This is a genomic window from Streptomyces aidingensis, assembly GCF_900112355.1.
Taxonomy (GTDB): domain Bacteria; phylum Actinomycetota; class Actinomycetes; order Streptomycetales; family Streptomycetaceae; genus Streptomyces; species Streptomyces aidingensis.
Genome location: NZ_FOLM01000001.1, coordinates 673291 through 730804 on the forward strand (window position 1 = coordinate 673291; position 57514 = coordinate 730804).

46 protein-coding genes, 1 tRNA gene and 1 pseudogene (2 of these 48 running past the window's edge) are annotated in these 57514 nt (G+C 73.9%); 35 read left to right on the top strand and 13 right to left on the bottom strand.

The window, feature by feature from the left end:
- Window positions 1-2811 carry the 3' portion of a DNA repair ATPase gene (locus tag BM242_RS03015; protein ID WP_093836992.1) on the top strand. 2133 nt of this gene lie to the left of the window's left edge, so only the last 2811 of its 4944 coding nucleotides appear in the window; its start codon lies off the left edge, out of view; the stop codon is at window positions 2809-2811.
- Window positions 2812-2878: 67 nt separating this feature from the next.
- Here BM242_RS03015 and BM242_RS03020 read toward each other — a convergent pair whose 3' ends face one another.
- The 3 genes from BM242_RS03020 to BM242_RS03030 form a co-directional block, all read right to left on the bottom strand.
- Complete coding sequence (locus BM242_RS03020; RefSeq protein WP_093836993.1) at window positions 2879-4018, bottom strand: DUF8017 domain-containing protein; 1140 nt, start codon at window positions 4016-4018, stop codon at window positions 2879-2881.
- A 185-nt stretch (window positions 4019-4203) separates the two neighbouring features.
- Window positions 4204-5154, bottom strand: a complete 951-nt coding sequence (locus BM242_RS03025) for a DUF8017 domain-containing protein (protein ID WP_093836994.1) — start codon at window positions 5152-5154, stop codon at window positions 4204-4206.
- 158 nt (window positions 5155-5312) lie between these two features.
- Window positions 5313-5600, bottom strand: a complete 288-nt coding sequence (locus tag BM242_RS03030; RefSeq protein ID WP_245833766.1) for a WXG100 family type VII secretion target — start codon at window positions 5598-5600, stop codon at window positions 5313-5315.
- Between the two features lie 270 nt (window positions 5601-5870).
- Here BM242_RS03030 and BM242_RS03035 point away from each other — a divergent pair, with 270 nt between their 5' ends.
- The 11 genes from BM242_RS03035 to BM242_RS03085 all read left to right on the top strand — a co-directional run bounded on the left by BM242_RS03035 (window position 5871) and on the right by BM242_RS03085 (window position 21031).
- Entirely contained in the window at window positions 5871-10598 is a 4728-nt protein-coding gene (locus BM242_RS03035) for an FtsK/SpoIIIE domain-containing protein (RefSeq protein ID WP_175541227.1), read from the top strand.
- Between the two features lie 387 nt (window positions 10599-10985).
- Window positions 10986-11717 carry a hypothetical protein gene (locus BM242_RS03040; protein ID WP_093836996.1) on the top strand — a complete coding sequence of 244 codons (732 nt, stop codon included), beginning with the start codon at window positions 10986-10988 and terminating at the stop codon, window positions 11715-11717.
- 13 nt (window positions 11718-11730) lie between these two features.
- The gene (locus BM242_RS03045) at window positions 11731-12819 is read left to right on the top strand and encodes a hypothetical protein (RefSeq protein ID WP_245833767.1); all 1089 of its coding nucleotides are present in this window, start codon (window positions 11731-11733) and stop codon (window positions 12817-12819) included.
- Window positions 12816-14117, top strand: coding sequence for a TadA family conjugal transfer-associated ATPase (locus BM242_RS03050; protein ID WP_093837318.1), 1302 nt, complete (start codon window positions 12816-12818; stop codon window positions 14115-14117). The genes BM242_RS03045 and BM242_RS03050 overlap by 4 nt, the downstream gene beginning before the upstream one ends.
- A 16-nt stretch (window positions 14118-14133) precedes the next feature.
- Entirely contained in the window at window positions 14134-15141 is a 1008-nt protein-coding gene (locus BM242_RS03055; RefSeq protein WP_425443796.1) for a type II secretion system F family protein, read from the top strand.
- The gene (locus tag BM242_RS03060; protein ID WP_093836998.1) at window positions 15138-16091 is read left to right on the top strand and encodes a type II secretion system F family protein; all 954 of its coding nucleotides are present in this window, start codon (window positions 15138-15140) and stop codon (window positions 16089-16091) included. Before BM242_RS03055 ends, BM242_RS03060 begins: the two co-directional genes overlap by 4 nt.
- A 114-nt stretch (window positions 16092-16205) precedes the next feature.
- Window positions 16206-16451, top strand: coding sequence for a hypothetical protein (locus BM242_RS03065; protein ID WP_093836999.1), 246 nt, complete (start codon window positions 16206-16208; stop codon window positions 16449-16451).
- A complete protein-coding gene (locus BM242_RS03070) occupies window positions 16445-16927 on the top strand; it encodes a TadE family protein (protein ID WP_245833768.1) in 483 nt (160 codons plus the stop codon). Before BM242_RS03065 ends, BM242_RS03070 begins: the two co-directional genes overlap by 7 nt.
- 30 nt (window positions 16928-16957) lie before the next feature.
- On the top strand, window positions 16958-17392 hold the full coding sequence (locus BM242_RS03075; protein ID WP_093837000.1) for a TadE/TadG family type IV pilus assembly protein: 435 nt from the start codon (window positions 16958-16960) through the stop codon (window positions 17390-17392).
- Window positions 17389-17871 (top strand): pilus assembly protein TadG-related protein, encoded by a 483-nt coding sequence (locus BM242_RS03080; RefSeq protein WP_093837001.1) that lies wholly within the window; start codon window positions 17389-17391, stop codon window positions 17869-17871. The genes BM242_RS03075 and BM242_RS03080 overlap by 4 nt, the downstream gene beginning before the upstream one ends.
- Before the next feature lie 37 nt (window positions 17872-17908).
- Window positions 17909-21031 (top strand): AfsR/SARP family transcriptional regulator, encoded by a 3123-nt coding sequence (locus BM242_RS03085; protein WP_093837002.1) that lies wholly within the window; start codon window positions 17909-17911, stop codon window positions 21029-21031.
- Between the two features lie 49 nt (window positions 21032-21080).
- Here the strand turns inward: BM242_RS03085 and BM242_RS03090 are convergent, their stop codons facing one another.
- The 3 genes from BM242_RS03090 to BM242_RS03100 form a co-directional block, all read right to left on the bottom strand.
- Window positions 21081-22871, bottom strand: a complete 1791-nt coding sequence (locus BM242_RS03090) for an ABC transporter ATP-binding protein (protein ID WP_425443805.1) — start codon at window positions 22869-22871, stop codon at window positions 21081-21083.
- Window positions 22872-22947: 76 nt separating this feature from the next.
- Window positions 22948-23148, bottom strand: coding sequence for a DUF397 domain-containing protein (locus tag BM242_RS03095; RefSeq protein WP_093837003.1), 201 nt, complete (start codon window positions 23146-23148; stop codon window positions 22948-22950).
- Entirely contained in the window at window positions 23145-23906 is a 762-nt protein-coding gene (locus tag BM242_RS03100; protein ID WP_093837321.1) for a helix-turn-helix domain-containing protein, read from the bottom strand. The genes BM242_RS03095 and BM242_RS03100 overlap by 4 nt, the downstream gene beginning before the upstream one ends.
- Window positions 23907-24269: 363 nt before the next feature.
- On the opposite strand from BM242_RS03100, the gene BM242_RS31090 reads away from it, so the two are divergent.
- Window positions 24270-24893, top strand: a complete 624-nt coding sequence (locus BM242_RS31090; protein ID WP_425443806.1) for an ATP-binding protein — start codon at window positions 24270-24272, stop codon at window positions 24891-24893.
- Here BM242_RS31090 and BM242_RS03110 read toward each other — a convergent pair.
- Window positions 24816-25574: pseudogene (locus tag BM242_RS03110) on the bottom strand (formate/nitrite transporter family protein); the annotation flags it as partial. The gene BM242_RS31090 and the pseudogene BM242_RS03110 overlap by 78 nt on opposite strands.
- Before the next feature lie 470 nt (window positions 25575-26044).
- Between BM242_RS03110 and BM242_RS03115 the strand changes: the two are divergent.
- The 3 genes from BM242_RS03115 (at window position 26045) to BM242_RS03125 (ending at window position 27699) form a co-directional block, all read left to right on the top strand.
- Entirely contained in the window at window positions 26045-26545 is a 501-nt protein-coding gene (locus BM242_RS03115; RefSeq protein WP_093837005.1) for a helix-turn-helix domain-containing protein, read from the top strand.
- Complete coding sequence (locus BM242_RS03120; protein ID WP_093837006.1) at window positions 26538-26951, top strand: DUF4180 domain-containing protein; 414 nt, start codon at window positions 26538-26540, stop codon at window positions 26949-26951. Before BM242_RS03115 ends, BM242_RS03120 begins: the two co-directional genes overlap by 8 nt.
- Window positions 26952-27012: 61 nt before the next feature.
- Window positions 27013-27699: a HalD/BesD family halogenase gene (locus BM242_RS03125; protein ID WP_175541228.1), complete on the top strand. Its 687-nt coding sequence runs from the start codon at window positions 27013-27015 to the stop codon at window positions 27697-27699.
- A 15-nt stretch (window positions 27700-27714) separates the two neighbouring features.
- On the opposite strand, the gene BM242_RS03130 is transcribed toward BM242_RS03125, so the two are convergent.
- The 3 genes from BM242_RS03130 to BM242_RS03140 form a co-directional block, all read right to left on the bottom strand.
- Window positions 27715-28128 carry a heavy metal-responsive transcriptional regulator gene (locus tag BM242_RS03130; RefSeq protein WP_093837007.1) on the bottom strand — a complete coding sequence of 138 codons (414 nt, stop codon included), beginning with the start codon at window positions 28126-28128 and terminating at the stop codon, window positions 27715-27717.
- 122 nt (window positions 28129-28250) lie between these two features.
- Window positions 28251-29150, bottom strand: coding sequence for a cytochrome c biogenesis CcdA family protein (locus tag BM242_RS03135; RefSeq protein ID WP_093837008.1), 900 nt, complete (start codon window positions 29148-29150; stop codon window positions 28251-28253).
- A 48-nt stretch (window positions 29151-29198) separates the two neighbouring features.
- The gene (locus BM242_RS03140; protein ID WP_093837009.1) at window positions 29199-29846 is read right to left on the bottom strand and encodes a TlpA family protein disulfide reductase; all 648 of its coding nucleotides are present in this window, start codon (window positions 29844-29846) and stop codon (window positions 29199-29201) included.
- Window positions 29847-30128: 282 nt separating this feature from the next.
- On the opposite strand from BM242_RS03140, the gene BM242_RS03145 reads away from it, so the two are divergent.
- The 10 genes from BM242_RS03145 (at window position 30129) to ctaD (ending at window position 41788) form a co-directional block, all read left to right on the top strand.
- The gene (locus BM242_RS03145; RefSeq protein ID WP_245833769.1) at window positions 30129-30482 is read left to right on the top strand and encodes an NADH-quinone oxidoreductase subunit A; all 354 of its coding nucleotides are present in this window, start codon (window positions 30129-30131) and stop codon (window positions 30480-30482) included.
- Window positions 30473-31723, top strand: a complete 1251-nt coding sequence (locus BM242_RS03150; protein ID WP_245833770.1) for a hypothetical protein — start codon at window positions 30473-30475, stop codon at window positions 31721-31723. Before BM242_RS03145 ends, BM242_RS03150 begins: the two co-directional genes overlap by 10 nt.
- The gene (locus BM242_RS03155) at window positions 31716-32651 is read left to right on the top strand and encodes an NADH-quinone oxidoreductase subunit H (protein WP_093837011.1); all 936 of its coding nucleotides are present in this window, start codon (window positions 31716-31718) and stop codon (window positions 32649-32651) included. Before BM242_RS03150 ends, BM242_RS03155 begins: the two co-directional genes overlap by 8 nt.
- Before the next feature lie 85 nt (window positions 32652-32736).
- Window positions 32737-33309, top strand: coding sequence for an NADH-quinone oxidoreductase subunit J family protein (locus BM242_RS03160; RefSeq protein WP_093837012.1), 573 nt, complete (start codon window positions 32737-32739; stop codon window positions 33307-33309).
- Window positions 33306-33611: an NADH-quinone oxidoreductase subunit NuoK gene (locus BM242_RS03165; RefSeq protein ID WP_093837013.1), complete on the top strand. Its 306-nt coding sequence runs from the start codon at window positions 33306-33308 to the stop codon at window positions 33609-33611. The genes BM242_RS03160 and BM242_RS03165 overlap by 4 nt, the downstream gene beginning before the upstream one ends.
- A gap of 28 nt (window positions 33612-33639) precedes the next feature.
- Complete coding sequence (locus BM242_RS03170; RefSeq protein ID WP_093837322.1) at window positions 33640-35826, top strand: proton-conducting transporter transmembrane domain-containing protein; 2187 nt, start codon at window positions 33640-33642, stop codon at window positions 35824-35826.
- An 8-nt stretch (window positions 35827-35834) separates the two neighbouring features.
- On the top strand, window positions 35835-37376 hold the full coding sequence (locus BM242_RS03175) for a complex I subunit 4 family protein (RefSeq protein ID WP_093837014.1): 1542 nt from the start codon (window positions 35835-35837) through the stop codon (window positions 37374-37376).
- Window positions 37373-38818 (top strand): NADH-quinone oxidoreductase subunit N, encoded by a 1446-nt coding sequence (locus BM242_RS03180; RefSeq protein WP_093837015.1) that lies wholly within the window; start codon window positions 37373-37375, stop codon window positions 38816-38818. Before BM242_RS03175 ends, BM242_RS03180 begins: the two co-directional genes overlap by 4 nt.
- A 99-nt stretch (window positions 38819-38917) precedes the next feature.
- Window positions 38918-39955 (top strand): SDR family oxidoreductase, encoded by a 1038-nt coding sequence (locus tag BM242_RS03185; RefSeq protein WP_093837016.1) that lies wholly within the window; start codon window positions 38918-38920, stop codon window positions 39953-39955.
- 141 nt (window positions 39956-40096) lie between these two features.
- On the top strand, window positions 40097-41788 hold the full coding sequence (gene ctaD / locus BM242_RS03190; protein WP_093837017.1) for an aa3-type cytochrome oxidase subunit I: 1692 nt from the start codon (window positions 40097-40099) through the stop codon (window positions 41786-41788).
- A 59-nt stretch (window positions 41789-41847) separates the two neighbouring features.
- Here ctaD and BM242_RS03195 read toward each other — a convergent pair whose 3' ends face one another.
- On the bottom strand, window positions 41848-45003 hold the full coding sequence (locus tag BM242_RS03195) for an FAD-binding and (Fe-S)-binding domain-containing protein (protein ID WP_093837018.1): 3156 nt from the start codon (window positions 45001-45003) through the stop codon (window positions 41848-41850).
- Between the two features lie 62 nt (window positions 45004-45065).
- Between BM242_RS03195 and BM242_RS03200 the strand changes: the two genes are divergently transcribed.
- Entirely contained in the window at window positions 45066-46271 is a 1206-nt protein-coding gene (locus BM242_RS03200) for an enolase C-terminal domain-like protein (protein WP_093837019.1), read from the top strand.
- Window positions 46272-46460: 189 nt separating this feature from the next.
- The gene (locus BM242_RS03205; protein WP_093837020.1) at window positions 46461-48263 is read left to right on the top strand and encodes a thiamine pyrophosphate-requiring protein; all 1803 of its coding nucleotides are present in this window, start codon (window positions 46461-46463) and stop codon (window positions 48261-48263) included.
- Window positions 48264-48610: 347 nt separating this feature from the next.
- Here the strand turns inward: BM242_RS03205 and BM242_RS03210 are convergent, their stop codons facing one another.
- Window positions 48611-49324: a Crp/Fnr family transcriptional regulator gene (locus tag BM242_RS03210; RefSeq protein ID WP_093837021.1), complete on the bottom strand. Its 714-nt coding sequence runs from the start codon at window positions 49322-49324 to the stop codon at window positions 48611-48613.
- Between the two features lie 136 nt (window positions 49325-49460).
- Between BM242_RS03210 and BM242_RS28775 the strand changes: the two genes are divergently transcribed.
- Window positions 49461-50003 (top strand): hypothetical protein, encoded by a 543-nt coding sequence (locus BM242_RS28775; RefSeq protein WP_139238245.1) that lies wholly within the window; start codon window positions 49461-49463, stop codon window positions 50001-50003.
- Window positions 50004-50283: 280 nt separating this feature from the next.
- On the opposite strand, the gene BM242_RS03220 is transcribed toward BM242_RS28775, so the two are convergent.
- Window positions 50284-50356 (bottom strand) — tRNA-Arg (locus BM242_RS03220).
- Window positions 50357-50675: 319 nt separating this feature from the next.
- Between BM242_RS03220 and BM242_RS03225 the strand changes: the two genes are divergently transcribed.
- From BM242_RS03225 to BM242_RS03250, 6 genes are all read left to right on the top strand, one after another.
- Window positions 50676-52547 carry a dynamin family protein gene (locus BM242_RS03225; protein ID WP_093837323.1) on the top strand — a complete coding sequence of 624 codons (1872 nt, stop codon included), beginning with the start codon at window positions 50676-50678 and terminating at the stop codon, window positions 52545-52547.
- 85 nt (window positions 52548-52632) lie between these two features.
- Complete coding sequence (locus BM242_RS03230) at window positions 52633-54612, top strand: GTPase (RefSeq protein ID WP_175541189.1); 1980 nt, start codon at window positions 52633-52635, stop codon at window positions 54610-54612.
- Between the two features lie 349 nt (window positions 54613-54961).
- Complete coding sequence (locus BM242_RS03235; protein WP_093837023.1) at window positions 54962-56413, top strand: thioester domain-containing protein; 1452 nt, start codon at window positions 54962-54964, stop codon at window positions 56411-56413.
- A 230-nt stretch (window positions 56414-56643) separates the two neighbouring features.
- Window positions 56644-56847, top strand: a complete 204-nt coding sequence (locus BM242_RS03240; protein ID WP_139238246.1) for a hypothetical protein — start codon at window positions 56644-56646, stop codon at window positions 56845-56847.
- A gap of 129 nt (window positions 56848-56976) precedes the next feature.
- A complete protein-coding gene (locus tag BM242_RS03245) occupies window positions 56977-57219 on the top strand; it encodes a twin-arginine translocase TatA/TatE family subunit (protein WP_245833771.1) in 243 nt (80 codons plus the stop codon).
- 85 nt (window positions 57220-57304) lie between these two features.
- Window positions 57305-57514, top strand: partial view of a DedA family protein gene (locus BM242_RS03250; RefSeq protein ID WP_175541229.1) — the 5' portion only. The gene runs 480 nt beyond the window's last position; the window shows 210 of its 690 coding nt (coding positions 1-210); its start codon is at window positions 57305-57307; the stop codon falls past the right edge of the window.

The window sequence follows — 57514 nt, forward strand, 5'->3', positions numbered from 1 at the left end:
GCCGAGTTCGCCCTGCTCGGGCAGGCCGTGGCCGGCGCCCTGGCCGCCGCCGCCACCCCGGAGGAGTGCGACGAACAGCTCGGCCGGCTGCTGCTCCAGCTCGAAAACCTGGAAGCCCGCTTCGGGGCCTTCGACGACTTCCTGGACAAGCTGGGGCAGCAGCGCGAGGAGATCTACGAGACCTTCTCGGCGCGCAAGCAGGCCCAGCTGGACGAGCGTGCCCGGCACGCCGAGCGGCTGTCCGCATCGGCCGGCCGCATCCTGTCCACGGTCGCCCGCCGGGCCGGCACGCTGGCCACCCTGGACGAGGTCAACGCCTACTTCGCCACCGACCCGCTGGTGGCGCGGGTGCGCGGCGCGGCCGGCGAACTGCGCGGCATCGGCGAGACGGTGCGGGCCGAGGAGCTGGAGGGCCGCATCAAGGCCATCCGGCAGGAGGCCGGGCGCTCGCTGCGCGACCGCACGGAGCTGTACGGGGCGGACGGCACGGTCCGGCTGGGCCGGCACCGCTTCGGCGTCAACAGCCAGCCGGTCGATCTGACCCTGGTGCCGCAGGACGGCGCGCTGGTCTTCGCGGTGACCGGCACCGACTACCGGGCACCGGTCACCGACCCCGGTTTCGCCGCCACCCGCGACTTCTGGGACCAGCCGCTGGTCTCGGAGTCCCCGCAGGTGTACCGCTCGGAGTATCTGGCCGCCAAGGTGCTCGGCCAGGAACCGGGGGAGCGGCTGGCCGGCGCCCTGGCGTCCGACGGGCTGACCGCGGTGGTCCGCGAGGTCGCCGAGGCCTCCTACGACGAGGGCTACGACCGCGGGGTGCACGACCAGGACGCGGCACGCATCCTGGCCGCGGTGCTGCGGCTGCGGGAGGCCGCCGGGCTGCTCCGGTTCACCCCCCGGGTGCGCGCCGCCGCCCAGCTCTTCTGGGCCTTCGGCGCCGCTCCGGAACACCGCGCCGCGTGGACGGTGCGGGCCCGCTCACTGGCCCGGGCCCGCGCCGTCTTCGGCCCCGGCGCGGCGACCGGCCGGCTCGCCGCCGAACTGGCCACCGCCGCGGCCGGGTTCCTCGCCGACGCGGTCGGACCCGCGGTGTGGGGCGAGGAGGAAGGGCCCGGAGCCGGGCCGGGTGCCGGGCCGGGCAGCGGTGTGCTGCGGGATGTGGGGGAGTACCTGTTCGAGGAGATCGCCGCCGGAAAGCCGGCGTTCGTGGCCGGCCGCGGCGCCAGGGAACTGCTGGGGGACTTCCGTGCCGCGCTGGGCGGCGCGGGCGGCGAGGAGTTCGACCGGGAGCTGCGCGAGCTGGGCGAGGGCCCGGAGTCGCTGGCCGAGCGGTATCAGCTCGTGGCCGCCTGGCTGGGCGCGTTCGCCGGGTCCGCGGGCCGGCCGGCCGACGACCTGCCGGAGGCCGTCGCCGTGGCGCTGTGCGCCGGGGCGCTGGCCCACCGGGAGGTGGACGCCCGCCTGACCGCCGCCGTGGGCGGCCTGCTCGGCGCCCATCCCCGCGTCACCGGCGGGGAGCTGACGCTGCGGCTGGACGAGTTCCTGGCCCGTACCGGCGAGTTCCGCACCGTGCGGGTGCCCGCGCACCGGGCCTATGTCCGGCGGCGCAACGCCCTGCTGGAGGCCGAGCGGGAGCGGCTGCGGCTGGCCTCCTTCGTGCCCCGGGTGATGCCCGCCTTCGTCCGCAACCGCCTGATCGACGAGGTCTATCTGCCGCTGATCGGCGACAACCTCGCCAAGCAGCTCGGCACCGCGGGAGAGGAGCGGCGCACCGACAGCCAGGGCCTGCTGATGCTGCTCTCCCCGCCCGGCTACGGCAAGACCACGCTGATGGAATATGTCGCCGCCCGGCTGGGGCTGGTCTTCGTCAAGGTCGAGGGCCCGTCCCTGGGCCACCACACCACCTCGCTGGACCCGGCCGCCGCGCCCGACGCCGCCGCCCGCCGTGAGGTGGAGAAGATCAACTTCGGCCTGGAGATGGGCAACAACGTCTTTCTGTATCTGGACGACATCCAGCACTGCTCGCCCGAACTGCTCCAGCGCTTCATCCCGCTCTGCGACGCCCAGCGCCGGATGGACGGCGTCCGCCCGGACGGCTCGCCCGTCACCCACGATCTGCGCGGCAAGCGCTTCGCCATCTGCATGGCGGGCAACCCGTTCACCGAGGGCGGCACCCGCTTCCGGGTGCCCGACATGCTGGCCAACCGCGCCGATGTGTGGAACCTGGGCGATGTGCTCTCCGGCCGGGAGGAGCTGTTCGCGCTCAGCCACATCGAGAACGCCCTGACCGCCAACCCGGTGCTGGCCCCGCTGGCCGCCCGGGAGCGCACCGACATCGATCTGCTGGTCCGGCTGGCCCGGGGTGACGAGAGCGCCTCGGCCGACCGCCTGGCCCACCCCTACAGCGCGGCCGAGCTGGACCAGATACTGGCCGTGCTGCGCAAGCTGCTGCACATCCAGCGCACCACGCTGCGGGTCAACGCCGCCTACATCGCCTCCGCCACCCAGGACGACGCGCACCGCACCGAGCCGCCGTTCCGTCTCCAGGGCTCCTACCGCAACACCAACCGGCTGGCCGAGAAGGTGGTGCCGGTGATGACCGAGGAGGAGGTGGAGGCGCTGATCGACGACCACTATCTGGCCGAGGCGCAGACCCTCACCCGGGGTGCGGAGGCCAATCTGCTGAAGCTGGCCGAGCTGCGCGGGCGGATGACGGCGGAACAGTCCGCCCGCTGGGCCCGGATCAAGCAGGCGTTCACCGCCTCCGCGCCCGCCCCCGCGCCCGCCGCCGCCCCGGCCATGCCGGCCTGAGCGCATTGTGGGCGGCGGCCCGGCCGGGCCGCCGCCCACAACGCGACGGAGAAGAGGCGCCTGCCGCTCAGTCGGCGTCGACGCCGTACGGGCGGAGGCTGTTGACGATCTTGTCGATGGTGGCCTGGTCCGGTTCGCCCTCGTAGCCGAGATCCATGATCATCAGCCAGGTGACGATGTCCGCCTGCGCGTCCTTGTAGGAGATGGCGATCACCTTGCCGCTGGAGGCGGCGCATTCGTCGCCCTCCTCCACCGGCACATTCTCCACGGTGGAGGTGGAGATATGGCCCTCCAGCCCGTGCTCGGAGCTGAACGGCTCCGCCTCGCCGACGGTCAGCGTGCCCTGCTGCTCCCGGTCGTAGGCGGCGAGCACCCAGTTCCTGGACTCGTGCTCCGCCGAGGCGGCGGTGTCGGTCGCGCCCAGCGAGCCGGTGGTGCCGGCGAAGATCCGTGAGCTGCTGCTGCCGCAGTACCCCTCCATGTAGTACACCGGCGCGGAGAGGATGAAGGCCATCTCCTCGCCCTCGTGCTCGAACTCGTAGCCCACATAGACGCTCTCCGAGTCCACCTCCCAGTCCGGGGGCACGTCGAAGGCGTTGTTGCGCTCGGTGTGGGTCTGCACCTGCCAGTCGTCGGCGACCACCGGATCGGGCCGCTCGGTGACGCCGGCCCGCGGGTCGTCCGGACGCAGTTCCTCGTCCTCCCCCTCGGCGCCGCCCTCGGTGGGCTCCGCCTCGCCCTTCTCGTCCTGGTCCGGGCCGGCCTGCTCCTGCTGCTCCTCGCCGGCGGGCTGCGCCGTGCCGCCGTCACCGTCGCCGTCGCCCTTGCTGTTGACCAGGACCACGCCGCCCACCGCGACGGCCGCCACCAGCGCGGTGGCGGCGATGATCGCGCCCACCAGCCTGCCCCGGCCGCCCTTGCCGCCGCCGTCCGGCGGGACCGGCGGCAGCGGCGCGGTGTCCGGCGTCTGCCCGCCGGCCACCCCGTACCCGGCCCCCGCGCCGGGTACGGTCGGCTGCTGGTACGGGTTGGCCTGGTGGAAGCCCGGCTGCTGGTAGGGGTTGGGGCTCTCCCCGGTGCCCTGCGTCGGGTAACCGCCCTGCGGATATCCCGGCGGCGGCGTCCGGCCCGGCTGCTGGGGCTGCGGCGTCTGCTGGGGGTAGCCGTAGCTCTCGGTCCCGGGGTAGCCGCCCTGACCGGCGGACATGGGCCCGGGCGGGGGCGGCGGCGGTGGTGGGGTTCCCGTCCCGGGATCTCCGTACGGGCTGTTCGGCGGCGGAGTCGGAGCTCCCCCTGGCTGCTGTTCTCCTGGCCTCATGGTGCACACCTTAAAGCGGGCGCTGCTGCGCGGCTGCGGGCGGTCGTCGTCCTGGTCCGGCCGGTGCGGCCGACTCAGCCGTCGTAGGGGCGCAAACTGTTCATGATCTTCTCGATGGTGACGTCGTCCAGCTCTTCCTCGAAGCCGGTGTCGGCGACCAGGATCCAGGTCGCGATGTCCGCGCCGGAGTCGAGGTAGGAGACGGTGACGACCTTGCCGTCCCAGGCGCCGCACGCGGAGTCCGGCTCCTCGGGCACCCCGGTCACGGTGGCGGTCGCGGTATGGCCCTCGATGCCGTACGCCGAGCTGAACGGCCGGGCCTCGGACACCTCCAGCGTGGCCTGCCCGGCCTGGTCGTAGTGGGCACGGGCCCAGGCCTCGGCCTCCGTGGCGGCGGCGTCGGCGGTGTCGGTCGACCCGATGCTGCCCCGGGTCCCGGCCATCGCCCGGGCCGCCAGGCCCTCGTCGTTGCACCAGTTCTCCATGTAGAGGGCGACGGCCGACATGCCCACCAGGATGTCGTCGGGGTCGTCCTCGGAGGTGATCCAGACCTTGTAGTCGTCGGAGCTGGTGGTCCAGTCGGGCGGCACGTCGAAGGCCAGATCGCGGGTGGCGTAGGTCTGCACCTGCCATTCCCCGGCCACCACCGGGTCCGGCCGGTTCTGCACCCCGGCCCGCGGATCGTCCGGCCGCAGACTGCTCTCGGTGACGTCCCCGGTCTCCCCGGCCGTTTCCCCGGCGGTTTTCTCCGCCGGCTTCTCGGTGTTGTCGTCGGCCGCGGAGGTGTTGCCGTCCGAGCCGCTGATCAGCAGCACGCCGCCCACCGCGGCGGCGGCCACCAGCGCGGTCGCCGCGATGACCGCCAGCGCCATCCGCCACCGGCCGCCGGAGCCGGCCGGCGGCTGCGGCACGGGCTGCGGCCGGGGCCATCCCCGGTACGGATTGCTCTGCTGGTAACCCGGCTGCCGGTACGGGTTGCCGGAGGGCGGCTGCGGGCCGGTGCCCGGTGGCTGATCCGCGGTCATGGGGCGACTCTAGAAGTGTCCGCGGGCCGGGACCATGCCCGGCCGCGGATCGCTACCTGTCTGCGACATGCAGGGCTTTGCCGCACAGGAAGGCCCCGGGGCGTTCGTCTTCCGCCGGCCCCGGGGCCGTCCACGTTTTCGGCACAGGTAACGGCCGGTCAGCCCTCGATGGCCGACTTGAGGTCCTGGTCCGTCTGCTCCATGGTGTCCGCGGCCATGTGCAGGAAGTTGCCCATGCCCTGCAGACCTTCGAGCATCTGCTTGAGGCCGGTGGAGAACTCCTCATAGGACGTGTTGAACGCACTCGACGAGGCGGAGGTGACGTAACCGTCCTCGGTGAGGTTGTCGACATACGTCTTCAGATCGTCGAGCTCCCGGTCCAGTCGCTCGTACTCACTGATGAGGTGGTCGCCGGCGTCGTGCATGTCGTCATAAGTGACATTCATGTCCGACATGGCGCGCCCCCTTCCTGTCAGTGCGGGGACTGGCCCCCGCAGAACGTGCCGGGCTGGCAGCCGCGCCGGCTACCCCCGTCTTGCCACCACGCAGCGTACGCGGTGTCCCGGGCCGGTCACACCCCGGGCTTGTTTGCTCGTACACACTTGTGACACGGGGGTCTTGGGCTGCCCCGCACTCCGCTTCCGAAAGCTCTTGAGCTGTCGACTATGTTGCTTGAGAGTAGAAGGCAATAGCTGTAACAACGGGGAGGAATCGGCGTGCGTCTGACTCTTACCGTCGTCGACCCTGTCGGGGGGAACTCAGTCGATGCGGTGCTCGACGCCGATCCGGAAACCCCGGTCTCCGGCCTGGTCCCGGAGTTCATGGAACTGGTGGGCAGCCGCTACACCGCCCAGCCCTCGCCGTACAGCCCCTACGGACAGCCCGGCGCGCCCGCCGTGCCGCCGGTGTTCGTGGACGGCGCCCATGTCGATCCCGGGCTGAGCCTGGCCGATTCCCCGATCCGCGAGGGCGCGGTGGTCAGCCTGCACCACGCGGGCGGCTGCCCGCCCGGCGAGCCCAGCGGCTTCGTCGAACTGCGGGTGGTCGGCGGACCGGGCGCGGGCGCGGTGCACCGGCTGGGCGTGGGACGGGTGGACATCGGCAGCGCGCAGGGCTCCCCGGTGCGGATAGCCGACCCCTCGCTGGAGCCGCGCGCCCTCACCCTGCGCATCGCCGCCGACGGCCGCTGCAAGGTCACCGTGCACGGCGGCGCCACCATCCGCATCGACGGCAAGGAGCCGGAGACCGGCGGCGGCAGCACCGGCGGCTCCGGCGGCTCCGGCAGGGAGGAGCGGATCGACTGGCCGCTGGGCTCCCAGATCGCCCTCGGCAACAGCATTCTGGAGATCACGCCCTACTACCCGCCGGACGCCGCGCTGCGCCCCTCCGAGGACGGCGCCGGCCTGGACTACAACCGGCCGCCCCGGCTGGTGCCGCCCGGCCACCCCAAGCATTTCAAGCTGCCCTCCGAGCCGGATGAGCCGGACAAGCGCCAGATCCCCTGGATCATGGCGGTCTTCCCGGTGGTCGGCGCGGTGATGATGGCCGTGATCCGGGACCGCTGGATCTTCCTGCTGCTGGCCCTGCTCTCGCCGATCATGCTGATCGCCAACTACTTCATGAGCAAGAAGTCCGGCTGGAAGAAGTACCTGGAGAAACTGGAGGAGTACAAGGAGACCAAGGCCCGGGTGGAGAAGGACGCCCAGGAGGCCCTGGTCGCCGAGCGGTTCATGCGCCGCCACGCCTCCCCGGACCCGGGCACCGTGCTGAACAACGCCACCGGGCCGCGCACCCGGCTGTGGGAGCGCCGCCGCAGCGACGACGACCATCTGCTGCTGCGCGTCGGCACCTGCGAACTGGACTCCGAGGTGGTGCTCACCGACCCCGACCAGGACGAGCACAAGCGCGAGGTCACCTGGAAGATCGCGGACGCCCCGGTCACCATCTCGCTCAAGGAGCACGGCGTGGTGGGCTTCGCCGCGCCCGGCGACATGGTGCGCTCCATGGGCCGCTGGGCGCTGGGCCAGATCGCCGTGCTGCACAGCCCCAACGACGTCCAGATCTACGTCCTGACCGACACCGCCGGACAGGCCGGCTGGGAGTGGGTGCGCTGGCTGCCGCACAGCCGCCCGGTCAGTGAGCAGAACACCAATGTGCTGATCGGCACGGACGCCGAGACCGTGGCCGCCCGCCTGGCCGAGCTGACCACCCTGCTGGACGGCCGCACCAAGGCGCTGAAGAAGTCCCGCGCCCGCAGCGCCGAATTCCGCGACCCGGACATCGTCGTGGTCTTCGACGGCTCGCGGCGGATGCGCCAGCTGCCGGGCGTGATCCGGCTGCTCAAGGAGGGCCCCGCGGTCGGCATGTACGCGCTCTGCCTGGAGGACGAGGAGCGGTTCCTGCCCGGCGAGTGCCAGGCGGTGGCGGTGGCCGAGACCGGCGCGCCCGGCGGCGGCACGGCCGGCCCCTGGCAGCAGTTCCAGCCCGGGCTGCGCGGCGGCTTCCCCGGCTTCGGCGGCTCACCGGCCGCGGCACCGCAGCCCGCCGGCCGGGCCGGCACCGGCGTGCCCGCCGCCTTCGGCGCGGTGCCCGGCTGGCAGCAGCCCGTGCCCCAGCCGGCCGGCGCGGGCGCCGGCTCCCCGCTCGCCGCCTCGCCGATGACCGCCGAGTCCGAGTCCGCGCCGCGCTACGACCGGCTGCGGGTCGGCCGGCGCGGCCAGGCGCCGCTGCACGGGGTGCTGCCCGATCTGGTCAGCCCCGCCTGGTGCGGGCTGATCTCCCGCTCCCTCGCCCCGCTGCGCGACATCAGCGACGAGGAGGAGGGTGCGGGCCTGCCCAACTCGGCCCGGCTGCTGGACGTGCTGGAGCTGGAGCCGCCCACCCCGCAGGCGATCGCGGCCCGCTGGCAGACGGACGGGCAGTCCACGGTCGCGGTCATCGGCCAGTCCTACGACGGGGCGTTCGCCCTGGACATCCGGCGGGACGGGCCGCACGGCCTGATCGCCGGCACCACCGGCTCCGGAAAGTCCGAGCTGCTCCAGACCATCGTGGCCTCGCTGGCGGTGGCCAACACCCCGGACAACATGACCTTCGTGCTGGTGGACTACAAGGGCGGCTCGGCGTTCAAGGACTGCGTGCAGCTCCCGCACACCGTGGGCATGGTGACGGACCTGGACAACCTGCTGGTGGAACGGGCGCTGCGCTCGCTGGGCGCGGAGCTGACCCGGCGCGAGCACATCCTGCTGCACGTCGGCGCCAAGGACATCGAGGACTACCAGGACCTGCTCAGGCGCGAGCCGGGGCGGCACGAGTCCATGCCGCGGCTGCTGATCGTCATCGACGAGTTCGCCTCCATGGCCCGGGAACTGCCGGACTTCGTCAAGGGCCTGGTCAACATCGCCCAGCGGGGCCGCTCGCTCGGCATCCACCTGCTGCTGGCCACCCAGCGGCCCACCGGCGTGGTCTCCCCGGAGATCCGGGCCAACACCAACCTGCGGATCGCGCTGCGGGTGACGGATGCCAGCGAGTCCAACGACGTGCTCGACGCGCCGGACGCCGCGCAGATCCAGAAGTCCACCCCCGGCCGGGCCTATGTCCGGCTCGGCGCCGCCTCCCTGCTGCCCTTCCAGGCCGGCCGGGTGGGCGGCCGGCGGCCCGGCGCCGTGGACCCGGCGGTCTCCCGCCCCTGGTCCAAGCAGCTCGACTGGTACGGGCTGGGCCGCGAGGAGCTGAAGCGCCCGCCGTCCGCACAGAAGGAGGACGACGAGAACACCGACCTGAAGGTGCTGGTCGCCGCCGTCAACGAGGCCAACCGGGCGCTGGGCATCCCGGCGCAGCACAGCCCGTGGCTGCCGCCGCTGGACGAGATCATCCAGCTGGAGGCGCTGCCGCCGGCCGCCCCGGCCGGGGCGCTGCCCGCCGCGCCCTGGGCCATCGAGGACCTGCCCGATCAGCAGGACCGGCGCTCGCTGGCGATCGACTTCAAGACCTTCGGCCATCTGCTGGTCTCCGGCGCGCCGCGCACCGGCCGTTCGCAGCTGCTGCGCACCATCGCCGGCTCGCTGGCCCGCACCCACTCAGCCGCCGACGTCCACCTGTACGCCTTCGACTGCGGCAACGGCGCGCTCAACATCCTCACCAGGCTGCCGCACTGCGGCGCGGTGGTCGGGCGCGCCCAGGTGGACCGGGCCAAACGGCTGCTCAAGCGGCTGGTCGCAGAGGTCACCCGGCGGCAGGAGCTGCTGGCCCAGGACGCCATGTCGGACATCGGGGAGCAGCGGGCCGCCGCCCGCACCCCCGAGGAGCGGCTGCCGCACATCGTGATCATGCTGGACCGCTGGGAGGGCTGGACCAACAGCCTGGGCGAGGTGGACACCGGCGCGCTGACCGACCAGCTCTTCCTGATCATGCGGGAGGGCGCCAGCGTCGGCGTGCACGTCATCATCACCGGTGACCAGAAGATCCACAGCGGGCGGATCTCCTCCCTCAGCGAGGAGAAGTACACCTTCCGGCTCCAGGACCGCACCGACTACTCCTCGGCCGGCCTGCGGGCGCGGGACATGCCCGAGGAGATCCCGGCCGGGCGGCTGTTCCGGTCCGGCGGCTCCACCATGATCCAGGTGGCGGTGCTCTCCGACGACCTCACCGGCCAGGGCCAGGCCGCCGCGCTGACCGCCATCGGCGACGCGGCCAGGCAGCGCGACGCGGACCTGCCGCGCGCCCGCCGGCCGTTCCGGGTCGACGTCCTTCCCGCGCGGCTCACCTTCGCCGACGCCTGGGAGATGCGCGACCCGGAGGGCTCCCGCTCCCGGATGTGGTCGCTCATCGGTGTCGGCGGCGACGAACTCACCGGCTACGGCCCGGACCTGTCCCGGGGCCAGGGCTCGTTCATCATCGCCGGGCAGGCCAAGTCCGGCCGTTCCACCGCGCTGTACAACATGGCCCGGGTGCTGCTCGGCAACGGCGTCCGGCTGGTGCTGTCCGTGCCGCGCAACTCCCCGCTGCTCACCCTCCAGGGGCAGGAGGGGGTCCTGGAGGTGTTCACCGCCCCCAAGTTCACCAACGACCGGCTCGCCGAACTCTTCGCCGATGCCTCGCCGGAGAACCCGATGGTCTTCATGGCCGACGACGCCGAGGACATCCGCCGGGTGAAGGACATGGAGACCGAGCTGGAGAAGATGGTGGTGCGCGGCACCGAACGCGGCATCGGCGTGGTGGTGGCCGGCGACGAGACCACGGTGTGCAGCGGCTTCAGCGGCTGGCAGGCGCAGATGAAGAAGGCCCGCCGCGGTGTGCTGCTCTCCCCGGCCACGCACCGCTCCGGCGACCTCATCGGCCTGAAGCTGCCCCGCAGTGCGGCCGTGGAGCGCCCGCAGCCCGGCAACGGCATCCTCCACCTCGGTGACGGCCAGCCCCTCTCCGTCCGCCTCCCGCTGCCCGACTGACGGGGCGAAGGCGTCCCCGGGCGGAGCGGGGCAGGGGTGAACAGGGGGGACTTTTCCGGTGTTTGCGGGCATGATGGGGGGTGTACACCCGGCGGTCCGGCCAATGGTGTCCGGCCGCCGTCCAGCAGGGGACAGAGCAGGGGACAGCAGAGGCATCGCACCGGGTCGTTACCACTCGCACACCCGCTGACCACGGCCGATGAGACCGAAGCGGGGGCCGGGCGCTGTTGCGGGGGTGTGACGCCAACGGCGTTGTAGGGCCGTTCTGGCGGCTGGTACGGTTCCAGCGACTTCGAATCCTGTTACGAGCGGGCCGTTTGCGCAGATGAACGCGACCGGCCCGGGCGCCCTCCGGCCGAGGCGCCCGTCAACCGCGGGGGTGGTGGCGTGAAGACCCAGAACCGGGTATCTGCGGCTGCGAAGAATCCGGTTGCGGCCGGACCGGCCCTGGGAGACCGGCTGCCCACACCGCCACGCGAACGCAAACCCGCCCTCGCCGCGCTGGCGGTGCTGCTGATCCTGGTGGGCGCGCTGGGCGCCACCGTGCTGGTGCTCCAGGCCGGTGACCGTGTCGAGGCCGTGCAGATCACCGAGCGCATTCCCGCCGGGCAGCCCATCCCCGAGGACGCCATGACCCCCGTGCTGGTCGCCGAGGCCGACGGCGTGGACTTCGTCCTGTGGGGCCAGCGGGACCAGATCATCGACGGCGATGTGTGGTCCCGCGTCGACCTGGTCGAAGGCACCGTGCTGGTCGAGGAGATGTTCACCCGGGACGACCAGCTCGGCGCGGACGATGTGCTGGTGGGGCTCTCCCTGAGCCCGGGTCAGTACCCCACCGGCCTGGAGGTCGGCCAGACGGTGGCCGTCTACTGGGTCGGCAATGACGCGGAGGACGCCGCCGAGGCGGACGACGACGCCACCGGGGGCGGCGCCGGCCCCGGCCGGCAGGTGCTCAGCGACGCCGCCAAGGTCGTGGTCGTGGACGGCGGCAACGGCAACCGCAGTGATCTGTCGGTGACCGTCCGGGTGCCCACGGAAGAGGTCGCCCCCCTCACCCGGGCCGCCTCCGGCGGCGATGTGGCCGTGGCCATCGTGGCGCCCGCGGGCAGCGAGGACTGAGGAGCGGTACAGGATGGCGCTGATCGCAATCGCGGCCGACAAGGGCGCGCCGGGGGTCACCACCACCGCCGTGGCGCTGGCCGCCCTGTGGCCGCGCCGGGCGCTGCTGGCCGAGGCCGACCCGGCCGGCGGTGATCTCATCTACCGCTCGGTCGGCGGCAACGGGCGGCCCCTGGACCCGGGCACGGGCATTCTGTCGCTGGCCGCCACCGCCCGCCGGGGCATCGCCGCCGAGCAGCTCTGGGACCACACCCAGCGGCTGGCCGGCGGCCTGGATGTGATCGTCGGCCTGGCCTCCGCCGAGCAGGCGGCCGGTCTGACCGGCCAGTGGAGCGGCCTGGGCAAGGCGTTCGCCGAACTCGCCCAGTCCCCCCATCAGGAGGCCGCGGCCGATGTCATCGCCGACCTCGGCCGGCTGGGCCCGGACTCGCCCGCCGTGGCCCTGCTGCCGCACGCCGCCCTGCTGCTGCTGGTCACCCGCACCCGGCCCGAGCAGCTCGCCCGGGTGCGGGACCGCGCCCAGGCGCTCAGCGGCAAGCTGCACGGCGGCAGCCGCAGCGGCGCCGCCCAGCTGGGCAAGCCGCAGATCGGCGTGGTGCTGCTGGCCGATCCGCAGCAGGGCGCCAGAATCGCCGGCCAGGTCAACGAGATGCTGATCGCCGGTCACACCGGCGCCCGGGTGGTGGGCCTGGTCGCCGACGACCCGGCCGGCGCCGACATGCTGGCCGGCCGCCGCCGCGGCCGGGTGGACAAGTCGCTGCTGGTCCGCTCCGCCCGCAAGATCGTCTCCGATCTCCAGCAGAACTTCCGCGCCGAGCTGACCTCCTCCGGCGGCCCCGGGCAGACCGGCGGGCATCCGGTGCAGCACCCCGGGGGCGCCGGCGCCCCCGGCTCGGCCCCGCCGCCCGCGCCCGAGGGCGCCCAGGGCTATGCGCCGCGGCAGCCGCCCGCCCCCGGCGGCGTGGCCGGACCGTACGGGCCCGGTCCGTACGCTCCGGGTCCGTCCGGCCCGGCGGCCGGCTCCGCCCCCGGTGAGCACGGATGGCAGCCCGGCGCCCAGGGCACCGGCGCGCCGCCCGGCGCCGCGGGAGCCCCGAGATGAGCGAGGTCAACCACCAGTTGGTGAAGCGGCTGCGCCAGGAGGCGGGCGACCGCCTCGCCGAGCAGCGCCGCATCGACCAGGCCAGCGGCGTCCGCCCGATGAGCAGCGAGGACGAACGCCACTACGCCCGCGCGGTGATCGCCCAGGTGCTGGAGGAGTACGTCCGGGAGGAGATAGCCTCCGGCCGGGCCCCGCTGGACGCCCAGACCGAGGAGGCGTACGCCGCCGCGGTGCACGCCGCGCTGTTCGGCGTCGGCCGGCTGCAGCCGCTGCTGGACGACCCCGAGATCGAGAACATCGACATCAACGGCTGCGACCGGGTCTTCATCGGCTACGCCGACGGCCGCGAGACGCGCGGCGAACCGGTCGCCGAGAGCGACGAGGAACTGGTCGAGCTGATCCAGATCCTCGGCGCCTACTCCGGTCTTTCCTCCCGGCCCTTCGACTCCGCCAATCCGCAGCTCGACCTGCGGCTGCCGGACGGCTCCCGGCTGTCCGCCGTGATGGACGTGACCCGCCGGCCCGCGCTGTCCATCCGGCGCGCCCGGCTCGGCAAGGTCTTCCTGGCCGATCTGGTCGGCAACGGCACCCTCACCCCGGAGATCGGCAGCTTTCTGGCCGCCGCGGTGCGGGCCCGCAAGAACATCATGATCGCCGGCTCCACCAACGCCGGGAAGACCACCCTGCTGCGCGCCCTGGCCAACGAGATCCCGCCCGAGGAGCGGCTGATCACCGTGGAGCGCGCGCTGGAGCTGGGCCTGGACGAGTTCACCGATCTGCATCCCAATGTGGTCGCCTTCGAGGAGCGGCTGCCCAACTCCGAGGGCCAGGGCTATATCTCCATGGCGGAACTGGTGCGCCGCTCGCTGCGCATGAACCCCTCCCGGGTGATCGTCGGCGAGGTCCTCGGCGACGAGATCGTCACCATGCTCAACGCCATGTCGCAGGGCAACGACGGCTCGCTGTCCACGATCCACGCCAACAGCTCGGCCGAGGTGTTCAACCGCATCTCCACCTACGCCCTCCAGGCGTCCGAACGCCTGCCGGTGGAGGCCAGCCAGTTGCTGATCGGCGGCGCGCTCAACTTCGTGGTCTTCATCCAGCGGCGCAACAACTACGCACAGGGGGGAACCCTGAGGCGTCTGGTGACGTCCATTCGGGAGGTCAACGGCGTGGACGGACGGGTGCTGTCCAGCGAGGTCTTCGCCGAGGGACCGGACGGCGTGCCGCGTCCCTCGGCGCCGGTCTCCTGCGTCGAGGAACTGATCCACTACGGCTACCGCGGCGGATGGGGGTGATCCGGGGATGCCGGGCATGACCGGACTGCTGACCCTGGAGTTCCTGCTCAGCCTGGCCAGCGGCATCGCCGCGGGCGGCGGACTGGCCCTGCTGATCGCGGCCGTGCGCGGCTTCCCGCCCCGGACGGCGGAGGAACGGCTGCGCGCCGAGCGCCGCCGCGCCGAGATCGCCCGCTTCGTCAGCCAGCGCACCATGATCGGCGCCCTGGTGGCGGTGGTGGTGCTGGTGCTGACCCGCTGGCCGGTCGCCGCGCTGGCCGCCGCCCTGCTGGTGTTCACCTGGGACAAGCTGTTCGGCGGCGCCGGTGAGGAACGCGCCGCCATGCGCCGGGTGGAGGCGCTGGCCTCCTGGACGGAGTCGCTGCGCGACACCATCGCCGGCGCGGTCGGTCTGGAGCAGGCCATCCCGGCCTCCGCCCGGGCCGCCTCGCCCGCGCTGCGCGAACCGCTGTTCAACCTGGTGGACCGGCTGCGCTCACGCACCCCGCTGCCCGACGCCCTCCAGGAGTTCGCCGACGAACTCGACGACTCCTCGGCCGACATCATCATCGCCTCGCTGATCCTCAACGCCCGGCTGCGCGGCCCCGGCCTGCGGGAGGTGCTGGGCGCGCTGGCCAAGTCCGCGCGCCAGGAGGTGGACATGCGCCAGCGGGTGATGGCGCAGCGCGCCTCCACCCGGCGCAGCGTACAGATCGTGGTCGGTATCTCCCTCGCCTTCCCCGGCCTGCTCGCCCTGTTCAGCCCCGGCTTTGTCGAGCCCTACGACTCGATGGCCGGCCAGGCCGTACTGGCCCTGGTGGCGCTGCTGTTCGGGGCCGGCTTCTGGTGGATGCGCAGCCTGTCCACGATCGAGACGCCGGAGCGGTTCATGGCCCGGCCCGATTCCCTCCCGGTGATCCGGGAGGGAATCGGGCCGGGCGCCGCCGCGGGCGGGGGCACCGCCGCGGACGAGGCCGGCGTCGCCCGGACGCCGCTGCTGCCGCGGCAGTCCACGGTCATGCCGAAGGGAGGCACGGGAGCGTGAACGAGACCATCACCTGGTCGGTGCTCATCGGCGGCCTGCTGGGCCTGGGCCTGTATGTACTGGCCCGGGCGCTGTTCCCCGGCGAGCGCAGCCCGGTCTCCGCGGTGGCCCGGGTGGACGCGCTGCGCGCCCGCGGCTTCCATCCCGGCGAGGCCCGCGGGGCGGCCGGCGCCCTGGGCACCGGTGAGCCGCACCGGCCCGGCCGGATCGACGAACTCCGCGGCCGGCTCGGCGAATGGCTGTCCGAGGTCTTCCTGCGCCGCGGCTGGGAGATGCGTTCGCTGCGCGCCGACCTCTCCCTGCTGGGCCGGGACTGGGAGGGTTTTCTGGCCCAGAAGGTGCTGATGGCCGCGCTGGGCCTGGTCTTCGGGCCGTTTGTGTACGGGGCCGGTTTCATGCTGGGGCTGGTGAACAGCCCGTTCGTCCCGCTCTGGCTGGCCCTGGTGTTCGCGGCCGTTTTCTTCTTCCTGCCGGACGCGGAGGTGCGGCGGGACGCGGCGGCCAGGCGGCGGGACTTCCGCCGGGTGGTGGCCGCATATCTGGATCTGGTGGCCATGAGCCTGGCCGGCGGCCGTGGCCTGCCGGAGGCGCTGAAGGCCGCGGCGGAGGTCAGCGACGGCTGGGCCCTGCGCCGCATCCGCACCGCGCTGAGCGACGCCCGGATCACCGGACTCAGCCAGTGGCAGGCGCTGGGCCGGCTCGGCGACGAGGTCGGGGTCGAGGAACTGCGCGACCTGGCCAACTCGCTGGCGCTGGTGGCCGACGACGGCGCCAAGGTCCGGGCATCGCTGGGCGCCCGCGCGGAGACCATGCGCAGCCGGGAGCTCGCCGAGATCGAGGGGACCGCGGGGAAGAAATCGCAGTCCATGCTGATCGCACAGCTTCTGCTGTGCCTGGGTTTTCTGGTTTTCCTGATCTTTCCGGCAGGGATGCGGGTGTTCGGCTTCTGAGCGCCGGCGCGCCGTATCGCGACAAGCGTGAGCGAGAGGGTAAGTGCAATGTCCAAGAGGTCCGCAGAAAGCACAGGTCCGGCGCATGCCGGACGGTCCCGGATCACCGGGTGGATGCCGGGTTTCCACGATTCGCGCGTTCAGTATCTGACCGTGATGCTGCGGGAGCGCGTCCACCGGGCGCGCGCCCTGGGCGCCGACCGCGGTGCCTCCGCCCTGGAGTGGGTGGTGATCGCCGCCATCGTGGTCGGCATCGTGGCCGTGGTCGGCGGGGTCATCACCACGGCCCTGACCGACCGCGCCGACGAGGTCAGTGACTGCATCGGCAGCGCGGACGGCAGCGAGGGCTCGAAGTGCTGAACGGCCGCCGCGTGCTGCGGGCCGTCCGCCGCCGGCTCGGTCTGACGACCGGTGACGGCGGCGGGCCGGGTCCGCTCCGCGGCGGCGACTCGGGCGCCTCGGCGATCGAGTTCGTGATGCTGACCCCGGTGATGTTCTTCATGATCTTCGGGGCGGTGCAGTTCGCGATGTTCTCCTTCGCCCAGGACGTGGCCAAGGCCGCGGCCCAGGCGGGCGCCCGCACGGCGCGCGCCGAGGCCGACGCCGACCCGCAGGGCTGGGCGCAGGACGCGGAGGACAAGGCCCGAAGCTATGTGGACCAGCTCGGCCCGGGCATGTTCGACGGCACGGTGACCATCACCCCCCTCGGCCCGGCCGACAACGTGGTGGGGGTCCGGGTCACCGGCAAGGTGCCGTCGATCCTGCCCGGGATGGACCTGACCGTGAGCGCGGAGTCCCGGGGGCCCGTGGAACGGTTCGTGCCCGACGAGGGCTGAGCACAAGGCGGACGACGAGGGCTGACCGAAATGACGCGGAGCAGGGGCCAGGACCGCCCGCCCGCCGCCGGGCGGGACGCGGGCATCAGCGCGGTGGAGGTCGTCTTCATCGCGCCGCTGATCATGCTGTTCATCCTGGTGCTGATCGGCTTCGGCCAGCTGACGGCCGGGCGCAGCGCGGTCGACGGCGCCGCCCGGGACGCGGCCCGGGCCGGCTCGCTGGAGCGCGACGCCGCCGCGGCCGAGCAGCAGGCCCGCGCCGTCGCCACCGAACAGCTCAGGGACATCTGCCGCGGCGGCATCGATGTCGAGCCCGAGGCCGGCAGCCACGCACCGGGCACCCTCTACACCGTCACGGTGAGCTGCGACGTCAAGGCGCTGGATCTGCTGGGCCTGCCGCTCACCGACCGGCTGTCCGGCACCTCCACCGCGCCCATCGACCTGTACCGGAGGTCCGGAGAGTGACCAGGACCGTCGTCCCCCCGGCCGTCCGGGCCGTCCGGGGCGTCCGCGCCGTCCGGGCCGGCGGCCGGGACCGCGGCTCCGGCGCCATTCTCGTGGTGCTGTTCGCCGTGGTGGTGCTGCTGCTGGCGGCCTTCGTGGTGGACGGCGGCCTGTCCATCGCCAGCCGGGAGCGGGCCGCCGACATCGCCGAGCAGGCCGCCCGGTACGCCGCCCAGGACATCAACGAGGACGCGCTGCGCTCCGGTGACGGCTCGGTGGCGCCGATCAACTTCGAGAACTGCGACGCGAATGTCGCCGAATTCGTCGCCGGCATCGAGCTCACCAGCGCGGAGATCGACGGACACGACTGCCGGGAAGGCGCCGCCGCCAACGAGGTCGAGGTGACCATCGACGTCACCTACCGCCCGGTGTTCGGCGGACTTCTCTTCCAGACCCTGACGGTCACGGGCACGGCCACCGCCGAGGCCCGGACCGGCTGACCGCACCACCATCCAGCCATCCACGGGAGCAGCACTCATGGCGCGCAGGACACCCCCAGCCAGCGGGACCCGGACGTCACCCGTACCGGTCCGGGTCCGGCGCACCTTCGGCGACGTGCTCAAGGCCATCGGCGCCTTCCTGGCGCTGGTCATGCTGGTCTTCGGGGTGCCGCTCTCCCTGGCGTACTACATCGGCTGGCCGCTGCCGCGCACCATGCCGACCTTGGACACCCTCGGCGAGGAGGTCAGCACGGGGGTCTTCGTCAAGGTCCTCGGCGTGCTGGTGTGGGTGGCCTGGGCGCAGTTCACCGCCTGCGTGCTGGTGGAGGTGCGGGCCGCGCTCTCCGGTGTGGGCCTGCCCCGGCGGGTGCCCGGCGGCGGCCTGGGCACCCAGGCGCTGGCCCGGACGCTGGTCGGCGCGGTACTGCTGCTCAGCTCCGCCGCGGCCGGCCTCACCCCCGGGCTCAGCGCGGTGGGCAACGCCTTCCACCAGCAGTCCTCCTCCGGACTGGTCGTGGCCGAGGCGGAACAGTCACCGGGCCGGGGCCAGGAGGCGCACGCCCCCGGGGTGGCCGAGGCCGAGCCGGCCATGGCGCTGCCCGACGCCACCGGCTCGGAGGCCGCGGAGGCGTCGGCGTCGGCGCCGGCCAAGTACTACCGCATCCAGCCGCCCGAGGGCCGCCACCACGACACCCTGTGGGGCATCGCCGAACGCCATCTCGGCGACGGCCTGCGCTACAAGGAGATCTACCAGCTCAACAAGGACCGGGAGCAGCCGGACGGTTCCCGGCTCTCCGAGGCCAGCCTGATCCGGCCGGGCTGGATTCTGGAGATGCCGGCCGACGCCACCGGCGGCGAACTCGTCGAGATGCCCCATGACGTGGAGGAGGTCACCCCCGAGGAGGCCCAGGAGTACCGGGAGTACCGGCAGACCGGCGACACCGAGTGGGCCGCGCCGGGCGCGGGCGGCGGCGGGGCGGAGAGCGGACCGGAGGCCGGGCCCGCCCCCGGCCCGGACGCGGTCGGGCAGGGCAACGCCGACCATGCCGACCTCACCGGGCCCGGCGGCACCGGCGCGGCACCGGACGGCGGCGGCGCCGGCGCCGCCGACACCGCGGACTTCACCACCGGCCTCACCAACGACGGCCCCGGCGCCTCCGCCGGGGCGGAGCAGGACGACGAATCCTCCGGTCTCGGCCTGCATCTGCTGATGGGCGCCCCGCTGCTGGCCGCCGGCCTGCTCGCCGCGCTCGGCCGCAGCCGCCGCAACGCGCTGTGGCAGGCCGCCGCGGGCGTGCTGGGCCGCAGCGTCGGCGACGAACTGGAGCCGCCCTCCGGCGACTGTGCCGACGCCCGCGACGCGCTGCTCGCCGGTGCCGACCCGGAGGCCGTCACCTTCCTGGACCGGGCACTGCGCGGCCTGTCCGCCGGGCTGGACGGCGAGGGCCGCACCCTGCCGCCCGTCTACGCGGCCTGGCTGAGCGGCTCCGAGCTGCATCTCCAGCTCGCCGTGGGGTACGGGCAGCCGCCCGCACCCTGGCAGATGGGCCAGAGCGACACCTACTGGACGCTGGAGCGGGAGCGTTTCGAGGCCGCGGCGGGCGAGCCCGCCGGACCGCCCGGCGCCGGCCCGGACGCCGGTGCCCCGGACGCCGAGGCCCCCTACCCCGGGCTGGTCAGCCTCGGCACCCGGGACGGCATGCGGCTGCTGCTGAACCTGGAGGCCGTGCCCGGCATGGTGTCGGTGCTCGGCGCCGCCCGCTCCCGCGAGGCCGTGCTGTCCTCCATCGCCGCCGAACTCGCCACCAGCGGCTGGGCCGACCGGATGACCGTCACCCTGGTCGGCTTCGGCCGGGAGCTGACCGTGCTGGCCCCGACCCGGGTCCGGTATCTGGAGGACATCGGCGGGCTGCTGGAGGTGATGGAGACCGAGACCGGCCTGCGCCGCGGAGCGCTCCAGCACGCCGGGCACGACTCGGTGCTCACCGGCCGCACCGGCCCGGCCCGGCGGCAGGGCTGGGCCCCGCATCTGGTGCTGATCGGCGCCGACCCGACCGAGGAGCAGGCCGAGGAGCTGGGTGCCCTGGCCACCGTCTCCGCGCCGCTCGGCGTCGGCTACCTGGTCTCCACCTCGCGCGCCGACCTGCCCGGCCTGTTCTGGGAGTTCGAGGTCACGGCGGACGGCATGCTCAAGGAGTCCGAGATGGGCCTGGAGATCCGGGCCCAGATGCTGCCGGCGAAGCTGCGGTCCGCGGTCGTCGGACTCTTCGCCGATCTCACCGCCCCCGAGGACGGCGGAACCGCCGCGGAGGCCGGCGCCGGTCCCGGCCGGACCGGCGGCCCCTCCTTCCTGGTCGATCTCACCGCGCGCGGCAAGCCCGAGGTCTACGCCGAACTCCTCGGCGGCTACACCCTCACCGGCCTCCCCGAGCCCGAGCCCGAGCGCGCCGGGCAGCTCCGGGAGGCCCTGGCGCTGCTCCTCATCCACCGCTCCGGCGTCCACCCGCGGGTGCTGGCCTCGGCGCTCTGGCCGCGCGGCGTCTCCGACGATGTGCGGCAGGCCTTCACCGCCCGCCTGCGGGACTGGCTCGGCAACGACGCCGACGGCGGCATGCCGCGCCTGCACACCGCGTCCGACGGCCGCCTCTCCCTCTCCGCCCGGGTCGTCTCCGACTGGGACGTGCTGCGCACCCTGCACCACCACGCCACCGCCGGGAACCCGCTGCCGCCGCCCGCCGAACGCAAGCGGATGCTGACCGACGCCCTCGGCCTGGCCCAGGGCACGCTGCTGGACGGCGAACGGACCGGCGGCCGGTTCGCCTGGCTGGAGCACGAGATCGTGGACGCCCAGTACCCGCTGCTGGTCGCCGAGATCGCCCTCGGCCTGTCCGAGGAGCATCTGGCGGCGGGCGAGGGCGAGCCGGCCTATATGGCCGTCCGCACCGCCCTGGCCGCCGCCCCCACCGATGAACGCCTCTGGAACGAACTGCTGCGCGCCTCCCATGCCACCGGCCGCCAGGAGTGGCTGGCGGGCGCGGCCGACTGGCTCGTCGCCCACCATGCCCAGCTCTACGGCGGGCAGCAGCCGCTGCCCGCCCGCACCGAGGCGCTGCTGGACGAGCTCCACCCGGCCTGGCGCAGCCGCCAGCCCGCCGGCTGACCGGCCGCCGGCGGGTCGGCGGCGCTCAGCCGCTCAGCCGCTCAGCCGGTCAGCTCGCGGTGGCCAGGAACTGGGTGGCCGCGAGCTCGGCGTACAGCGGATCGGCCGCCACCAGCTCGCCATGGCTGCCGACCGCCCGCACCTCGCCCGCGTCCATGACCACGATCCGGTCCGCCATGGTCACCGTGGACAGCCGGTGCGCCACCACCAGGACCGTGGTCCGGCGCGAGATGTCCGCGACGGTGTCGCGCAGCGCCGCCTCGTTCACGGCGTCGAGCTGACTGGTCGCCTCGTCCAGCAGCAGCAGCCTCGGCCGGCGCAGCAGCGCCCGGGCGATGGCCACCCGCTGCCGCTCCCCGCCCGACAGCTTCGTCCCCCGGTGCCCGACCACCGTCTCCAGCCCGTCCGGCAGCCGGGCGACCAGCCCTTCCAGCCGGGCCGTGCGCAGCACCTCGGCCAGCCGCTCCTCGCCCGCCTCCGGGGCGCCCATCACCAGATTCTCCCGCAGGGTCCCCGACAGCACCGGCGCGTCCTGCTCCACATAGCCGATGGCCGCCCTGAGCTGCGGCGTCTCCCACTCCCGCACATCCCGGCCGTCCAGCAGCACCCGCCCGTCCGTCGCGTCGTAGAACCGCTCGATCAGCGAGAAGACGGTCGTCTTGCCGGCACCGGACGGTCCCACGAAGGCCGTCATGCCGCGCGGCGGCACCGCGAAGCTCACCCCCCGGTGCACCTCCGGCTGTTCCGGCCCGTACCGGAAGCGGACGCCCTCGAACACCAGGCCGGCCGGTTCCGCCCCGGGCTCCGGCAGCGCCGCCGCCGGATGATCCGGCTCCGCCTCCAGCCGCAGCGCCTCCTGGATGCGGCCCACCGCCGCCGACCCCACCTGGTACTGCGTGATGGCCTGCACAAGCTGCTGGATCGGCGCCATCAGATAGAAGACGTACAGCAGGAACGCCACCAGCGTCGCCACATCGATGGCCCCGGTGGCCACCCGGGCACCGCCGGAGGCCAGCACGGTGATGAACGCCACCTGCATCGACAGCCCGGCGGTATTGCCCGCCAGCGCCGACCACTTGGCCGCCTTCACCGACTGCCGCCACGACTCGTGCGCCGACGCGTGCACCGCCCGCTCCTCGCGGTGCTCGGCGCCCGAGGCCTTCACGGTGCGCAGCGCGCCCAGAATCCGCTCCAGCGAGGCCCCCATCAGGCCCACCGACTCCTGGGCCGCGCGGCTGGCCCGGCGGATGCGCGGCACGATCAGCCCGATCACGGCCGCCGCCAGCCCGACCACGGCCACCGTGACACCCAGCAGCGGCAGATCGACCACCGCCATCAGCACCAGCGTGGCCACCAGCGTCAGCGCGCTGGTGGCCAGGCCGACCAGGGAATCCGTGGTGACCGCCTTGAGCAGCGTGGTGTCCGACGACACCCGGGCCATCAGATCCCCCGGCTCGGAGCGGTCCACCGCCGAGATCCGCAGCCGCAGCAGATGCGACACCAGCCCCTTGCGGGCGGTCAGCACCACCGACTCGGCGGTCCGCTGCAGCACATAGGCGCCGAGCGCGCCGATGCCCGCGTTGGCCACCACCAGCAGGGTCATCAGCAGCAGCGCCCCGCCGATGGCCTCATCCGCCGAGAGGTTGTTGATCAGCTCCCGGGCCACCAGCGGCAGCGCCAGTCCGGTCGCGCCCGTGACCAGCGACAGCAACGCCCCGAGCAGCAGCGTCATCCGGTACGGCCGGACATACTCCAGCAGCACCCGCCATGCCGGTATTCCGGGCTCTGCGGCTCCGGCTCTCTCCGCCGCTTCCCGCTTCCCCGACTCCCGCTCGCTCACCTCTGTGGCCACGGCACGCTCCTTCGTCTCCGACCGAGTGAGACGCGAATCCACTCCGCACGGGTTGAGTGGCTGCTTACCGCAACCCCGCGACGAAACACCTCCATATCTCGCCGCGCACGGACATCACCGGACCGTTCACATCCTTGGAATCCCGCACATACACGCTCCTGGCCCCGGCGGCCACCTCCACGCACTCCCCGCCTTCTTCGCTGCTGTAGCTGCTCTTTGCCCAGAGCAGTCGCACCGCGTGCCGGCCGGTTTCCTGACCCCTCATAGCTCTCCCAGCAAGTTCTCGATGTAGGTCAGCGATGCGCCGGGCGTCAGGGCCTGGGCCCGGAGAAGCCCGTACTTCGCTTCCAGCCCTCGGACCAGCGGACGCTCAGTGTGCACATGACTCACGTTCTGCACTTCCGCGTAAGCAATCCTGCGGCCTTCCTTGGTCTCCATCAAGGTGAAGGGGCCTGCCAGACCGGCGTTCTCCCGGCTGCGCAGCGGCATGACCTGGACCTCGACGGTTCTCCGCTGCGCGACGAGCAGGATCTGTTCGAGTTGTCCCCGCAAAATCGGCTCCCCGCCGATCGGCCTCCGCAAGCAGGACTCGTCGATCACGAAGCTGACCATCGGCGGTGGCCGCCGCCCGAAGACCGCCTGCCGGGCCAGACGCGCCGCCACCCGCTGGTCGATGGCCTCCTCGTCCAGCGGCGGCCTCATCATCGTGAACACCGCGCGCGCGTACTCCTCCGTCTGCAACAGGCCCGGCACGGCCTGGCAGGAGTACACGTGCAGCTCCACCGCGTCCGACTCCAGCCGGGCCGCGTGGCGGAAGAACGTGGGGTAGCGGGCCCGCTCCACCTCGCCCTTCATCGCCTTCAGGACGCCTGACGCGTCCAGGACCTCGTCGGCCTTGTCGATCAGCTCCGGTTTCGGGATGCGTCTGCCGAGTTCCACCGAGGTGATCTGGTCCTCGCCGTAGCCGACCTGCCTGCCGAACTCCGCCCGGCTCAGCCCGGCCCGCTCGCGCAGCAGCTTCATCTGCTGGCCGAAGGACCGGAGGAAGCCCGCGCTGTCGCTCTGTTCCGCCACGTCTGTCCACCCCCTGGACGATGGGTGCCCTGTCGCGACCCTAGCGCCGGACTTGACCGAAACCCACCGAACTACCCCTATCGGGTGACCACTTGTCGGGCCGGGGGGGTATCCGGCAGCCGGTACCTCTTTGTGCAGCTTGTACAGCTTGTACAGCTTCCCGCAACGCCTGCACAGCGTCCCGGCGTACGGCCGTTTCCGCTGGTCAGACGGGGTACCCTTGCGGCATGTTCGGCGGCCATGGAAGCAACCCCCACGCCGATGGCTCCCCGGCTGCCGAGCGACGCGGCGACGCCCGTCGCCGCATTCGAGATGCGCTTCACCTCCACGCCGCGCGGCGCGCGCCTCGCCCGCCGGCTCGTCTCGCACCGCCTGGACTGCTGGGGCCACCCGTACGACTCCCAGGTGAACGAGACCCTGACCCTGATCACCTCCGAACTCGCCGCCAACGCGGTCCGGCACGGCGTTGTCCCGGGCCGCGATTTCCACGTCCGGCTGGCGGCCTTCCCGGACCGGCTGCGCGTCGAGGTCACCGACACCCGCACCGAGCGTTTCCCGGTCCCGGCGTTCTCGTCGCCGCCCGCAGCCCGGTCCCAGTCCCGGTCGCAGTCGCCGTCGCAGTCCGAGCCCGAGGGCGGGCGCGGCCTGCTCCTCGTCGCCCACCTCGCCACCCGCTGGGGCGCCGCGCCACGCCCGGTCACTCCCGGAAAGACCGTCTGGGCCGAACTCCGCCTGCCCTCGTGCCCGCCGGGCGGAGCGGTGCGGTCAGGTGGTGATCCGGTCGGGGAGCTCCAGCTTGCCGGGGACGGCCTGGTCGCGCCTGGCGCCGGTGCGGTAGTGGGTGGCGTACATCGTCAGGCCCACGAAGGTGAGTCCGCCGACCAGGTTGCCGACGATGGTCGGGATCTCGTTCCAGACCAGGTAGTCGCCGAGTGAGAAGTCGCCGCCCAGCAGCAGGCCGGAGGGGAAGAGGAACATGTTGACGATGGAGTGCTCGAAGCCCATGTAGAAGAAGACCAGGATCGGCATCCACATGGCGATGACCTTGCCGGAGACCGAGGTGGAGATCATCGCGGCGGCGACGCCGGTGGAGACCATCCAGTTGCACAGCACACCCCGGACGAAGAGGGTCAGCATGCCGGCCGCGCCGTGGTCGGCATAGCCGACGGTCCGGCTCTCTCCGATGGTGCCGATGGCCCGGCCCACCTCGTTGGGGTCGGTGTCGAAGCCGAAGGTGAAGATGACGGCCATCATCAGCGCCACGGTGAAGGCCCCGGCGAAGTTGCCCAGGAAGACCAGGCCCCAGTTGCGCAGCAGCGACCGCATGGTGACGCCGGGCCGCCGGTCGATCCAGGCCAGCGGAACCAGGGTGAACACCCCGGTCAGCAGGTCGAAGCCGAGCAGGTAGAGCATGCAGAAGCCGACCGGGAAGAGCAGAGCGCCGACCAGCGGCTGGCCGGTCTGCACGGTGACGGTGACCGCGAAGGCCGCCGCCAGCGCGAGTATCGCACCGGCCATATAGGCGCGGATCACGGTGTCGCGGGTGGACATGTGTGCCTTGGACTCACCGGCGTCGATCATCTTGGTGACGAGCTCGGTGGGGTTCACATAGGACATGACGTCGCTCTTTCGCTGGGGGACGGAGGGCGGCGCTGAGGAGACCGTCGGGGGAGCGGGGCCGGGCGGTCCGGGACCGGGGGGCGTACAACGAGCCTGTGCAGCGGAGATTTCCGCCGGATGACGGCGCCGCGAGGGACCGGTCACGTGCTTCTCACCCGGGAACGCGCCGCGGTGAGGTTTGCCGCCGCCCGGGTTTCGCCCTCTTCACAGCCGCCCCCCGCGGCAGGTGAGCAGGTGTGCTCCGCCCGCTTCGCCGAGGCGGGAGGGAGGGCCGGGCGGTGGTGTCCTTCGGCGGCGCGTCCCTGGACGGCACGTGGTGAGCCGGAACGTCGCCCGGGCGTCGCCCGGACGTCGCCTGTTCCTCAACCCGGGGCTGTATCCTTCCCTGTCGCTCCCTTTTCATCTTGCGGGATGGGGAAGGAAAGGGAAGGATATGGCCCTGAGGTGCGTATCCGGAGGGAGCCGGGATGGAGACGGGCGGGCGGTTGTACACCGTCGACCAGGTGGCCGGGATGCTCGGGCTGCATGCCAAGACGGTGCGCGGCTACGTCCGGGACGGCAGGCTGAAGGCGGCCCGGCTGGGGAAGCGGTACCGGATCACGGCGGAGGACCTGGAGGAGTTCGCCGGGCAGCCGGTGGCCCCGGGCGCGGACGCCGCCGCGCCGGCCGCCGCGCCCGCCGGCCCCGGTGCCGCGGGCGGTGCCGGCGGGCGGCCACCGCATGCCGAGGCGACCACGATTGTGCAGGTCGATGCGGCCGACCGGGACGCCGCACACCGGATCACCACCGTGCTCGGCGCCGCCATGACCGCGCCCGAGCGCGGCCGGAGGGAGAGCCCATTGCGCGTTGAGACCGTTTACGACGAGGAGCGCGCCGTGCTGAAGGTGATCCTGCTCGGCGGGCTGGAGCGCGTCGCGGGCGTGCTGAGGATTCTGGGCGCGGTAGTGGAGGACACACAACATGGGTGAGAGCACCAGCGCCATTGTCGAGCGGATGGGCGGGATCGGTGTGCTGCTGTGCCCGGCCGAGGGACCCGTGCTGCGCGGGGACCGCAGCGCGCTGGAGGTCATCGGCAATGTGCTCGGCGCCGGGGCGGCATGGGCCGCGGTGCCGGCGGAGCGGCTGGACCCGGACTTCTTCCGGCTCCGGACGGGCGTGGCCGGGGAGTTCGTGCAGAAGTTCGCCCAGTACGGCGTCGGTCTGGCCGTGGTGGGGGACGTGGCGGCGCATGTCGAATCCAGCTCCGCGCTGCGCGACCTGGTCCGGGAGGCCAATCGCGGCAACGGCTTCTGGATCGTGACGGATCTGGACGAACTACGCGGCCGGATGAGCCGCCGGAACCCTCCGGCCGACGCCGCGGAGAACGCGAGGTGACCGCTAACCCTACTTTCGCGTATGGCACTTGGGCGCCCCGATCGGTGGGTAGAGCATGGCCATGCTGTCCCTTCCGTACCGTGCGGGCGAACTTCGCGCCCTGTTCGGACGTCTCGGCTATCTGCGGCTGCCGCGACTGCTGACCGACGAAGGGCTGGCGGCGCTGCGCGCGGACTTCCACCGGCTGGAGAAACTGACGGTGCGCTCCGAGCACCGCCGCTGCCTGCTGGACGGGCGGCTGATCGCCCGGGAGTCCCCGCTGATCGACCGCCTCTACGCCGACCCGGACCTGCTGTCCTGCCTGTGCGAGCTGTCCGGCCTGGACGCCGCCGCACTGCCGGAGCCGGACCAGCGGCACGCCCTGGACGTCCTGCACGAGCGCGACGACGCGCACACCCCGCACACCGATGGCCATCCGCTGGTGCTCGTCCTCTTCCTGGAGGCCCCGGCCGCGCCGCAGGACGGCGGGCTGCTGGAGTATGTGCCGCCGCCGCCCGCCGGCGGCGGAGACGCCGGGTGGCCGGCGGCGGCCGGGCAGGTGCTCCGGGCGCATCACGCGCCGGGCGACGCCTATCTGCTGCGCGGCGACACCACCCTGCACCGGGTGACGCCGCTGCGCCGCTCCGGCGTGCGGCGGGCGGTGCTCAGCTTCGCCTACGCCGCCCGGGAGCGGCAGTTGATCGGTGGCCCGTCCGGCGCGGCCGGCGGCAGCGCGGGCCGCCCGCCCGGTCTTCCGTCGCGCTCCTGATCCGGGCCGCGCCGCCTACCGGCCGGGGTCGGTACCGGTGCCGCGCGGGCAACGGTGGTTCCTGCCGCAGCCGCCGTCGGCGCAGCGCTCCGGCTCGGCGCTGGCCAGCTCGCGCAGTACCGCGCGGGCGCCCTCCAGCTCCCTGATCCGCTCCTCGATCTGGCGCAGCCGGCTCCGCAGCCGGCCGTGCGCGTGCTCGCACAGCGGCCGGTCCTCCTCGCCCAGGCGCAGCATGTCCCTTATCTCCGCCAGGCTGAAGCCCGCCCCCTGCGCCCCGCGGATGAACACCAGCCGGTCGGCCGCCTCCGGGGGATAGTCCCGGTAACCCGACGGTGTGCGCGGAGGCTCGGGGAGCAGCCCCGCCCGTTCGTAGAAGCGCACCGTCTTCGGGCTCACCCCGGCGGCGTGCGCCAGTGACCCTATACGCATGTGCCCACCCCCGGCAGCGACCTCCACCTCCGGACTTCCACAAGTCCCCCTCCCCACCCACACCCCCCGCCAACCCCCCGCCGCCATATCGGCGAGGCGCGCGGCGGCAGATGCCGCGGGCGTCAGGGGGTGGGGGTCGGGGTGGTGGGGTCGGTGCGGTGGTGGCGGCGGGCGGTGGCGGTGACGGCGGCGGTCGCCGCGAGCAGCACCGCCAGGGCGGCGCCCACCCGCCAGGGGCCGAGGTCGTTGACCAGCCGGGTGAGGTCGCCCTGGACACCGGTGGCCCAGCGGATCACCGGATCGTCCCCGGCCAGTTCGCCGTTCAGCAGCCGGATCTCGTACCAGCCGTAGTAGGCGATGTAGCCGCCGGCGACCAGCAGCAGGGCGCCGGACACCCGGGTGACGTAGGGCAGCGCCCGGCGCAGCCAGGTGGCCACCGCCTGGCGGGAGAGCGCCGCGCCCAGCGTGAGCACCCCGACCACGGCCCCCATGCCCCCGGCGTAGGCGAGGAAGACGGTGATCACCCCCGGGACGTTGCTGCCGCGGAACGCGGTGGCGGTGATGGCCAGGAACGGGCCGACCGTGCAGGAGAGCGAGGCGATGGCGTAGGAGACCCCGAACACCGCCATGCCGCGGGCCGATTCGGTGGGGTTGCGCCCGGCCGGGCCCGCCTTGGGCAGCGCCATTCCGAGTTCCCGGCCGGTCAGCAGCCAGCCGCCGGTGGCCAGCAGCAGCGCGCCGATCACCACCGTCACCCAGGGCAGCCAGCGCTCGACCGACAACGCCAGCGGCGAGACGACCAGGCCGAACGCGCCGAAGACCAGCGTGAAGCCGGCCGTCATGGCGCCGGTGGCCACGGCGGCGCGGCGCAGCGCGCCCGCCCGGCCGGCCGCCCCGTCGCCCTGCTGCCCGGCGCCGCCGACGAACAGACCGAGGTAGGCCGGCAGCAGGGCGAAGCCGCACGGGTTGACCGCGGCCAGCATCCCGGCCGTGAACGCCAGGGCGAACGGAACACCGTCCATGCCCGTCCTCCGTCGTGTGGTTGCCGTGGTGGTCCGGTGCGGGCGGTGCTACTGGGAGGTCAGCTCGGCGAGGCGGCTGTCCAGTTCCTGCTCGTCCAGGGACCCGGGCACCACCTCCACGCTGCCGCTCTTGGAGATGAAGGCGAAGGCGGGCTGGGACGCCACCCCGAAGTCGGTCCACAGCGAGCCGTCCACGTCCCGGGCGTGGTCGAAGCCGTCCAGGCCGAAGGTGTTGACGAAGGTCTCGTCCTGGGATTCGCCGCCGTGCCCGGAGACGCCCACGAAGGTCACCTGCTCGCCCCACTCCTCGTGTGCGGCCTTGATGCCGGGCGCCTCGCCCTGGCAGATCACGCACCAGGGCGCCCAGAACCACAGCACCGCGGGGGAGCCGGCCAGGGTCGCGGCGTCGAACTCCCCGCCGCCCACGGCCGGTGCGGTCCAGCGGAGTTCCGCCGGCACGGCGGCGGTGTCCCCCGTGTCGCCGGAGTCGCCGGTGCTGTCGGTGCTGTCGGCGTCCGAGGGGCTTTCGGTGTCGTCGGGCGCGGCGCCCGGGGCGGACTCCTGCTGCCCGGCGGGCGTGGAGCCGGCGTCCGGCTCCTGATCGCCGGAGCCGCTGTCGCCGCATGCGGTCAGCAGCAGGGCCGCTGCGGCGGCCCCGGCCGCCAGCAGGCCGGTCCGGCGGCGCAGATCGGTCATCGTCGTCCCTTCGTCCCCGGCCCGCACGTCGGCCGGCCGGTTCGGCCCATGGCGTGATGTCACCTCATTAACCCCCGGACACCTCCGTCCGCCATGCCGACCGGGCCGGACGTCAGAGTTCCGTCAGACATCCGTGCCCCGGCCGTGATCTCCCGGCGGCACCCGGAGGTTGGGGAGCGGCTCCCGAGGGTACGCGGACAGCCCGTATCCGAGGAGGACTACGCGAATGAGCAGCACTCCGCGACACCGGCGCGGGCCGCGCCCGGGGAGCGGCGGCCACCGGTGAACGGGTTCGCCCCGGCCGCGCCGCTGCTGCTGGGCGGGGTACTGGCGGCGGTCGCCGCGCTGTACCTGGCGGCCCGGCTGCTGCGGGTAACGGGCGAGCATCTGGTCACGCAGCCGTTCGGCTCCGGGCTGGAGCCGAACGAGCACGCGATGAGCCGTTTCCACCCGCGCTGGTACCCGGTGACCCTGCTCTTTCTCGCCTTCGACATGGAGATGGTCTTCATGTACCCGTGGACCCAGGTGGTGTCCGCGATGGGCCCGGGCGCGGTGATCGAGATGTTCGTCTTCCTCGGGGTGCTGCTGGCCGGGGTGGTCTATGCCTGGCGGGAAGGCGCGCTGCGGTGGACCTGAGGGCGGGGGCGGTGGACCTGAGGGCCCTGCCGCTGCGTGCCGCGGCGGCCCGGCCACGGGTGCTGCTGCTGCCGATGCCGGGCGGCACCGCGGCCCGGCTGGCCGTCGAGCGGGAGCTGCGCCGCCGGGATCTCCCGGCGGCGCTCACCCCGGCCGAGGCGGATGTGGTGCTGGTGGCCGGGCCCGGCAGCCCGGCGCTTGCGGCGGCGGTGGACCGGCTGTGGCGGGACACGCCGCTGCCCAGGGTCCGGGCCCATGCCCGGACGGCCGAGGAGGCCGCCGGGGTCCTGGAGGCGGCCCGCGCCCGCCTGGCCGCCCCGCCCGCCCTGCGGCAGGAGGGCCGGGACGGAGCCGGGCCGCCGCGGGACGAAGGCGGCGACGATCACGACGGAGGCCACGACGGCGGCGGGGACGGACACGGCGGGCACGGGGGGCACGGCGAGATGGAGATGCCCGGCGGACTGCCGATGGCCGAGGTGGGGCCGGACCGGGACGGCCTGGCCCTGGACCGGCTGCACATTCCCCTCGGGCCGCTGCTCACCGACTGGCCCGCCGGACTCGTCCTTCGCCTGACCCTCCAGGGCGATGTGATCCAGCACGCCGAGGCCGATACCTCGGCGCTCCGCGCGAGCACCCTCCCCGGCCCGCCGTTCTGGTCCGCGCCCTGGCGGCGCGCCGCCGCCGGCGCCCCGGTGACCGCCGGCGAGGCCGCCCGCCGCCGGGCCGCCGCCCGGCTGGACGGCCTGGGCCGGCTGCTCGCCGTGGCCGGCTGGCCGGCCATGGGCACGGCGGCCCGGCGGCTGCGCGACGATCTGCTGGCCGGGGCACCGGCCGCCGTCTGCGCGCCCCGGGCCCGGCGGCTGGCCGCCCGGGTCGGCCGGTCCCGGACGCTGTACTGGCTGACCCGGGGCATCGGCACCGGCATCGGCACCGGCACCACCGGGGAGCTTCCCGCCCGCTACCGGGCCCTGCTGGCGGCCACGGCCGAGGACACCGCCCGGCTGGAGGACCCCGCCCCCCTCGACCCGGACCGCGAGCCCGGCCCGCGCGCACCCGAGTCCGAGCCGTCCGAGGACGTCGTGGCGGCGCTGCCCGGGCTGCTGGAGGGCGCCGAACTGGCCACCGCCCGGCTGATCGTGGCGGCGCTCGACCCGGACCCGGACGAACTGGCCGGTGCCCCGAGCGGGCCGGAGCGGCCGGAGTGGCCCGAGCGGCCGGGCGGCGAGGTGCGCCATGACTGAGGGAACCGCCCCGGCCTGGGCCGTCGTCGCCACCCCCGTCCTGCTGACGCTGCTGGCCATGGCCGCCCGCTCCGGCGACGCCCTGCTCGCCGCCCGGGAGGCCGGCCGCCCCGTCACCGCCGGGGCGGCCCTGCGCCCGCTGCTCGACATCCCCCGGCTGCTGGCCGCACAGCCCCGCCGGACGCCCGTCCTCGACCGGCTGCTGTGGCGGACCGGCGTGCTCGTCGTTCCGGTCTCGGCCGTGCTGTCGGTGCTGGTGCTCCCGCTGGGCCACGGGGCTGCGCCGGCCGGCCTTTCCGTGGGAGTGGTGTGGTTCAACGCCATGGAGGTGATGACCTGGGCCGGGCTGTGGCTGGCCGGCTGGGCACCCAACGCGGCCTTCGCCCTGGTCGGCGGTTACCGCTTCCTCGCCCAGGCGCTGGCCTACGAGCTGCCGCTGATGTTCGCGCTGATCGCACCGGCCACCGCCGCCGGATCGCTGCGGGTCGGCGACATCGTGGCCGCCCAGCACGGCCTGTGGTTCGTGGTGTGGATGCCGGTGGCCTTCGCCGCCTATCTGCTGGCCGTGCCGGCCTTCGCCTTCTTCGGCCCGCTCCGGTATCCGGCCGCCCCGGACATCGCCGGCGGCGTGCTGGGCGAGGTGTCCGGGCCCGACCGGCTGATGCTGACGGCCGGCCGCTGGCTGTGGCTGGCCGCCGGGGCGGCGATGGCGGTGCCGCTGTTCCTGGGCGGGGGCGCCGGGCCGCTGCTGCCGGGCTGGGCCTGGTCGCTGGTCAAGACGCTCGCCGTGCTGGCGGCACTGGTGTGGGCCGGCCGGTCGCTGCCGGTGATCCGTGCCGACCGGTACCTGGAACTCGCCTGGGTGGTGCTGCTGCCGCTCACCATCGCCCAGGCACTGGTCCCCGCCGTGGTGGCGATGGCCGGCTGACGCCGCCCGCCCGGACCACCCCGCCCGGACCCGGAGGGGGACCCCATGGCGGACCGCAAGGCGGACCGGAAGGAGAGACAAGCAGATGGAGACGCTGGTGTTCGGCTGCCTGGCCGTGACGGCCCTGACCATGGGATGGCTGGTGTTCGTCCTCGGCTCCATGGCCCGGGTCACCTTCGCGCTGCTGGCCGCGCTGGTCTGCGTCGGCGGCGTGACCATGCTGCTCGGCCTGCCCTACCTCGGGGTGGTGCTGGTGCTGATGACCGTCATGGAGATGGTGATCATGGCCGTCTTCATGATCGCGTACATGATGAATCCGGCCGGGCTGATGCCCATGTCCATGGTGCACAACCGCTACGGCGCGATGGCCATCGCCGCCGGTGTCTTTCTGGCCCTGGCGGCCGGCATTCTGCTGGTGCCCTGGCCGGCCCGCCCGGCCGGCGAGCCGCCCGCCGACACCACCTTCCAGCTCGGCGAGGCCCTGATGGGCACCCAGATGCTCACCATGACGGTGCTGGGCCTGGTGCTGCTCTCGACGATGGTGGCCGCGATCGTGCTGGCCACCGCCCGCGGCCGGTACGACCGCTACGGCGACCGTCTGGAACGCCGGGTGCCGCGCGACCCGGCGGCCGGCGGGACCGGGGGTGCGGGCCGATGACGCTGGAACTCGTGCTGCTGCCGGCGGCCGGACTGTTCTCGCTCGGGCTCTACGGGGCGCTCTCCCAGCAGTCCATCGTCATGATCATGATGGGCATCGAGCTGATGATCGGCGGGCTGATCACCGCCGCCGCGGGCTTCTGGCACTTCCTCGCCCCCACCGCCCCCGCCGGGCAGGTGCTGGTGGTGGCGGCCGTGGTGGCCATGGCGGTGGAGATGGCCATGGGCTTCGCCGTCACCACCGCCGTCTACCGGGCGGACCGGGTCGACATGGCCGACATGGCCGGAGAGCTCCGGGGATGACCGGGAGCCGGTGACGGTGACGGTGCCTGTGACGGTTCTGCTGTGGCTGCTGCCCGCCCTGCCGCTGACGGCCGGGGCGCTGCTGGCGTCCGCCGGGCGGCGGGCGGCCCGCATCGCGCCCGGCGCGGCGGTGGCGGTGTCGGTGGCGGCGCTGGGCCTGGCCGTGGCGGTGGCCGCGGCGGGCGCGGCGGGCCGGCCCGAGACGGCGGACGCGCCGCTGTTCGCCGGGGTGCGCGCCGGACTGCGGGTGGACGGGCTGTCCGCCGTGATGGTGGTCGTGGTCACCGCGGTCACCCTCGCGGTGCTGGTCTGGTCCCTGGCCCGGCCGCCGGGCCGCACCGCGGCGGACCATGCCCGCTTCCCCGGCCTGATGCTGCTCTTCGCGGGCGCCATGCTGGTGACCGTCACGGCGGACACCCTGCCGCCGCTGCTCATGGCCTGGGAGGTGATGGGCGCCACGAGCTGGGCGCTGATCGGCTTCGACTGGCGGGAGCCGGAGAAGACGGACGCGGCCGGCACCGCCTTCCTCACCACCCGGGCCGCGGACCTCGGCCTCTACGCGGCGGCGGGCGCGGCGCTGGCCGGCGGGGCGGACACCCTGGCGCTGGACGCGCTGCCGGAGGCCGACGGCGGATGGCTGGATCTGCTGACGGCCGGGGTGGTGCTGGCCGCGCTCGGCAAGTCGGCGCAGCTCCCGTTCTCCTTCTGGCTCTCCCGGGCCATGCGGGGACCCAGCCCCGTCTCCGCGCTGCTGCACTCGGCCGCCATGGTCGCGGCCGGGGCCTATCTGCTGCTGCGGCTGCGGCCCGTGCTGGACGCCTCCGGCTGGGGCGCGCCGCTGGTCGCCTGGGCGGGGGCGGTCACGGCGCTGGCGCTGGGCGCGGTGGCGGTGGCGCAGACCGAGCTCAAGCAGGTGCTGGCCGCCTCCACCTGTGCGCAGCTCGGGTTCGCGGTGCTGGCCGCGGGGGCGGGGAGCACGGCGGGCGGTGCCGCGCAGCTCGCCGCGCACGCGGCGGTGAAGGCGGCGCTGTTCCTGGCCGCCGGGGCATGGCTGGCGGCGCTCGGCACCGAACGGCTGGCCGGGCTGCGCGGCGCGGCCCGCGCCCGGCCCGCGCTGGGCGCCGCGGCGGTGGCCGCGGCGCTGACCCTGGCGGGGCTGCCGCCGCTGTCGCTGTGGGCGGCCAAGGACCAGGTGCTGGCCGCGGCCCGGCACGAGAGCGCCGCGCTCTACGCGGCCGGCCTGGCCGCTGCGGCTCTCGCCGCCGGCTACGCCACCACCGTCCTCCGCCACGTCCTCGCCCCGGCACCCGCGGCGGGTCCGGAAACGCCGGGCGGGCGGGGCGGGGCCGCGGGACGCCCCGGCGCGGGCACCGGGACGGAGCGGGAGCGGCCGGTGCCCGGGGCGGGTTCCGGCGGTTCTGCCCGTCACCGTGAGGTGGCCGGGACGCCGGCCGAGGGGGAGCGGCCGGTGCCCGGGGCGGGTTCCGGCGGTGCGGGCCCGGCGGGGCGTGCGCCGGCGCAGGGCGTCGGCGGCGGCGGAGCGGCAGCCGGCGGGCCTGGGCCGGGGACGGCGGCGCGGGTGGTGTGGCCGGTGGGGGTGCTGGCGCTGGCTGGGGTGGTGCTCGGCGTGGTGGCGCTGCCGTCGGCGGCGCGGTGGCTGCGGGAGAACGTGGGCGCCGTCGGGGAGCCCGTGCCGGTGCCCTGGGAGGCGGTGCTGTCCGCGGCCGTGGCCGTGGCCGCCGCCGCGTTCGCCTGGTGGCGGCCGGGGCCGCCGCGGCTGCCGCGCGCGGTGACGCGGCCCGTCCGGCGGTGGATCTGGCCGGCGAGCGCCGTGCACCCGGCCGTGGTGCGGCCGGTGCTGTCCGCGGCCCGTGCGCTGGCCGCCTTCGACGACCGGGTGGTGGACGGCGCGGTGCGCGGCCTGGCCCGGGCCGGACCGGGCCTCGCCCGGGCCCTGGCGGCCTTCGACGACCGCGCGGTGGACGGCGCGGTGCGCGCCGCCGCCCGCGGCGGGCGGGCCGCCGGCCGGCTGGCCGCCCGTGCCGACGACGGCGGCCCGGACGCGGCGGTCCGGGCCCTGGCCGCCGGGGCCCGCGCCCTGGGCCGCGCCGCGCGCCGCCCCCAGACCGGACTGCTGCACCACTACTACGCCCAGGCCGTGACCGGTTTCGCGGTGCTGGCCCTGTTCCTGCTCCTGCTTCTCCTGGTGAGGTGAGTGCGGCCGTGCTGACCGTTCTCGTCTTTCTGCCGCTGCTGGTGGCCGGGGTGCTGCTGCTCGCGCCGCGCGCCGTGCCGGACCGGGCCTGCGTCCCGGTCTGGCTGGCCGCCGCCCTGGCCGAACTGGTCCTGGTGGTGATCATCTGGGCCGGCTTCGATCCGGGCGGCGGCATCCAGTACGCCCAGCGGGCCCGCTGGATTCCCGGCGCCGGAGTCGGCTACCACGTCGGCGTGGACGGGCTGTCGCTGCCGCTGGCCGCCCTGACCTGCGTGCTGTTCCTGGCGGCGGCCGTGCACTCGCTGCGCCGCGGCACGGCCGCCACCGCCACCGCCACCGGCGGCGGGCCGCCGCGGGCGCGGGCCTGGGCGGCGCTGTTCCTCTTCCTCCAGACCGTCAGCCTCGGCCTGTTCACCGCCCTGGATCTGATCCTGTTCTTCGTCTTCTTCGATCTGTCGATCGTCGGCATGTATTTCGTGATCGCCGGCTGGGGCCATGGCGAGCGGGCCCGGGCCGCGGCGCTGAAGTTCTTCCTCTACACCTTCACCGGCTCGCTCGCCCTGCTGCTGGGTTTCATCGGCCTCTATCTGGCCGCCGAGCCGCACACCTTCGACCTGACCGACCTGGCCCGTGAGGACCCGCTGGCGGGCCGCGGCGCGCATGCCGCGCTGGTGCTGCTGGCCATCGGCCTGGGCCTGGCCATCAAGACCCCGACCGTGCCGTTCCACACCTGGCTGCCGCCCGCGCACACCGACGCCCCGGCGGCGGGCTCGGCGATCCTGGCCGGGATCCTGCTGAAGATGGGCACCTACGGCTTCGTCCGGATCGCCATGCCGCTGCTGCCCGGCGTCTGGCGCCAGTACGCGCTGGTGTTCGTGGTCCTCGGCGCCCTCTCCGCGGTCTACGGGGCCCTGGTCGCGCTGGGGCAGACCGATGTCAAACGCATGATCGCCTACACCAGCGTCAATCACATGGGCTATGTGCTGCTCGCGCTGGGCGCCGCCGGGATCCTCACCGGCACCGACGACCGGGCCCGCGCGCTGGCGGTCACCGGCGCCACCGTGCAGATGGTCAGCCACGGCCTGATCACCGGGGCGCTGTTCCTGCTCAGCGGCGTGCTGTGGGACCGGGCCGGCGGCTATCGCATCGCGGACTTCTCCGGTCTGGCCGGCCCGGCGCCGCGCTTCGCCGCGGTGACGGCGGTGGGCGCCCTCGCCGCCATCGGCCTGCCCGGCTTCTCCGGCTTCATCGCCGAGTTCCAGATCTTCACCGGCAGCCTGGGCTCCCAGCCGGTGGCCACCGCCGTGGCGCTGACCGGCATCCTGATCACCGCCGCGCTGTTTCTGCGCGCCCTGCACCGGATGCTGCTCGGGCCCACCCGGCTGCCCGGCTCCGTCCGCACCGGCGGCTTCACCGACCTGACGCCCGCCGAGACCGCCGCCACCGTGCCGCTGCTCGGGCTGTCGCTGGTCATCGGGATCGTGCCGCGCTTTCTGCTGGATGTGATCGAACCGGCCGCCCGCGCCCTGACCGGGCTGGTCGCGCGGTGAACGAGAACCCGGCCGCGCTGCTGCCCGAACTGTTCCCGGCCGGTGCCGCGGTGGCGGGCCTGCTGGCCGGGGCCTGGCTGCCGCGCCGGCGCCAGTGGGCGGTGGCGGTCCTGGCCGCCGCGGCCTGCGCCGCCGGGCTGGCCGCCACCGCGGTGACCATGGCCACCGGCCGGGAGCAGACCGTCTTCGCCGGCACCTTCGCGGTGGACGCCGCCACCGGCGCCGGGCGGCTGACCGTGCTGGGCGGGCTGCTGCTGGTGCTGGCGATGTCGGCGGAGACCTTCCGCGGCCGGGCCCGGGAGGCCGAGTACTACGTCCTGCTGCTGCTCACCGCGACCGGCACCCTCGTGATGACCGGCGCCAACGACCTGCTGACGCTCTTTTCCGGCTATCTGCTGGCGAGCGTCCCGGGCTATGCGCTGGCCGGCTTCGCCCGGGACCGCGCGGGCGGCGAGGCGGCGCTGAAGTACTACCTGATGGGCGCGCTGCTGGGCACGGTGATGCTGGCGGGCGCCGTGCTGCTGTACGGGGCCGGCGGCACCACCTGGTATCCGGGGCTGCGCGAGGCGCTGCCCGGCGCCCCGCCGGGGCTGGTCGCGGCCGGGCTGGTGGGCGTGCTGGCGGGGCTGATGTTCAAGTCCGCCGGGGTGCCGGCGCACTTCTGGCTGCCGGACGCGGCCGAGGGCGCCCGGCCGCCGGTCGCCGCCTATCTGACCACCCTGCCCAAGATCGGCGGGCTGATCGGCGGTTTCCGGCTGCTGCACCAGGCGCTCGGCGGCTCCGGCGTGGACTGGCCGCTGCTGCTCGCGGTGCTTGCCGCGGCCACCATGACGCTGGGCAATCTGGCGGCGTTCTTCCAGGACTCGGCGGCCCGGCTGCTGGCCTGGTCGGCGATCGGCCAGGCCGGCTATCTGCTGATGGCGCTCGCCGTGGCGGATCTCGGCGAACCGGCCCGCCGGGCGCTGCTGTTCTATCTGGCGGCCTACACGGTCACCAACCTCGGGGCGTTCGCGGTGGTCTGCGAGCTGCCCCGGGCCCGGACCCTGGCCGACTACCGGGGGCTGGCCCGCCGCCGGCCGGGCCTGGCGGCGGTGCTGCTGGTGTGTCTGCTGGGTCTGGTCGGCACCCCGCCGACCGCGGTCTTCCTGGGCAAGCTGGAGGTGTTCACCGCCGCCCTGGACGGCGGCTTCGGCTGGCTGGCGGTGCTCGCCGCGGCCAACACCGTGGCCTCGCTCTTCTACTACCTGCGCTGGCTGGCCCCGGTGTTCCGGTCGCCGCCGCCCCCGCCGCCCGCGCCCGGCGGCGGGCGGCCCGAGCCGCTCGCCACCGCGCTGGGCCGCTGGGCCGCCGCCGCGGCGTATCTGGCGGCTGCGCTGTCGCTGCTGCTCGGCATCGCCGCCGGCCCGGTCCTGCCGCTCACCACCGGCCCGCTGCTCGGCTGACCGCGCCGGTTCCCGGCCGGTGCGGCCGGGTACCCGGGCGCCGGTCCGCAGCCGCGGGGCAGCCGCGGGGGAGCCGCGGGAAGGCCGAGAGAGGGAGCGATGGTGGAGAAGAAGCACGGAGCCGCCCGCCGGGTGGTCGTGGTGACCGGGGCCAGCGCGGGAGTGGGGCGGGCCGCGGTACGGGCCTTTGCCGCGCGGGGGGACGCCGTGGCGCTGCTCGCCCGCGGCGAGCGCGGGCTGACCGCCGCGGCCGAGGAGGTGCGCGCGGCCGGCGGCCGGGCACTGCCGCTGGCGGTGGACGTCTCCGACCCGGAGGCCGTGGAACGGGCCGCCGAGCGGATCGAGGTGGAGCTGGGGCCGATCGAGGTCTGGGTCAACGCCGCCTTCAGCACCGTGTTCGCCCCGGTGCGCGACATCCGTCCGGAGGAGTTCCGCCGCACCACCGAGGTCACCTATCTGGGGTTCGTGCACGGCACCCAGGCCGCGCTGCGCCGCATGCTGCCGCGCGACCGCGGCACCATCGTGCAGGTGGGCTCCGCGCTGGCCTACCGGGGGGTGCCGCTCCAGGCCGCCTACTGCGCGGCCAAGCACGCCATCCAGGGCTTCCACGAGTCGCTGCGCTGCGAACTGCTGCACGACGGCAGCCGGGTGCGGACCACCATGGTGCAGCTTCCGGGGCTGAACACCCCGCAGTTCGACTGGGTGCTGTCCAGGCTGCCCCGCCATCCCCGGCCGGTGCCGCCGGTCTACCAGCCGGAGACCGCGGCCCGCGCCATCGTGCACGCCGCGGAGCACGGCCGCCGCCGGGAGCACTGGGTGGGCATGTCCACGGCACTCACCCTGCTGGCCAACAAAATCGCTCCCGGGCTGCTCGACCGCTACCTCGGCCGCACCGGCTACGCCTCCCAGCAGACCGGGCAGCCCACCGCGCCGGACCGGCCGTCCAACCTGTGGGAGCCGCTGGACGGCCCGGGCGGGCAGGACCGCGGGGCGCACGGCGGTTTCGACGAGGAGGCGCAGCACGCGGGCGGCCAGCTCTGGGCCTCGCAGCACCACGGACTGCTGGCCATGGCCGGTGCCGCCGCGGCCGGCGGCGCGGTGCTCGGCGCCGCGGCGGCCCGCCGGGCCCGGAACTGAACCGGAGGCGGGGCGCCGGTCCGTCCAGGTGATGCCCGGTGCTGCCGCGTGTCCGTTTTGCGGCCGGGCCCGGCCGTGCCAGCCTGCCGGGAGCCGCTTGGGTGTTCGTCGCCACCCGGAAACCGGAAGGGGCCCTGAGCCATGGCGATCCCGGACGTACGCATCGGCCGCACCCCGCCCGCCGAGCGCGGCCCAGGACATGTCACGGTCCGCTGGCTGTCCTCCACCGACCACAAGGTCATCGGCGCGATGTACATCATCACCGCCTTTGCCTTCTTCCTGGTCGGCGGGGTGCTGGCGCTGGTGATGCGCGCCGAACTGGCGCGTCCGGGCATGCAGGTCGTCACCGCCGAGCAGTACAACCAGGCGTTCACCCTGCACGGCACGATCATGATGCTGCTGTTCGCCACCCCGCTGTTCGCCGGGTTCGCCAATGCCGTGATGCCCTTGCAGATCGGCTCGCCCGATGTGGCGTTCCCCCGGCTCAACATGCTGTCGTACTGGCTGTTCGCGTTCGGCGGGCTGATCGTGGTGGGCTCACTGCTGGTGCCGATGGGACCGGCGGACTTCGGCTGGTTCGCCTACGCCCCGCTGAACAGCGCCGCCCACACCCCGGGCATCGGCGCCGACATGTGGGTGATGGGCCTGGCGCTGAGCGGCTTCGGCACCATCCTCGGCGCGGTCAACTTCATCACCACCATCGTCTGCATGCGCGCGCCGGGGATGACGATGTTCCGGATGCCGATCTTCACCTGGAACGTGCTGCTCACCAGCGTGCTGGTGATCATGGCGTTTCCGGTGCTGGCGGCGGCGCTGTTCGCGCTGGCCTCGGACCGCACCTTCGGTTCCCACATCTTCGACGCGTCGAACGGCGGCGCGCTGCTGTGGCAGCACCTGTTCTGGTTCTTCGGCCACCCCGAGGTCTACATCATCGCGCTGCCGTTCTTCGGCATCATCACCGAGATCGTTCCGGTCTTCAGCCGCAAACCGCTGTTCGGCTACTTCGGCATGGTGGCGGCGACCATCGCCATCACCGGCCTGTCCATCATGGTGTGGGCGCACCACATGTTCGCCACCGGCGCGGTGCTGCTGCCCTTCTTCTCCCTGCTGTCGTTCCTCATCGCGGTGCCCACCGGGGTCAAGTTCTTCAACTGGATCGGCACCATGTGGAAGGGCTCGCTGAGTTTCGAGACGCCGATGCTGTGGTCGATCGGCTTCCTGGTCACCTTCCTCTTCGGCGGGCTGACCGGTGTGCTGCTGGCCTCCCCGCCGCTGGACTTCCATGTCACCGACACCTATTTCGTGGTGGGGCATTTCCATTACGTGGTGTTCGGCACGGTGGTGTTCGCGATGTTCGCCGGCTTCCACTTCTGGTGGCCCAAGTGGAGCGGGCGGATGCTGGACGAGCGGCTCGGCAAAATCTCGTTCTGGATGCTGTTCCTCGGTTTCCAGGGCACCTTCCTGGTGCACCACTGGCTCGGCGCCGAGGGCATGCCGCGCCGCTACGCCGACTATCTGGCCGCGGACGGCTTCACCGCCCTGAACACGGTCTCCACGGTCAGTTCCTTCCTGCTCGGCCTGTCCGTGCTGCCGTTCCTCTACAACGTGTGGAAGACCCACCGGTACGGCACCCCGGTGGCCGGGGACGACCCCTGGGGATGGGGGCGGTCGCTGGAGTGGGCCACCTCCAGCCCGCCGCCCCGGCACAACTTCTCCGCCATCCCGCGCATCCGCTCCGAGTCGCCCGCCTTCGACCTGCATCACCCGGAGGCGGCCCGGGAGACGCAGCAGCGGCTGGCCGACCGGTCCGATCTGCTGCACTCCGGCGGCTGACCGGCACCGCCCGCCGCCTTCGTCGGCGTCAGGGACCGGCAGGGGGCCGGCAGGGTCCGTCAGGCCGGGCCGCCGCGGCGCCGCCCGGCCGCCAGCAGCAGCCCGGCCGCGCCCGCGGCACCCGCCGCCGCGGTGAGCGCCGCGCCCCGCCAGGGCGAGGCCGGACCGGCCGGCCCGGTCCCGGTGAGCCGCTCCGGATACGGCCCGAAGGACACCGCGCCCGGCGCTCCGGCGCCGTCCGGCGCCCGGTCCAGGGCGAGCGCCAGCACCTGAGCCAGATGCAGGGCACGGCGGTCGGTGGACTGCATGATCTGCTCCTGGCAACTGAAGCCGTCGGCGATCAGCAGGGTGTCCGGGTCCGCGTCCCGCACCGCCGGCAGCAGCGCCTGCTCGCCCACGCCCAGGGACAGTTCATAGCGCTCGCCGTGCTCGAACCCGAAGGAGCCGGCCATGCCGCAGCACCCGGGGTCGGGCACCTCGTACTCCAGGCCGGTGCGGTCCAGCAGCCCGAACTCGCCGCCCATGCCGCCCGGGGTGTTCTTGTGGTGGCAGTGGCCGTGCACCAGCGCCCGGCCGGACAGCCGGGGCGGCTCCCAGCCGTCCGCGTGCTCGCCCAGAAAGGAGCCCAGGTCCTGGGCCAGGGACGCCAGCCGCCCGGCGGCCGGGTCGCCGGGCATCATCTTGCCCAGTTCGTCCCGGAACACCGCCAGACAGCTCGGCTCCAGCCCGATCACCGGCACCCCCTCCTCCAGCGCGGGCCGCAGCACCTCCAGATTGCGGCGCAGAAAGCGCCTGGCCATGCCGAGGAAGCCGTAGTCGTACAGCGGGCGCCCGCAGCACACCCAGCTCTCCGGCAGCCGCACCCGGAAGCCGGCGTCCTCCAGCACCCGCACCGCGGCGATGCCGGTGACGGGGGAGAAGTGGTCGGTGAAGGTGTCCGGATAGAGCATGACCGGCGGCCCGCCGGGGTGGGCCGGGCGGTGCCGGGCGAACCAGCGGCGGAAGGTGGTGGCGGCGAAGGCCGGCACCCTCCGCTCCCGGGCCACCCCGCCGGCCAGCTTCATCGCCCGGGAGAGCAGCGGCGCCTGCCCGGCGAGGTTGGCCACCGAGGGCATCAGCGAGGCCGCCCGGGCCGCGTACATGATCCAGCCCATGGCATAGGCCGAGCGCGGGCGCAGCCGCCCGGCGTAGTACTTGGCCAGGAACTCGGCCTTCAGGGTGGGGATGTCCACATTGACCGGGCAGTCATGGGTGCAGCCCTTGCAGGACAGGCACAGCTCCATCGCGTCGAAGAGGTCCCGGTCGCGGGTGCCGCCGGTGGCGATGTCGCCGCGCAGCATCTCGAAGAACAGCCGGGCCCGGCCCCGGGTGGTGTGCTTCTCCTCGCGCAGCACCTGGAAGCTGGGGCACATGGTGCCCTGCTTCCCGGGCTCCCGGCACCGGCCGACGCCCACGCAGCGCACCGCGGCATGGGCCACGCTGCCGCCGTCCTCCGGATAGCCGAAGTGGGTGTCCAGGGGCAGCGGATGCCACTCGGGGCCGAGCCGCAGGTCGCCGTCGACCGGATAGGGATCCACCACCTTGCCCGGGTTCATCTTCCACTCCGGGTCCCAGATCCGCTTGAACTCCCGGAACGCCTCGACCAGTTCCTCGCCGTACATGCGGGGCAGCAGCTCGGCCCGCTGCTGGCCGTCGCCGTGCTCGCCGGAGAGCGAGCCGCCGTAGGAGGCGACCAGGCCGGCCGCGTCGGTCAGGAAGCGGCGGTAGCCGGCCACGCCCTCGGCGGTGTAGAGGTCGAAGTCGATCCGGGTGTGCACACAGCCCTGGCCGATATGGCCGTAGACCGCGCCGCGCCGCCCGTGGCGGGCGTAGAGCCGCTTCAGATCGCGCAGATAGTCGCCGATCCGCTCGGGCGGCACCGCGGAATCCTCCCAGCCGGGCCAGTGGTCGTTGCCGTGCGGCGGAAAGGCGGTGGCGCCGAGCCCGGCCTCCCGGATCTCCCACATGCCCCGGGCCTGCGCCGGGTCGTCGTAGAGCCGGGCGTCCACCGGCGGGGTGCCGCCCTCGCGCAGGTCGTCCAGCATCCGCCGGGCCCGCCGCTCGGCCTCCTCCCTGGTGTCGCCGCCGAACTCCACCAGCAGCCAGCCGCTGCCCCCGGGCAGCAGCTCCAGCTCCTTCAGATGCATCTGCGACTGCCGCTCGTCCTCGATCAGCAGATCGTCCAGCGCCTCGCAGCTCAGCGGCCGGTGCCGCATCACCCGGCGGCTCTCGTCGGCGGCGGTGGCGATATCCGGGTAGCCCAGTGCCACGGTGGTCCGGACCGGCGGGTCGGGCATCAGGCTCAGGGTGGCGCCCAGCACGGTGACGCAGGTGCCCTCGGTGCCGACCAGGGCGCGGGCCACATTGAAGCCGTTCTCGGGCAGCAGCTCGTCCAGGTTGTAGCCGGAGACCCGGCGCGGGATGCGCGGCATCCGGGACCGGATCAGGTCGGCGTAGGTGTCGCGCAGATCCCGCAGGCGGCGGTAGATCTCGCCGCGCCGGCCGCCCTCGGCGATGATCCGCTCCAGCTCCGCCTCGCCGGTGCGGCCGACCGTCATGCGCAGCCCGTCATAGGTCAGCACCTCCAGCGATTCGACATTGTCCGAGGTCCGCGGGCCGCCGCCGTAGAACTCGGACATCACCGAGTGGATGCCGCAGGAGTTGTTGCCCAGCATGCCGCCGATGGTGCAGTAGGCGTGGGTGGAGGGATCGGGGCCCCAGGTCAGGCCGTGCCGGGCGGCGGCGGACTTCAGTTCGTCGCACACCACGCCCGGCAGGCAGTGCGCGGTGCGCCGCTCCGCGTCGATCCCGGGCGTGGCGTCCAGGTACTTGGAGAAGTCGATCACCACGGCGAAGTTGACCGTCTCGCCGGACAGACTGGTGCCGCAGCCCCGGGAGACCAGCGGCGCCCGGTAGGCCCGGCAGGCCTCCACCGTGGCCACCACGTCGTCCGTGGTGCGGGGGATGACGACCCCGACCGGCTCCTGCCGGAAGTTGGAGGCGTCGGTCGCGTACAGCGCCCGCGAGCCGTCGTCGAACCGGACCTCACCGGAGACATGGCGGCGCAGCCGGTCCTCCAGCCCTCGCACATTGATCCGTTCGGCGGCGGACATGCCGCCCGGCAGCCGGGGCTCGGTCCGGGCGGGCACGGTGCGGTGACGGGGCGTGCCTGGCATGGGGGTTCCTCCTGAGGACTCCGGACGGGTTCGGCGGCGGCGCGCCGGGTACCCGCGGGCGGATGACGGACACCTCACCCGGCACCTCACCCGGCACCTCACCCGGCACCTCACCCGGCACCGCAGCGGACACCGCACCGGACGGCTCAGTGCCCGCCGTCGCCTCCGCCGGGGCGCCGGTGGAGCGGGTGCGCACGCTGGTCTGGCAGATCCCCACCGAGGACCCGGAGGCGGACGCCACCCTCGCCTGGGACAGCACCACCGTGGTGCTGGCCGAGATCGACGCGGGCGGCCGTACCGGCCTCGGCTGGACCTATGGCGACCGGGCGGCGGCCACGGTCATCGACGGCAGACTGGCCTCCGTGCTGACCGGCCGGGACGCCCTGCGGCCCGGCCAGGCCTACGACGCCATGCTCGGCGCCTGCCGCAACCTGGGAACCCCCGGCGTGGCGGCCACCGCGGTCTCCGCCGTGGACTGCGCGCTGTGGGACCTCAAGGCCCGCCTGCTGGGCGTACCGCTGGTCACCCTGCTGGACGGGGTGCACGAGGCCGTGCCGGTCTACGGCAGCGGCGGCTTCACCACGCTGTCCCCGTCCGCCACCGCGGAGCAGTTGTCCGGCTGGGTGGCGGCGGGCATTCCGCGGGTCAAGCTCAAGGTCGGCGGCGATCCGGACGCCGACCCGGCGCGGGTGCGGGCCGCCCGCTCGGCCATCGGCCCGGACACCGCCCTCTACGCCGACGCCAACGGCGGCTGGCACCGCAAACAGGCCCTGTACTGGGCGCAGCGGCTGCGGGAACCGGACGCCGACATCACCTGGCTGGAGGAACCGGTCAGTTCGGAGGATCTGGCGGGGCTGCGGCTGCTGCGCGACCGGGGACCGGGCGGCATGGACATCGCGGCCGGCGAGTACGGCTGGGACGTGCCCTACTTCCAGCGGATGCTGGACGCCGGAGCCGTGGACTGTCTCCAGGCGGATGTCACCCGGTGCGGGGGCATCACCGGCTTCCTGCGGGTGGCCGCGCTGTGCGACGCCCGCTGCGTCGACCTGTCCGCGCACTGCGCGCCGCAGCTCAGCGCGCATGCCTGCACCGCCGTGTGGCATCTGCGCCATCTGGAGTACTTCCACGACCATGTGCGCATCGAGCGGATGCTGTTCGACGGGGTGCTGGAACCGGAGGCGGGCGGGGTGCTGCGGCCCGACCGCAGCCGCCCCGGGCACGGTCTGACCCTGGCCCCGGGCCGCGCCGACCGCCACCGGATCGCCTGAGCCGGCCGGCCGCCGCGCCCCGCCTTCCCGCTCCGCCGCCGGACACTCCGCCGGACACTCCGCCGGACGGCGGAGTTTGCCCCCGTGCGCTCCGGTAACCCGTGCCCGGTTCCCGACTGCCTCATCCACGACGACCCGACGACGACCTCACGACGTCCCCGACGAATCTGTCTGCGAGGAGAACACGCCATGAGTCAGGTTGCCGACTTCGTGCTCGACCGCCTGCGCCAATGGGGGGTGCACCGGGTGTTCGGCTACCCGGGAGACGGTATCAACGGGTTCCTCGGCGCCTTCGGCCGCGCCGCCGGCGACCCCGAGTTCATCCAGGTCCGGCACGAGGAGATGGCCGCCTTCATGGCCTGCGGCCACGCCAAGTTCACCGGCGAGCCGGGCGTCTGCATCGCCACCTCGGGACCGGGCGCCATCCATCTGCTCAACGGCCTGTACGACGCCAAGCTCGACCACCAGCCGGTGGTCGCCGTGGTGGGGCAGCAGAAGCGCCTCTGTCTGGGCTCGGCCTACCAGCAGGAGGTGCACCTCGACCGGCTGTTCGCGGACGTCTCCGACTACTGCCAGCTCGTGATGCACCCCGCCCAGGCCCGGCATGTCGTCGACCGGGCCTTCAAGAACGCGCTCACCAACCGCAGCGTGTCCACCATCATCGTCCCCGAGGACGTGCAGGAGGAGCCCGCGCAGCCCTCCCCGCCGCGGATGCACGGCGCGGTCTACTCCAGCGTCGGCTGGAGCCGGCCCCGGGTGCTGCCGGACGAGGACGAACTGCGCCGGGCCGCCCGGGTGCTCAACGAGGGCAAGAAGGTGGCGATCCTGATCGGCCAGGGCGCGGCGGACGCCGAGGGCGAGGTCATCGAGACCGCCGAGACGCTGGGCGCGGGCGTGGCCAAGGCCCTGCTCGGCCGGGATGTGCTGCCGGACGACCTGCCCTATGTCACCGGCCCGGTCGGCCTGCTGGGCAGCAAGGCCAGCGACAACATGATGCGGGACTGCGACACCCTGCTGATGATCGGCAGCAGCTTCCCGTACGCCGAATGGCTGCCCAAGGAGGGCCAGGCCAGGGGCGTGGAGATCAACATCGACGGCCGGATGATCGGGGTGCGCTATCCCATGGAGGCGTATCTGGTGGGCGACTCCCGGGAAACGCTGCGCGCCCTGTTGCCGCTGCTGCGCCGCAAGGACGACCGGGGCTGGCGCAAGTCCGTGGAGAAGGACGTCCGGGAGTGGAAGGAACTGTGCGCCAAGCGGGCCTCGCAGCACTTCGGCGGCGTGATCAACCCGCAGTCGGTGGCGTCGGCGCTGTCCGACCGGCTGCCCGAACGGGCGATCCTGACCGCCGACTCGGGTTCCGGCACCAACTGGTGGGCCCGCCATCTGGAACTGCACGACGGCATGCAGGCGTCGCTGTCCGGCACCCTGGCCACCATGGGACCCGGCGTGCCGTACGCCATCGCCGCCCGCTTCGCCCACCCGGACCGGCCGGTGATCGCCTTCGTCGGTGACGGCGCCTTCCAGATGAACGGCATGAACGAGATGATCACCATCAAGCGCTATCACAAGCGCCTGGCGGGCCGGGCGCCGTTCGTGTTCTGCGTCTTCAACAACCGGGACCTCAACCAGGTGACATGGGAGCAGCGCGCCATGGCGGGCGATCCCAAGTTCCCCGGTTCCCAGGACATTCCGGATGTGCCCTATGCCGCCTTCGCGGATCTGCTCGGGCTGCGCGGAATCCGCTGCGACGAGCCGCGGAAGGTGGGCAGGGCGTGGGAGGAGGCGCTGTCCGCCAAGGAGCCGGTGGTGCTGGAATTCGTGGTCGATCCGGAGATCGCCCCCATTCCGCCGCACATCAAGACCGAGCAGGGCAAGAAGGCCGCCAAGGCGATGATGCACGACCCGGAGAACATCGGGATCGTGGCCCGCGGCGTCCGCCAGAAACTCACCGAATACGCCGCCCACCTTCCCGGGCGCGGTTCCTCCTGACCCGGCCGCCGAACGCGAACGGGCCGCCCGGCGGCCCATTCGTGGAGATGCGGTGAGGGTCGGCCGGACGGGGAATGCGGACGGGCGGACGGGGCAGTGACTCGTTACGGCGCCGTCCGCGGGGAGAAACCCTCCTCCCACCGGGAGGAGGGCGATCACCCTTCCGCACGGCCGCTCGTCAGTCCGGGCCGGATACCTCCGGATGCGACGCCCCTTCCCTTTCCCCGATCCCGCACCCGGTGCAGCGGGGAAGCGCCACCGGAGAAATCCCGGCCCGGCCCGCCGGCGTACATTCCGCGCCGGACCGCACCGCCCGGCGCCCGCGGCCGTCGGCGCGTTCTGCGCGTTCAGCGTGTTCTGCGCTCGCCGCGGGCCAGCCGGTTCAGCCGCCCGGCGTCGAGAAGCTCCACCCGCCGGTAGCCGACCCGCAGCAGTCCCGCGCGCTCGAAGTCCTTCAGCACCCGGTTGAGCGTGGGGCGGCGCAGGCCGAGCATGCCCGCCAGGGTGGCCTGGGAGCAGTGCACCCCCGCGCCGCGCGCCTCGCGCAGCAGCAGCCCGGCAACCCGCCGCTCCGCGCTGCAGTTCAGGGTCTGCGCCAGGATCTCCTGGGTCCGGGCGTGCTGCCGGGCCAGGCTGCGCAGCCAGAGGCGGGTCAGCGCCGGGCTGCCGTCCAGCATGGCCAGGAACCGCGCCGCGGGCAGGAATCCGGCCCGGACGTCGGTGAGCGCCCGCGCGGTGCAGCCGGCCGGGCTGCCCAGCAGCAGCGGCGCGTCACCGGCGACCCCGCAGGGCGACAGCACCCCGATCACCACCCGGTCCCGGCCCGAGCCGGTGACCAGTTCCAGCGTGCCGCTGCGGATGATCCACACCCCGTCCGGCATCCTTCCCTGACGGAAGGCCACCGTGCCGCGGGGCAGCAGCCGCTCCTCCAGCCCTTCGGCCAGTTCCCCGGCCAGCCGGTCCACGGTCGGTGTGCCGGCTGCGCCCAGGCACTCGATCAGCCATGCCGCCGCGCGTCGGCCGGCGGCGGTGGACGCGGCGGCTTCCTTCTCGGTCGTCATCACCCTGTCCTGTCATATGTATGACTATCTGATCGCCCAGTCGGGGTGGGGTGGGGTTGCCGGAGTCACCGGCTGTCAACTCCTGAGGACGGAACGAGGCAACCCCTATCCAACCCGACAAAGGGAGAGACAGCACATGGGAATGCGTCTGATGCGCCGGGCCGTGCTCGGCACCGCTGCCGCCTGCCTGGCCGCCGGAGCCGTTGCCGCGGGTGCCGGCACCGCCGTCGCCGCCCCGGTCGTCGAGCACCAGGCCGCCGACCACGACCCGGACAGGAACCGCGGCGACCACCACGGCAAGGACGGCAAGCACGAGAAGGACGGCAAGGAGGGGAAGGAGAAGGACGGCAAGCACGAGAAGGACGGGAAGCACGGCGAGTGCGACAAGGAGAGGAAGCACGAGAAGAACGGCAAGGAGGGGAAGCACGACAAGCACGACAAGCACGGCAAGGACGGCAAGGGCGGCAAGGAGGGGAAGCACGGCAAGGAGGGCAAGGACGGCAAGTGCGGCTGCGGCAAGGAGGACCACGGCCGCGGTGATCACGGCCGGGGTGACCACGGCCGGGGTGATCATGACCGGAGTGACCACGACCGCCGCGGCCACGACCACGGCGGCCACGGCCGGCACAGCTACCACCCGGTCGGCCTCGGCCACGGACCCGTCCCCGGTCTGTTCTGACCGGTCCGGACGGCGGCACCGGTATGCCCGTCCCGGCGGCCGGAGCGCTTCCGCTCCGGCCGCCGGGCCGTGCCGCGGGCGGCGCGCGGCCCGCTGAAGAAAGCACATCGGAGCAGCACACGATCTTCCCAAGAGGGGGAAACCGGAGCCGTCCGCCGTTCCGCTCCCGGCCCCGTCGCCGCCACGCCCACCTCCGGGTGACGGCCATCCGGCGCAGTGCGGCTCCCCCACGCGGAAGCCCTGGCGGGCCGCCGCCGCTGCGGCGCGGGGGAGCCCGAGGCGCCCCCGGCAGGACTCGAACCTGCGACCAAGTGCTTAGAAGGCACCTGCTCTATCCGCTGAGCTACGGAGGCGGGACCCCGGCGAGGACGTTCACCCCGCCGCCCGTGCGCCGCGCACAGGATAGGGCTTCGGGGAGTGCGCCCTTGCCGCGTCACCGGCCCTTTCCGCGGACGGGGAGACAGCGCTCCGCGACCAGGTGTGGAGATCCGGTGAAGCAGCCCCGATAATCGCAGGCGCGGTCTTGGCGCGCAGCGATTTCGACGCCCCGCTGCGGGGGTGTTGCGCACTCGTTATGCCGGTGAGAGCGCTCTGGCGCACGGCTTCTCGCGAGTTCGACCGAATATGCTTCTGATATCGCCCGAAATTGGGCATTCTTCTCGTGTGGCGATCTTGGAGGCACGGCCCGATCTGGTGGACGCGCTCACCGCACTGCGGGAGCGCATCGCCGCCGCACGCTTCCCGCTGGCGCTGCCCGGCGCGGAACGGGCGCGGCGCTCCCGCTCCGAACTGCTGATCCAGCTCGACGGCTATCTGGTGCCCAGGGTACGGGAACCGGACGCCCCGCTGCTGGCCGTGGTGGGCGGCTCCACCGGCGCCGGAAAATCGACCCTGGTGAATTCCCTGATCGGCCGCCGGGTTTCACCCGCGGGAGTGCTGCGGCCCACCACCCGGACGCCCGTTCTGATCTGTCATCCGGACGACCATCACTGGTTCGCCGGACCGCGGGTGCTCCCCATCCTGGGCCGGGTCTGGCTGCCCCGGGACCAGCGCGACGAGTTCTCCGCGGCGCCGCCGCCCGCCGCCACCGACGACGGCCGCCCCGCCCTGGCCGTGGAGACCTCCCGGGCGATCCCGGCCGGGCTGGCCCTGCTCGACGCCCCCGACATCGACTCGGTCGCGGGCGGCACCCGGGACCTGGCCGCGGACCTGATCGCCGCCGCCGACATCTGGGTGCTGGTCACCACCGCCGCCCGCTACGCCGACGCCACCCCCTGGAATCTGCTGCGCACCGCCCGCGAGTGGAACGTCACCCTGGCCACCGTGCTGGACCGGGTGCCGCACCAGATCCTGCCGGAGGTCTCCCGCCACTACGCGGCCCTGCTGGACCGGGCCGGCCTGGGCGACATCCCCCGGTTCACCGTTCCCGAACTGCCCGAGTCCGCCGGCGGCTCCGGCCTGCTGCCCGCCAGCACGGTCTCCGCGCTCCGCCAGTGGCTGGCCCACCAGGCACAGGACCCGGCCGCACGGGCGGTCGCCGCCTCCCGCACCGCCCTCGGCACCCTGGGGGCGCTGCGCGGCCGGATCGCCGCGCTGGCCGGCGCCGCCGCCGCCCAGGCCGCCGCCGCCACCCGGATGGATCAGCACCTGGCCGACGCCTTCGCGGATGCCGCCCGCCGGGTGCGGGACTGCCTGGACCGCGGCGGCCTGATGAGCGGCCAGGTCCGGGCCCACTGGCTGTCCTTCCCCCAGGACAGCAGCAGCGACGAACTGATGGACGCGCTCACCGAGGCGCTGATCAGCCTGCTGGCCGAGGAACTGATCGCCGCGGGGGAACGCACCACGCTGCGCTGGGAGCGCGAGCCCGGCGCGCCGCCGCGCCGCCAGCCCCCGGAGAAGGTGCGGGCCCGCACCGGCATCCTGGTGCGGCGGCTGCGGCGCTGTCTGGAGGAACTGGCCGAGGAGGAGGCGCGGGCCGTGCTCGACGCCGGGCCGGGTCCGGCCCCGGTGGGCGGCCGGGCCCCGGTGCGGGGCCGGGGGCCGTCCGCCGGGCCGTCCGGACCCCTGGGCCCGGCGCGGCTGCCGTCCCGGCCGCCCGCCGGGCAGTCCCGGGCACCGGCCCCGGCGGACACCGGCCGGCGCCGCGTCCTCCGCGGCGGACGGTCCCCGGGCCGCGGCCCGGGGACCGGGCCCGCCACCGGGACCGGGCACCGCCCCCCGACCGGCCGCGACGGCCTCCCGGACGACAGCCCCCGCCACCCCTGTGACGCGGGGGAGACGGCCGCTCTGCTGATGACCGCCCTGCTGTGCGGACGCCGCGCCGCCCCGGCCGGTCAGGCCCTCCAGGCACTGCTCGGCTCGGCCCGGGCCGCCCGGCTGCGCGACCGGGCGGCCAAGCTGCTGCACCGCTATGTGGACCGCGCGGTCGGCGAGGAGCGCGATCTGCGCGGCGCTCCCCTGCACCGACTCGCCGTCACCCCCGACCACCAGGTCGAACTGGTCGCCGCCTACTCCCTGCTCGGCAGACGTCTGCCCGCGCGCTGACCGCCGCCGCCGGCCGCCGCCGATCCCGCGCCCAGGGATTCCCGCATCCCGCATCCCGCCCCAGCCCACCCGGAAGGAGAGAACCGTGCCGGAGGAGAACACCGCGGCGCAGCCGTCCGGGCCGCCGCCCGGACCGGGCACCGCCACCACCCTGTGGGACGACGGGGTGATCGCCCGCCGGGGCGTGCCGTACCACCTGCCCAGCCAGGAGTTCCAGACCGAGGACGAGCCCGAGCCGCTGGTACCCGCCCCGCCGCCCGCCCCCGACACCCTCACCGAGCCCGAGGCCGACCGCCGGCTGCGGCTCCGGCTGGCCGCGCTGCGCCAGTTGGTCGGCCTGTCCCGTTCCCGCCTCGATGCGGCCGTGCTGGACGAGGCCGGCCGGGTGCTGGACGCCGCCGCGGCCCGCGCCCGGCTGCCCCGCGCCTACACCGCCATCGCCATCGCCGGTGCCACCGGCAGCGGCAAGTCCAGCCTGTTCAACGCGCTGGCCGGGGCGCAGCTCTCGGAGACCGGGGTGCGCCGTCCCACCACGGCCGCGGCCGTCGCCTGCACCTGGGACGCCGGGCGCAGCATCGGCCCCGAGGCGCTGCTGGAACGCTTCGCCATCCCGGCCCGCGCCCGCCGCCGCGCCCATCTGACCGACGCCGCGCTGCGCGGGCTGATCCTGCTGGACCTGCCCGACTACGACTCCGTTGACCTCGACCACCGGGAGAAGGCCGAGCGGCTGCTCTCCCTGGTCGACGGGGTGATCTGGGTGGTGGACCCGGAGAAGTACGCGGACGCCGTGCTGCACGAGCGCTATCTGCGCGCCTTCGCCGGACACGCCGAGGTCAGCATCGTGGTGCTCAACCAGACCGACCGGCTGCCCGCCGACGCCGCCGAGGCCGTCCTGGACGACCTGCGGCGGCTGCTGGACGAGCGCGGCGTGGCCCTGGGCGAGCACGGCGAACCCGGCGCCGGGGTGCTCGGGGTCTCCGCACTCACCGGGGACGGCATGCCGGAACTGCGCCAACTGCTCGGCGAACTGGTCGGCAGCCGGGCCACCGCGGCCCGGCGGCTGCTGGCGGACGTGGACGGCGCCACCCGCCGGCTGCGCCCCGCCTGCATCGCCGACACCGTGCAGGCCCCGGCCGGGCTCACCGCCGAGGCCCGCGAGGAGTTCGAGGAACGCCTGGCCTCGGCGGTCGGCGCCCCGGCCGCCGGGCTGGCCGTGGAACGCTATCTGCTGCGCCGCGCCGAACGCGCCTGCGGCACCCCGTGGGCGCAGCTCGCCCGGCGGTTCGCCGAACGGCGGGCGGTGCGGCGCGGCGAGCCGGCCGATCTGGCCACCCGCACCCGCGGCCTGCTGCTGGCCCCGCCGCGGGTCTGCCGGCCGGCCGTGGTGGAGGCGGTGCGGCAGGTCGCCGAGGAGGCGTCCGCCGAACTGCCTCGGCCCTGGGCCAAGGCGGTGCGGGCCGCCGCCTGGACCGGCGCCCGTGATCTGCCGCACCAGCTCGAACAGGCCATGGCGCGCCGCCGCCCGGACCCACCGCCCGCCGGGCCGGCGCCCGCCGCGCCCGCTGCCGAGCCCGCCGCGCCGGACCCTTCCTCCCCGGCGCCCGCCGGGCCGGCCGGCCCGGCCGGGCGCGCCGCCGCCCCCGGGCCGCCCGCCGCCCCGGACGGGCCGGCCGGTCCCGCCGACGCCGCCGGTCCCGACCGGCTGCCGCGTCCCCGCTGGTGGGCGGTGGCCGCGGTGGCCCAGGCGGGCCTGCTGGCCACCCAGTTGCTCGGACTGTGCTGGCTGCTGCTGGCGGTGGCCGGCCACTCGGTGGCCGGCTACTGGCTGCCCGCCGGGCTGCTGGTCGGCGCGGCCCTGGCCGCTCCGCTGCTGGCCTGGATCTGCCGGCTGGCGGCCCGTACACCGGCCCGGGTCTGGGGCCGGCGGGAGGAGGAACGGCTGCGCCGCATCGCGGCGTCCCGCGGCCGTGCCCAGGTGCTGGAGCCCATCGCAGCCGAACTGCTGCGCTATCGCGAGGTGCGGGAACAGTTCTTCATCGCCGCGGGCGGACTCGAATCGCGCTGAAGTACCCCGGCCGGGCCGCGGAACTGACGCCCCGCCGGCCGACGCCGCCTCACCGGCCGGGTGGCTCCGCCCCTTCCGTTCCCGTTCGCACGGCGTTCGCGGAACATTTGCAGCCCGGCCCGCCCGGGCGGCGGACGCCGGGTGGCGCGCCCGGCTCGGATGTCGCGATCGTCCTATTGGCCTGAGTGTGAAGATAACGATTACACCTCGTTGGGCTTGCAGTGGCCGAAGGCGGGGGACAGTGCTCTGTTCGGGTCTCTAGCATCCATGGCGCATGCACGGGGCAACTGTGAAGTCTGCTGTCCAGAGTTGCGGCGGCAGCCCGTGCGCATCATGGAGGGGACTGACCATGACCTTTGTACGCAAGCGGGTTGTCACCCGCCTTGCGGCCACCGCCCTTGCCACCGCGCTGTTCGCCGCAGGGACCATCGCCACCGCCGGACAGGCCGTCGCGGACGAGAACCCGCGCAACGGTGGCGCCACCGCCACCCTGGGCGAGCTGGAGACCTACGACACCATCGTCGTCGAGCACAACGGCCGACGGGGACAGGTTTCCGGCGGCCTGTTCACCATGGAGGTGGCGGGCGGCGGCACCGTCAAGACCTACTGCATCGACTTCGGCACCCGGGCCCGCACCGGTGTCGACTACAAGGAGGTCGGCTGGGACGCCTCGTCCCTGGCCGGCAACCCCAACGCGGGCAAGATCCACTGGATCCTGCAGAACTCCTACCCCACCGTCGACGACCTGGACGCGCTGGCCGGTACGGTCGGTGCCAAGTCGCTGACCCCCGAGCAGGCGGCGGCCGGCACCCAGGCCGCCATCTGGTTCTTCTCGGACGGCGTCGACGCCATGCCGAAGAACAAGCAGGCCAAGAAGCTCACCAAGTGGCTGAAGAAGAACGCCCAGGACCTCGCCGAGCCGGACCGCCCGTCGCTGGAGCTCAACCCGGCCGCGGTCGGCGGCCAGGCGGGCGAGAAGCTCGGCCCGGTCACCGTCTCCACCAGCGCCGACTCGGTCGTCATCACGCCCGACGCGGGAGCCGCCGGACTGGGCGTCAACATCGTCAACGGCGCGGGTGAGCTGATCACCGAGGCCACCCCGGTGACCGACGGCACCGAACTGTTCTTCGACGTGCCGGCCGACGCCGACGCGGGCAGCACCTCCTTCACCGCCACGGTGACCACCACGGTGCCGCTGGGCCGTGCCTTCACCGGCATCGACCACGAGACCCAGACCCTGATCCTGGCCGGTTCCACCGACTCCTCGGTCAGCGCCACGGCCGAGGCGACCTGGTCCGCCGTGCCCGAGCCGGAGCCCGAGCCCGAACCGGAGCCGGAGCCCGAGCCGGTGGGCGTGGTGAACGCCTCCGAGACCTGCGTGGACGGCGGCGTCCAGCTCGAACTGACCAACGCGGGCGGCGGCGAGTACACCTTCACCGTGGGCGAGGACGAGATCACCGTCGCGGCCGGCGCCACCGAGACCCACTTCGTCCCGGCCGAGAACAAGCAGCCCTACGCCATCGAGGTCTACGGCCAGGACTCCGAGGAGCCGCTGGCCACCTTCACCGGTGTGCTGGACTGCGACACCTCGGTGGACAACGAGGACGAGGGCGAGACCGAGGAGGACGACACCCCGACCCCGGACTCCACCGGCGGCAGCGGTGAGACCGAGAGCGACGGCCCGGACCTCGCCGAGACCGGCAGCAGCACCAACCCGGCGCTGTACGGCGGCATCGCGCTGGCCCTGCTGGTCGCCGGCGGCGCCGTGGTCTTCTTCCTCCGCAAGAAGGCCAAGAGCTGACCCACCTCCTGTGACCTGCGCATTCCCCACAGCGCAGGGCTGACGGAACCGCACCCGGTCCCCCGGGGGGCGCCGAACCCGGCGCCCCCGCGGCGGGCCGGGTGCGGTCGTGTGAGGAGGGAGCCGGGCGGCCCGGCCGCCCGATCACCGGTGTCCGGGGACCGGGGCGCTCCGCGGTGCCGGCCGGCGGTACCGTCACTGTGTCCGGACGGTTCTTCGGAGGTGTCGGCATGGGGCGTTGGACCGGCTGGCTGACCAGTTTCTGCCTGCTGGCCACCCTGGGCAGCATGGCCGTGGGATGGTCGGGCGTCCGCGGGGGAGACCCGGTCGGCACCATCCTCGGCATCGTCCTGAGCGGCGGCTTCGGCCTGCTGACCGTCCACCTGATCGTCGCCCGGGACGAGGACGCCCCCTCCGGGGACGAGCCCGACTGAGCGGCCACCGCGGCCCGCGGCCGGGTCTTTTCCCGGATGGCGCTTGCCAAGGCCCGAAGCGGCGTATGCTGCGCTCAGGCCGTGGAACCGATGGGTGAACCCGGCCCCGATGAGAGAAGGCCGATCGGCATGGGCATGGGCAACGCACTGTCCGGCAGCCACCTGCTGGTGCTGCTCCTGGTGGTTCTGGTGGTCTTCGGCTCGAAGCGGCTGCCGGAGGTGGCGCGCGGGCTGGGCCAGTCGCTGCGCATCCTGAGAGCCGAGGCCCGGGCGATGAGCAGGGATGCCGCCGCGCCGCAGTCCGGCGGAGCCGTCCCGCAACCCCTGCCGCAGACCGCCGCGCCGCGGGACGAGCGTCCCCCGGCCGGCTGAGTCCTCCCCTCCTTCGTCTCCTTCGTCCTCCCTTTCCTTTCTTCTTTCTCCTTCCTCACCTTTCCTCCCGCAAGGACACACCCTGGTGGACGCTCTGGCCCTCGGGCCTGCCTGGCTCGACCCCGAACACCTCATCCAGACCTTCGGCCTGATCGGCATCCTGGCCATCGTCTTCGCCGAGTCGGGGCTGCTGATCGGTTTCTTCCTGCCCGGTGACTCGCTGCTGTTCACCACCGGCATGCTGGTGGCCGCGGGCGAGTATCTGCACTATCCGCTGTGGCTGGTGTGCGTGCTG

What these genes read in the sequence shown, in the direction of transcription:
- BM242_RS03155 (WP_093837011.1), top strand. Translation starts at nt 31,716, where the DNA reads ATGACTGAGGGAACCGCCCCGGCCTGGGCCGTCGTCGCCACCCCCGTC.
- BM242_RS03120 (WP_093837006.1), top strand. Translation starts at nt 26,538, where the DNA reads ATGGGTGAGAGCACCAGCGCCATTGTCGAGCGGATGGGCGGGATCGGT.
- BM242_RS03235 (WP_093837023.1), top strand. Translation starts at nt 54,962, where the DNA reads ATGACCTTTGTACGCAAGCGGGTTGTCACCCGCCTTGCGGCCACCGCC.
- BM242_RS03205 (WP_093837020.1), top strand. Translation starts at nt 46,461, where the DNA reads ATGAGTCAGGTTGCCGACTTCGTGCTCGACCGCCTGCGCCAATGGGGG.
- BM242_RS03165 (WP_093837013.1), top strand. Translation starts at nt 33,306, where the DNA reads ATGACGCTGGAACTCGTGCTGCTGCCGGCGGCCGGACTGTTCTCGCTC.
- BM242_RS03075 (WP_093837000.1), top strand. Translation starts at nt 16,958, where the DNA reads ATGACGCGGAGCAGGGGCCAGGACCGCCCGCCCGCCGCCGGGCGGGAC.
- BM242_RS03055 (WP_425443796.1), top strand. Translation starts at nt 14,134, where the DNA reads ATGACCGGACTGCTGACCCTGGAGTTCCTGCTCAGCCTGGCCAGCGGC.
- BM242_RS03210 (WP_093837021.1), bottom strand. Translation starts at nt 49,324, where the DNA reads ATGACGACCGAGAAGGAAGCCGCCGCGTCCACCGCCGCCGGCCGACGC.
- BM242_RS03025 (WP_093836994.1), bottom strand. Translation starts at nt 5,154, where the DNA reads ATGACCGCGGATCAGCCACCGGGCACCGGCCCGCAGCCGCCCTCCGGC.
- BM242_RS03160 (WP_093837012.1), top strand. Translation starts at nt 32,737, where the DNA reads ATGGAGACGCTGGTGTTCGGCTGCCTGGCCGTGACGGCCCTGACCATG.
- BM242_RS03100 (WP_093837321.1), bottom strand. Translation starts at nt 23,906, where the DNA reads ATGAAGCTGCTGCGCGAGCGGGCCGGGCTGAGCCGGGCGGAGTTCGGC.
- BM242_RS03115 (WP_093837005.1), top strand. Translation starts at nt 26,045, where the DNA reads ATGGAGACGGGCGGGCGGTTGTACACCGTCGACCAGGTGGCCGGGATG.
- BM242_RS31090 (WP_425443806.1), top strand. Translation starts at nt 24,270, where the DNA reads ATGCGCTTCACCTCCACGCCGCGCGGCGCGCGCCTCGCCCGCCGGCTC.
- BM242_RS28775 (WP_139238245.1), top strand. Translation starts at nt 49,461, where the DNA reads ATGGGAATGCGTCTGATGCGCCGGGCCGTGCTCGGCACCGCTGCCGCC.
- BM242_RS03030 (WP_245833766.1), bottom strand. Translation starts at nt 5,600, where the DNA reads ATGAATGTCACTTATGACGACATGCACGACGCCGGCGACCACCTCATC.
- BM242_RS03185 (WP_093837016.1), top strand. Translation starts at nt 38,918, where the DNA reads ATGGTGGAGAAGAAGCACGGAGCCGCCCGCCGGGTGGTCGTGGTGACC.
- BM242_RS03095 (WP_093837003.1), bottom strand. Translation starts at nt 23,148, where the DNA reads ATGAGGGGTCAGGAAACCGGCCGGCACGCGGTGCGACTGCTCTGGGCA.
- BM242_RS03050 (WP_093837318.1), top strand. Translation starts at nt 12,816, where the DNA reads ATGAGCGAGGTCAACCACCAGTTGGTGAAGCGGCTGCGCCAGGAGGCG.
- BM242_RS03125 (WP_175541228.1), top strand. Translation starts at nt 27,013, where the DNA reads ATGCTGTCCCTTCCGTACCGTGCGGGCGAACTTCGCGCCCTGTTCGGA.
- ctaD (WP_093837017.1), top strand. Translation starts at nt 40,097, where the DNA reads ATGGCGATCCCGGACGTACGCATCGGCCGCACCCCGCCCGCCGAGCGC.
- BM242_RS03135 (WP_093837008.1), bottom strand. Translation starts at nt 29,150, where the DNA reads ATGGACGGTGTTCCGTTCGCCCTGGCGTTCACGGCCGGGATGCTGGCC.
- BM242_RS03065 (WP_093836999.1), top strand. Translation starts at nt 16,206, where the DNA reads ATGCCGGGTTTCCACGATTCGCGCGTTCAGTATCTGACCGTGATGCTG.
- BM242_RS03245 (WP_245833771.1), top strand. Translation starts at nt 56,977, where the DNA reads ATGGGCATGGGCAACGCACTGTCCGGCAGCCACCTGCTGGTGCTGCTC.
- BM242_RS03240 (WP_139238246.1), top strand. Translation starts at nt 56,644, where the DNA reads ATGGGGCGTTGGACCGGCTGGCTGACCAGTTTCTGCCTGCTGGCCACC.
- BM242_RS03020 (WP_093836993.1), bottom strand. Translation starts at nt 4,018, where the DNA reads ATGTCCGCCGGTCAGGGCGGCTACCCCGGGACCGAGAGCTACGGCTAC.
- BM242_RS03085 (WP_093837002.1), top strand. Translation starts at nt 17,909, where the DNA reads ATGGCGCGCAGGACACCCCCAGCCAGCGGGACCCGGACGTCACCCGTA.
- BM242_RS03045 (WP_245833767.1), top strand. Translation starts at nt 11,731, where the DNA reads ATGGCGCTGATCGCAATCGCGGCCGACAAGGGCGCGCCGGGGGTCACC.
- BM242_RS03140 (WP_093837009.1), bottom strand. Translation starts at nt 29,846, where the DNA reads ATGACCGATCTGCGCCGCCGGACCGGCCTGCTGGCGGCCGGGGCCGCC.
- BM242_RS03195 (WP_093837018.1), bottom strand. Translation starts at nt 45,003, where the DNA reads ATGCCAGGCACGCCCCGTCACCGCACCGTGCCCGCCCGGACCGAGCCC.
- BM242_RS03200 (WP_093837019.1), top strand. Translation starts at nt 45,066, where the DNA reads ATGACGGACACCTCACCCGGCACCTCACCCGGCACCTCACCCGGCACC.
- BM242_RS03130 (WP_093837007.1), bottom strand. Translation starts at nt 28,128, where the DNA reads ATGCGTATAGGGTCACTGGCGCACGCCGCCGGGGTGAGCCCGAAGACG.